The organism is Streptomyces sp. NPDC086147 (assembly GCF_040702165.1).
Taxonomy (GTDB): Bacteria; Actinomycetota; Actinomycetes; order Streptomycetales; family Streptomycetaceae; genus Streptomyces.
On the sequence record NZ_JBFBJO010000030.1, the window covers coordinates 1 to 43,759 of the forward strand.

General features: G+C 73.8%; 44 protein-coding genes and 1 pseudogene. 30 read left to right on the forward strand and 15 right to left on the reverse strand.

The features are described 5' to 3' along the window. Positions 1-201: pseudogene (locus AB0398_RS32305) on the reverse strand (RNA polymerase sigma factor SigF); the annotation flags it as partial. Positions 202-438: 237 nt separating this feature from the next. On the opposite strand from AB0398_RS32305, the gene AB0398_RS32310 reads away from it, so the two are divergent. Next, positions 439-702: a plasmid stabilization protein gene (locus AB0398_RS32310; RefSeq protein ID WP_366379267.1), complete on the forward strand. Its 264-nt coding sequence runs from the start codon at positions 439-441 to the stop codon at positions 700-702. 38 nt (positions 703-740) lie between these two features. On the opposite strand, the gene AB0398_RS32315 is transcribed toward AB0398_RS32310, so the two are convergent. The 3 genes from AB0398_RS32315 to AB0398_RS32325 form a co-directional block, all read right to left on the reverse strand. Continuing rightward, positions 741-896 carry a hypothetical protein gene (locus AB0398_RS32315; RefSeq protein WP_062760470.1) on the reverse strand — a complete coding sequence of 52 codons (156 nt, stop codon included), beginning with the start codon at positions 894-896 and terminating at the stop codon, positions 741-743. Positions 897-1,015: 119 nt separating this feature from the next. Then, a complete protein-coding gene (locus AB0398_RS32320) occupies positions 1,016-2,365 on the reverse strand; it encodes a carboxyl transferase domain-containing protein (RefSeq protein WP_366379229.1) in 1,350 nt (449 codons plus the stop codon). 111 nt (positions 2,366-2,476) lie between these two features. After that, positions 2,477-2,935, reverse strand: coding sequence for a cyclic nucleotide-binding domain-containing protein (locus AB0398_RS32325; RefSeq protein WP_062759927.1), 459 nt, complete (start codon positions 2,933-2,935; stop codon positions 2,477-2,479). Positions 2,936-3,198: 263 nt separating this feature from the next. On the opposite strand from AB0398_RS32325, the gene AB0398_RS32330 reads away from it, so the two are divergent. Genes AB0398_RS32330 through AB0398_RS32345 form a run of 4 tightly spaced genes read left to right on the forward strand, consistent with a single transcriptional unit; the run spans position 3,199 to position 6,457 of the window. Further along, positions 3,199-3,954 (forward strand): amino acid ABC transporter ATP-binding protein, encoded by a 756-nt coding sequence (locus AB0398_RS32330; RefSeq protein ID WP_366379230.1) that lies wholly within the window; start codon positions 3,199-3,201, stop codon positions 3,952-3,954. Positions 3,955-4,003: 49 nt separating this feature from the next. Beyond that, positions 4,004-4,843: a glutamate ABC transporter substrate-binding protein gene (locus AB0398_RS32335; protein ID WP_366379231.1), complete on the forward strand. Its 840-nt coding sequence runs from the start codon at positions 4,004-4,006 to the stop codon at positions 4,841-4,843. A gap of 10 nt (positions 4,844-4,853) precedes the next feature. Then, positions 4,854-5,519, forward strand: coding sequence for an amino acid ABC transporter permease (locus AB0398_RS32340; protein WP_366379232.1), 666 nt, complete (start codon positions 4,854-4,856; stop codon positions 5,517-5,519). Then, entirely contained in the window at positions 5,516-6,457 is a 942-nt protein-coding gene (locus AB0398_RS32345) for an amino acid ABC transporter permease (RefSeq protein WP_366379233.1), read from the forward strand. The genes AB0398_RS32340 and AB0398_RS32345 overlap by 4 nt, the downstream gene beginning before the upstream one ends. 17 nt (positions 6,458-6,474) lie before the next feature. Here AB0398_RS32345 and AB0398_RS32350 read toward each other — a convergent pair whose 3' ends face one another. Further along, positions 6,475-6,843: a hypothetical protein gene (locus AB0398_RS32350; protein ID WP_366379234.1), complete on the reverse strand. Its 369-nt coding sequence runs from the start codon at positions 6,841-6,843 to the stop codon at positions 6,475-6,477. A gap of 136 nt (positions 6,844-6,979) precedes the next feature. Between AB0398_RS32350 and sigJ the strand changes: the two genes are divergently transcribed. From sigJ to AB0398_RS32400, 10 genes are all read left to right on the forward strand, one after another. Further along, positions 6,980-7,918: an RNA polymerase sigma factor SigJ gene (gene sigJ / locus AB0398_RS32355; protein ID WP_366379235.1), complete on the forward strand. Its 939-nt coding sequence runs from the start codon at positions 6,980-6,982 to the stop codon at positions 7,916-7,918. 59 nt (positions 7,919-7,977) lie between these two features. Then, positions 7,978-10,071 carry an NB-ARC domain-containing protein gene (locus AB0398_RS32360; RefSeq protein WP_366379236.1) on the forward strand — a complete coding sequence of 698 codons (2,094 nt, stop codon included), beginning with the start codon at positions 7,978-7,980 and terminating at the stop codon, positions 10,069-10,071. 248 nt (positions 10,072-10,319) lie between these two features. Further along, positions 10,320-11,150 (forward strand): ammonia-dependent NAD(+) synthetase, encoded by an 831-nt coding sequence (gene nadE / locus AB0398_RS32365; protein ID WP_366379237.1) that lies wholly within the window; start codon positions 10,320-10,322, stop codon positions 11,148-11,150. Between the two features lie 88 nt (positions 11,151-11,238). Further along, positions 11,239-11,625 (forward strand): VOC family protein, encoded by a 387-nt coding sequence (locus AB0398_RS32370; protein WP_366379238.1) that lies wholly within the window; start codon positions 11,239-11,241, stop codon positions 11,623-11,625. A gap of 94 nt (positions 11,626-11,719) precedes the next feature. Further along, positions 11,720-12,400 (forward strand): ABC transporter permease, encoded by a 681-nt coding sequence (locus AB0398_RS32375; protein WP_366379239.1) that lies wholly within the window; start codon positions 11,720-11,722, stop codon positions 12,398-12,400. Then, a complete protein-coding gene (locus AB0398_RS32380; protein WP_366379240.1) occupies positions 12,397-13,074 on the forward strand; it encodes an ABC transporter permease subunit in 678 nt (225 codons plus the stop codon). Before AB0398_RS32375 ends, AB0398_RS32380 begins: the two co-directional genes overlap by 4 nt. Then, a complete protein-coding gene (locus AB0398_RS32385) occupies positions 13,071-14,018 on the forward strand; it encodes an ABC transporter substrate-binding protein (protein WP_366379241.1) in 948 nt (315 codons plus the stop codon). Before AB0398_RS32380 ends, AB0398_RS32385 begins: the two co-directional genes overlap by 4 nt. A 176-nt stretch (positions 14,019-14,194) precedes the next feature. Next, a complete protein-coding gene (locus AB0398_RS32390; protein ID WP_366379242.1) occupies positions 14,195-15,277 on the forward strand; it encodes a glycoside hydrolase family 5 protein in 1,083 nt (360 codons plus the stop codon). A gap of 182 nt (positions 15,278-15,459) precedes the next feature. Further along, complete coding sequence (locus tag AB0398_RS32395; protein ID WP_366379243.1) at positions 15,460-16,392, forward strand: SIS domain-containing protein; 933 nt, start codon at positions 15,460-15,462, stop codon at positions 16,390-16,392. After that, the gene (locus AB0398_RS32400) at positions 16,389-17,141 is read left to right on the forward strand and encodes a PIG-L deacetylase family protein (RefSeq protein ID WP_366379244.1); all 753 of its coding nucleotides are present in this window, start codon (positions 16,389-16,391) and stop codon (positions 17,139-17,141) included. Before AB0398_RS32395 ends, AB0398_RS32400 begins: the two co-directional genes overlap by 4 nt. A gap of 10 nt (positions 17,142-17,151) precedes the next feature. On the opposite strand, the gene AB0398_RS32405 is transcribed toward AB0398_RS32400, so the two are convergent. Next, positions 17,152-18,105, reverse strand: coding sequence for an NAD(P)/FAD-dependent oxidoreductase (locus AB0398_RS32405; protein WP_366379245.1), 954 nt, complete (start codon positions 18,103-18,105; stop codon positions 17,152-17,154). Between the two features lie 68 nt (positions 18,106-18,173). Here AB0398_RS32405 and AB0398_RS32410 point away from each other — a divergent pair, with 68 nt between their 5' ends. From AB0398_RS32410 to AB0398_RS32455, 10 genes are all read left to right on the forward strand, one after another. Further along, on the forward strand, positions 18,174-18,761 hold the full coding sequence (locus AB0398_RS32410; protein WP_366379246.1) for an XRE family transcriptional regulator: 588 nt from the start codon (positions 18,174-18,176) through the stop codon (positions 18,759-18,761). A gap of 141 nt (positions 18,762-18,902) precedes the next feature. Then, complete coding sequence (locus AB0398_RS32415) at positions 18,903-19,871, forward strand: NADPH:quinone oxidoreductase family protein (RefSeq protein ID WP_366379247.1); 969 nt, start codon at positions 18,903-18,905, stop codon at positions 19,869-19,871. After that, on the forward strand, positions 19,868-21,070 hold the full coding sequence (locus tag AB0398_RS32420; protein WP_366379248.1) for an acyl-CoA dehydrogenase family protein: 1,203 nt from the start codon (positions 19,868-19,870) through the stop codon (positions 21,068-21,070). The genes AB0398_RS32415 and AB0398_RS32420 overlap by 4 nt, the downstream gene beginning before the upstream one ends. Further along, entirely contained in the window at positions 21,067-22,152 is a 1,086-nt protein-coding gene (locus AB0398_RS32425; protein WP_366379249.1) for an acyl-CoA dehydrogenase family protein, read from the forward strand. The genes AB0398_RS32420 and AB0398_RS32425 overlap by 4 nt, the downstream gene beginning before the upstream one ends. Before the next feature lie 142 nt (positions 22,153-22,294). Next, positions 22,295-23,911 (forward strand): ABC transporter substrate-binding protein, encoded by a 1,617-nt coding sequence (locus AB0398_RS32430; RefSeq protein ID WP_366379250.1) that lies wholly within the window; start codon positions 22,295-22,297, stop codon positions 23,909-23,911. Then, the gene (locus AB0398_RS32435; RefSeq protein WP_366379251.1) at positions 23,908-24,900 is read left to right on the forward strand and encodes an ABC transporter permease; all 993 of its coding nucleotides are present in this window, start codon (positions 23,908-23,910) and stop codon (positions 24,898-24,900) included. Before AB0398_RS32430 ends, AB0398_RS32435 begins: the two co-directional genes overlap by 4 nt. After that, on the forward strand, positions 24,893-25,729 hold the full coding sequence (locus AB0398_RS32440) for an ABC transporter permease (protein WP_366379252.1): 837 nt from the start codon (positions 24,893-24,895) through the stop codon (positions 25,727-25,729). Before AB0398_RS32435 ends, AB0398_RS32440 begins: the two co-directional genes overlap by 8 nt. Positions 25,730-25,767: 38 nt before the next feature. Beyond that, entirely contained in the window at positions 25,768-26,784 is a 1,017-nt protein-coding gene (locus tag AB0398_RS32445) for an ABC transporter ATP-binding protein (RefSeq protein ID WP_366379268.1), read from the forward strand. Continuing rightward, positions 26,777-27,442, forward strand: a complete 666-nt coding sequence (locus tag AB0398_RS32450; protein ID WP_366379253.1) for an ATP-binding cassette domain-containing protein — start codon at positions 26,777-26,779, stop codon at positions 27,440-27,442. Before AB0398_RS32445 ends, AB0398_RS32450 begins: the two co-directional genes overlap by 8 nt. Positions 27,443-27,576: 134 nt before the next feature. Further along, complete coding sequence (locus tag AB0398_RS32455; RefSeq protein WP_030212092.1) at positions 27,577-27,771, forward strand: hypothetical protein; 195 nt, start codon at positions 27,577-27,579, stop codon at positions 27,769-27,771. 19 nt (positions 27,772-27,790) lie between these two features. On the opposite strand, the gene AB0398_RS32460 is transcribed toward AB0398_RS32455, so the two are convergent. The 4 genes from AB0398_RS32460 to AB0398_RS32475 form a co-directional block, all read right to left on the reverse strand. Next, positions 27,791-28,585 (reverse strand): VOC family protein, encoded by a 795-nt coding sequence (locus tag AB0398_RS32460; protein ID WP_366379254.1) that lies wholly within the window; start codon positions 28,583-28,585, stop codon positions 27,791-27,793. 108 nt (positions 28,586-28,693) lie between these two features. Further along, positions 28,694-29,194, reverse strand: a complete 501-nt coding sequence (locus tag AB0398_RS32465) for an NUDIX domain-containing protein (RefSeq protein ID WP_366379255.1) — start codon at positions 29,192-29,194, stop codon at positions 28,694-28,696. Next, positions 29,191-30,177 (reverse strand): universal stress protein, encoded by a 987-nt coding sequence (locus AB0398_RS32470; protein ID WP_366379256.1) that lies wholly within the window; start codon positions 30,175-30,177, stop codon positions 29,191-29,193. Before AB0398_RS32470 ends, AB0398_RS32465 begins: the two co-directional genes overlap by 4 nt. A gap of 159 nt (positions 30,178-30,336) precedes the next feature. Then, positions 30,337-30,735, reverse strand: a complete 399-nt coding sequence (locus tag AB0398_RS32475) for a DUF5997 family protein (RefSeq protein ID WP_366379257.1) — start codon at positions 30,733-30,735, stop codon at positions 30,337-30,339. 63 nt (positions 30,736-30,798) lie between these two features. On the opposite strand from AB0398_RS32475, the gene AB0398_RS32480 reads away from it, so the two are divergent. Together AB0398_RS32480 and AB0398_RS32485 are read left to right on the forward strand one after the other, a co-directional pair. Then, a complete protein-coding gene (locus AB0398_RS32480; protein ID WP_366379258.1) occupies positions 30,799-31,635 on the forward strand; it encodes a LysR family transcriptional regulator substrate-binding protein in 837 nt (278 codons plus the stop codon). Between the two features lie 133 nt (positions 31,636-31,768). Continuing rightward, the gene (locus AB0398_RS32485; RefSeq protein ID WP_366379259.1) at positions 31,769-32,347 is read left to right on the forward strand and encodes a Type-2Aa cytolytic delta-endotoxin; all 579 of its coding nucleotides are present in this window, start codon (positions 31,769-31,771) and stop codon (positions 32,345-32,347) included. Between the two features lie 85 nt (positions 32,348-32,432). Here the strand turns inward: AB0398_RS32485 and AB0398_RS32490 are convergent, their stop codons facing one another. From AB0398_RS32490 to AB0398_RS32500, 3 genes are all read right to left on the reverse strand, one after another. Further along, positions 32,433-34,091, reverse strand: a complete 1,659-nt coding sequence (locus tag AB0398_RS32490; protein WP_366379260.1) for an FAD-dependent oxidoreductase — start codon at positions 34,089-34,091, stop codon at positions 32,433-32,435. A gap of 59 nt (positions 34,092-34,150) precedes the next feature. Continuing rightward, on the reverse strand, positions 34,151-35,080 hold the full coding sequence (locus AB0398_RS32495) for a diiron oxygenase (protein ID WP_366379261.1): 930 nt from the start codon (positions 35,078-35,080) through the stop codon (positions 34,151-34,153). A gap of 221 nt (positions 35,081-35,301) precedes the next feature. After that, positions 35,302-37,161, reverse strand: coding sequence for a S8 family serine peptidase (locus AB0398_RS32500; protein ID WP_366379262.1), 1,860 nt, complete (start codon positions 37,159-37,161; stop codon positions 35,302-35,304). 227 nt (positions 37,162-37,388) lie between these two features. On the opposite strand from AB0398_RS32500, the gene AB0398_RS32505 reads away from it, so the two are divergent. Next, the gene (locus tag AB0398_RS32505; protein ID WP_366379263.1) at positions 37,389-37,751 is read left to right on the forward strand and encodes a DUF1304 domain-containing protein; all 363 of its coding nucleotides are present in this window, start codon (positions 37,389-37,391) and stop codon (positions 37,749-37,751) included. Further along, a complete protein-coding gene (locus AB0398_RS32510) occupies positions 37,748-38,314 on the forward strand; it encodes a TetR/AcrR family transcriptional regulator (RefSeq protein WP_366379264.1) in 567 nt (188 codons plus the stop codon). Before AB0398_RS32505 ends, AB0398_RS32510 begins: the two co-directional genes overlap by 4 nt. A gap of 53 nt (positions 38,315-38,367) precedes the next feature. Here AB0398_RS32510 and AB0398_RS32515 read toward each other — a convergent pair whose 3' ends face one another. Continuing rightward, on the reverse strand, positions 38,368-41,346 hold the full coding sequence (locus AB0398_RS32515) for a carbohydrate binding domain-containing protein (RefSeq protein ID WP_366379265.1): 2,979 nt from the start codon (positions 41,344-41,346) through the stop codon (positions 38,368-38,370). A gap of 292 nt (positions 41,347-41,638) precedes the next feature. Further along, positions 41,639-42,094 (reverse strand): MarR family transcriptional regulator, encoded by a 456-nt coding sequence (locus AB0398_RS32520; RefSeq protein ID WP_366379269.1) that lies wholly within the window; start codon positions 42,092-42,094, stop codon positions 41,639-41,641. Between the two features lie 122 nt (positions 42,095-42,216). On the opposite strand from AB0398_RS32520, the gene AB0398_RS32525 reads away from it, so the two are divergent. Continuing rightward, a complete protein-coding gene (locus AB0398_RS32525; protein WP_366379266.1) occupies positions 42,217-43,689 on the forward strand; it encodes an MFS transporter in 1,473 nt (490 codons plus the stop codon). The last annotated feature ends 70 nt before the right edge of the window (positions 43,690-43,759 follow it).

Sequence of the window (43,759 nt, forward strand, 5' to 3'; positions counted from 1 at the left end):
TTCGGGGGTGCCTTCGTCGAGTTGGGTCAGGCGGGTGAGCAGGGCGGCGGAGAGGGGTTGGGCGTCGTCGGTGGAGACGGTGGTGGGGCGGGTCAATTCGGGTAGTCCGTCCAGGGCCGCCCGGCGCATCGAGGCCCCCGGATTCCCGGCGACCTCGGGACCGTGGCCGAGGGGGACGGATCGGACGCGGGGGGTGGACATGTGGCTCCTCCGACGGTGCTCGGGACCTGCCCCGACCCCGTGAAGAGGGCGACGGCGCGGGTCCGCCGGTCAAACGTCTTGAACCAGAATGCCCCGTATCCGGGGGTTTGGCATGATTTCCCGGGGAGGCCGTCCGGGAGGGGAGACGGACCCGTCTCCGAGCGAGAGGAGCGAACGATGCCGCGCGGATCGAGCCCCGAGCGGGAGTGACAGTACGAGCACGTCAAGGGCAGCGGCCTGGACCGCGGCGAGAGCGAGAAGCGCGCCGAGGAGATCGCCGCGCGCACGGTCGACAAGGAGCGGGCCCGCAGCGGCGAGTCCAGGACGGCGAGCAGGAGCTCGACGCAGGACATGTCCTCGTCCCGCCGCGGCGGCAAGCGCTCCCACAGCGGCGCGCAGGGACCGACGTACGACCAGCTCTACGCCGAGGTCAAGCGCCGCGACGTCCACGGTCGCTCCTCGATGGACAAGGCGGAGCTGAAGAAGGCCCTGGGTGAGTGACGCCCCCGGCGGTTCCGCTCACCGGGGTCGCCAGGGGCTCACCAGCGGTACCAGCGGCCGCTTCCGCTCCGCATGAAGAAGCCCAGTACCCAGAGCACGAGCAGGGCGATGGCGATGTACCAGAGCACGTCGACCGCGAAGCCCGCGCCGAACAGGACCAGGATCACCAGGAGGACGAGGAGAAGGGGGACCATGACGTCACCTCCGTCGTTCACGGTGGCGTCCGGCGCTCGTCCGCCCGGACAGCCGCTGTTCCGCCCCTGCCCGTTTCCCTCGCCGCCATGCGTCGCCGCGCGTTCCTCCGACCGTGTTCCTACGACCCGGGCCGGGGCTCCACCACGCCCCGGGCGATCCCGAGGTCGACGAGGTCGCGCGGACGCAATCGCAGCTCGTCGGCCGTCGCGCCGGCCTCTCCGGGCGCGCGCTTGAGGATGGCCGCGGCCGCCTCGGGCGCGATGACGGAGAAGTACGCGTCCGGGGTGACCCAGGTGTTCCCCGGGGCGGCGAGCGCGAGCGCCCCGCCCGAGCCGCCCTCCCCGACGAGCAGCGAGGTCAGCGGGGTCCGCGCGCCCGCGACGGCGGCGAACAGGTCCGCGATCGCGCTGCCCGCGCCCGAACGCTCCGCCTCCGCGTCGTTGGCGGCCCCCGGGGTGTCGATCAGGGTGAGCACCGGGACGCCGAGGCGGCCGGCGAGGCGCACCAGCCGGGCGGCGGTGCGGAAGCCGGCCGGGCGGGTCGCGGTGCCGCACTGCGCCGCGTAGGCGACGGTGCGCCCGTCGGAGAGCCGCCCGAAGCCGCACCGCACGCCCGGATCGACACCGCCGCAGCGGTCGCCGGAGATCTCCGCGCGGAGGGTGAAATGGGCGTCGAGGTACGCGCCGGCCCGGGGCCGGTCGGGGTGCCGGGCCCGCGCCACGGCCTCCCGGCCGCTCGCCGCGGGCGCCGCGCCGGGGTCGCCGAGCGCGTACGGCGGCGGGACCGGGCCCTCGGCCGGACGGGTGAGCAGGGACAGCCAGCGCCCGAGGACGCCGCGCAGCGCCTCCGGCGCCACGATCGCGTCGACGTGCCCGTGCGCGAGCTGCGCCTCGGCGGTGTACGCGGCGGGGTCCGCGTCCGGCGGCCGCACCCGGGAACCGGCGAAGGCGACCTGCGCGCCCGGCAGGGCCAGGACGACGTCGGAACCCGCGCCGAGCGTGGCCCAGCCGCCCCCGGTCGTCGGATCCCGCAGGACCGCGATCTGCGGCAGTCCGGCGGCCCGGGTCAGCTCCGACTCGCGGGCCAGGTGCTGGAGCTGGAGCAGGGCCCGCATGCCCTCGTGCATCCGGCTGCCGCCGGTGGCCGGCAGGACCACCACGGGCAGCCGCCGCTCCCGGGCCAGGGCGTGGGCCGCGACGGCCCGCGCCCCCGTCCGCTCCCCGAGGGAACCGCCGAGGAACCGGAACTCGAAGGAGATCAGCACCGCCTCCACACCGCCCACCGTGCCCGTCCCGCAGACCACCGACTCGGTCTCGCCGGTCCGGGCGGCGGCGCGGGCGTGCGCGGCGGAGTAGCCGGGCCAGCCGATCGGCCCGTCACCGGTCAAGGGGCCTTCGTCGAAGGGCAGTTCGGTGAACTCGTCGGCCACCAGGGCGAGCGCCCCGCGTGCCGTCGTCGGGTCGGTCATGCGGGCCTCACAGCCGGTCGCGGGTACGGGGACGCGTACGGGTGGATCAGCGGTGCGCCCCACCGTACCGCCCGGTCCGGCAGCGCCCCGGGGCGGCCCAGGGGACCGGCCTCAGGCCATGATCCCGCTGCCGTGCGGGGCGTACAGGTCCAGGAGCCGGACCCGGGTCACCTGGAGGCGGTGCGCCAGGATCGAGCCCAGCCAGAACAGGACCGAGGCGCCGAACTCCGGATCGGAGCGGCACATCGACCGGACGGCCGGCGCGTTGAACTCGTACGCCCGCACCGGTGTCATCGCCTCGGCCCCCGACTGGCACAGGTACGGCGGGAACATCCAGGAGAGGCCGACCAGCTCGCCGTGGTGCAGGGTCTCGATCACGGGCGACCCGCGCCCCGGCACCCGCGCGTCGAGCGTCACCGCACCCGTCTTCACGATCCAGAAGCGATCGGCGTGCTGCTGTTCCTCGAAGAGGCGGTGGCCGGACTCGAAGTACACGTCCTCGGCGAAGGCCATCAGGCGCTCCCGGTGCTCCGGGGGCAACGTGCTGACCTTGGGCGTGGCACTGCTCATGGCGGACCCTCCTCGCACACTCGGCTCGCACCCCCCAGTGTCGGCCAAGGAGCCGCCGCGCGCGCAGGCTCGGACCGCCGGTCACGCCCCGGCGAGCGCCTCCTCACCCTCCGTGAGCCCCCGCCCGGCGCGGACGGGTCCGGCGTGCGCGGGTCCGGCGGAGGGCGGAGCATGAACGTGAGGAGGGAGCCCCCGAGCGGGGGTGGTGCGACCCGGAACGGGGGGCGTGACCCGAAGCGGGGGGCGTGACCCAGGAGGGTGCCATGCCCGTCCCGGACGGCGGCGACGCGCTCGTGGTGCTGCGCGGGGTCGACAAGCACTTCGGCACCCTGCACGTCCTGCGCTCCATCGACCTCACGGTCCACCGGGGCGAGGTCGTCGTGGTCGTCGGCCCCTCCGGCTCCGGGAAGTCGACGCTGTGCCGGGCGATCAACCGCCTGGAGACCGTCGACGCGGGCGAGATCGTCGTCGACGGACGGCCCCTGCCGACCGAGGGGCGCGAACTGGCGGCCCTCAGGGCCGACGTCGGCATGGTCTTCCAGTCCTTCAACCTCTTCGCGCACAAGACCGTCCTCGGCAACGTCACCCTGGGGCAGATCAAGGTCCGCAAGAAGGACCGGAAGGAGGCCGAGGAACGGGCCCGCGCCCTCCTCGACCGGGTCGGGGTCGCCTCGCAGGCGGACAAGTACCCGGCGCAGCTCTCCGGGGGCCAGCAGCAGCGCGTGGCCATCGCCCGCGCCCTCGCCATGGATCCGAAGGTGATGCTCTTCGACGAGCCGACCTCCGCGCTCGACCCCGAGATGATCAACGAGGTCCTGGAGGTCATGCGGCAACTGGCCCGGGACGGCATGACGATGGTGGTCGTCACCCACGAGATGGGTTTCGCCCGCTCCGCCGCCCACCGGGTCGTCTTCATGGACGACGGGAGCATCGTCGAGGCGACGACCCCGGACGAGTTCTTCAACGCCCCGCGCAGCGAGCGCGCCAAGGACTTCCTCTCCAAGATCCTCCACCACTGAGCAAGCACCGGGCCGAGGCCCGGCCGAAAGACCCCCTGGGGTGATCCTCATGAACCCGCTCAGGACCGGCAGGTCCCTCACGGCCGCCGCCGCGGCCGTCGTCCTCTCCCTCACCTCCGCCGGATTCGCGAACGCCGCCGTCCCCCGCGACCACGGGGAGGACGAGATCACCGTCGGCATCAAGTTCGACCAGCCCGGCATCGGCCTGAAGACCCCCGACGGCACGTACACCGGCTTCGACGTCGACGTGGCGACCTACGTCGCGAGGGAACTCGGCCACGACCCGTCGGCCATCGTGTGGAAGGAGGCCAAGAGCGCCGACCGCGAGACGCTGCTCCAGCGCGGCGACGTGGACTTCATCGCGGCCTCGTACTCGATCAACGACGAACGGGCGCAGAAGGTCGACTTCGCCGGCCCCTACCTCCTCGCCCACCAGGACGTCCTGATCCGCGCCGACGACGACTCGATCAAGCAGCCGTCCGACCTCAACGACAAGAAGCTCTGCTCGGTCACCGGCTCCACCTCCGCGCAGAACGTCAAGACGAAGCTCGCCCCCGACGCCCAGCTCCAGGAGTACGGCGGCTACTCCGAGTGCCTGACCGGCCTGGAGAACGGCGTCATCGACGCCGTCACCACCGACGACTCGATCCTCGCCGGGTACGCCTCGCAGAGCGAGTTCAAGGACAAGTTCAAGCTCGGCGGCTTCAAGATGAGCAACGAGAACTACGGCATCGGCGTCCAGAAGGGCAGCGACCTCAAGGAGAAGATCAACACGGCCCTGGAGAAGATGGTCGCCGACGGCTCCTGGGACGCGGCGGTCGAGAAGAACTTCGGCCCGGCCGGCTACCGGAACGAACCCGCCCCGAAGATCGGCGTCGTCGTGAAGTGAGCGGGCCGCCGTGTTCGACTTCCTCCAGGGGTACGACCTGCTCGGAGCCTTCTGGGTGACGGTGCGGCTCACCGTCTACTCCGCGATCGGCTCCCTGGTCTGGGGGACGCTGCTGGCCGCCATGCGGGTCGGCCCCGTCCCCCTCATGCGGGGCTTCGGCACCGTCTACGTCAACGTCGTCCGCAACATCCCGCTCACCGTCATCATCGTCTTCACCTCGCTCGGCCTCTTCCAGACCCTCGGGGTCGACATGGGCGCCGAACGGTTCACCACCATCAACTTCCGCCTCGCCGTCCTCGGACTCACCGTCTACACCAGCGCGTTCGTCTGTGAGGCGCTCCGCTCCGGCATCAACACCGTGCCCCTCGGACAGGTCGAGGCCGCCCGCGCCATCGGCCTGAACTTCCCCCAGGTCCTGCGCATCATCGTGCTCCCGCAGGCCTTCCGCTCCGTCGTCGGCCCGCTCGCCAACGTCCTCATCGCCCTCACCAAGAACACCACCGTGGCCGCCGCCATCGGCGTCGCCGAAGCGGCCCTGCTGATGCGGGAGATGATCGAGAACGAGGCCCAGCTCATCCTGATCTCGGCGATCTTCGCCGTCGGCTTCCTCTGCCTCACCCTGCCCACCGGCCTGTTCCTCGGCTGGGTGGCCAAGAAGGTGGCGGTGAAGCGATGAGGGGCCGGAGCGGGCGGGGACGGCCGCGGAAGGACAGCCCCACCGTCCTCTACGACGTCCCCGGGCCGCGCGCCCGCCGCCGCAACCTCCTGTGGACCCTGCTCTTCCTGGCCGCGCTCGCCGCCGTGGTGTGGTGGGTGGTCGCGGGCCTCGCCGACAAGAACCAGCTCGCCTGGTCCAAGTGGGCGCCCTTCTTCACGGACGCCCGCGTCTGGGAGACGTACGTCCTGCCCGCCCTGAAGAACACCGTGATCGCCGCCGCGCTCTCCATGGCGATCGCTCTGCCCCTCGGCGCCCTCCTCGGCGTCCTCCGCCTCTCCGACCACCGCGCCGTGCGCGGCGCGGCCGGCACCGTCGTCGAGTTCTTCCGGGCGATCCCCGTCCTCATCCTGATGCTCTTCGCGGACGCCGCCTACTCCGAGTTCACCGGCGTCAGCCCGGACACCCGGCCCCTCTACGCCGTCGTCACCGGGCTCGTCCTCTACAACGCCTCGGTCCTCGCGGAGGTCGTCCGCGCCGGCATCCTCTCCCTCCCCGCCGGCCAGACCGACGCGGCCGAGGCCATCGGCATGCGCAAGGGCCAGACCATGGCGTACGTCCTCCTGCCGCAGTCGGTCACCGCCATGCTGCCCGCCCTGGTCAGCCAGCTCGTCGTCATCGTCAAGGACACCGCGCTCGGCGGCGCGATGCTCGGCTTCTCCGAACTCCTCGCCTCGGTCCGCCCGATGAGCGCCAACTACGGGGCCAACACGATCGCCTGCTTCACCGTCGTCGCCGTGATCTTCGTGATCCTCAACTTCGCGCTCACCACCTTCGCCTCCCGGCTCGAAGGACGCCTGCGGCGCGGCAAGAGGTCCTCGGGCGCGGTCGTCGGCGCGGACGCGGTGGAGGAACTGGCCGTGCCGGGCGAGCACGGGGACCGCCCGGGGAAACCCTGAAGCGGCGGGGCGGGCCCTCAGCGGCGGGCCAGCGCCAGCACGCTCAGACCGAACATCAGGACGCCCAGCGGGACGTGGACCGCCGGGACGTGCGCGATGCCCACCACCACCTGGACCGAGGCGAGGACGAGGAAGCCCGACGCGTGCCACACGGGCCGGAGCGGGCCGCCGCCCGGCTTCCACGCCAGCACCGCCGCGAGGACGTACAGCATCGACGCCCCGTACATCACCCGGGCCCCGACGTCGTGCAGCGACCCTCCGTACGACGAGGTCAGCAGCAGCCCGGCGGAGACCGCCTGGAGGAAGAGCGTCAGGGTCTGCAGGAGGATCGCGGTCCTCAGGAAGGAGAAGCCGCGCTCCGCGTGCGCCGTCACCTGGGTGGCCATGTCACAGTCCCCTTTTCCGCCCCGGGCTTCCCGCCCCCGGGCAGTGGATCGATAAGGTCTCACCCGTTCGACGACGCGGGCCCGCGAAAGGTAAGGCGGGGGCCGCGCAGGTACGGCGGAGGGGGGCGGCCGGGGCATGGGGACGGTCGGGACCGGCGCGGACGGCACGGCCGGTGAGCGAGGACGGCTGATCAACGTCGCCTACCGGCTGCTCGGTTCGGTGACCGAGGCCGAGGACGCCGTACAGGACGCCTACGCGCGCTGGTACGGGCTGCCCCGGAGCCGCCGGGAGGAGATCCTGTCCCCGGGGGCCTGGCTGACGACGGTGACCGGCCGCATCTGCCTGGACCTGCTCGGCTCGGCACGGGCCCGCCGCGAACGCTACGTCGGCGCCTGGCTGCCCGAGCCGCTGCCCGACCGCGCCGAGTGGGACCGCGCGGGCTCCTCCGCCGGCTCCGGGGACCCCGCCGACCGGATCGTCCTGGACGAGTCGGTGGCGATGGCCTTCCTCGTCGTCCTGGAGTCGATGACGCCCGCCGAGCGGGTGGCGTTCGTCCTGCACGACGTCTTCCGTTACCCGTTCGCCGAGATCGCGGGCGTCCTCGGCCGGACCCCCGCCGCCTGCAAGCAACTGGCGTCCTCCGCCCGGCGGCGGGTGGACACCGCGCCCGGCCCGGCACCGGCGACCGGCCGGGCCGACGTGGTCGGGCACGTCAAGGAGGCGTGGGAGACCAAGGACATCGCCGCCCTGGTCGGCCTCCTCGACCCGGCCGCCGTGATGACCGCCGACGGCGGCGGCATGGTCGGCACCGTCCTGCGCCCGGTCGAGGGCGGTGCGCGCATCGCCCGGTACATGGTCGCCCTCGCCGACAGGGCGCCGGGCCTCGAACTCCTGGAGCGGTCGGTCAACGGCGTGCCCGGCCTGGTGGCCCGGAAGGACGGCGCCGTCGTGACCGTGGCCGCGTTCGACGTCGCCGACGGGCGCGTCGCCAGGATCTGGGTGGTCCGCAACCCGGAGAAGCTGCGGCCGTGGTCGCGGGCCCGCGAAAGATCGCGGACGCGCGACGGATCGTAGGTGCGTAACGAAGCGCCCGGAGGCACCCGTTCGGGGGACAGATGAGGGACACTGCTTCCGTGCGTGGACATCTGCCGGACGAGAACCCCGGTTTCGTGGGACGCCGCACGGAACTGGAGCGCGTCTCCGCCGCGTTGGCGGAGCACCGTCTCGTCACCGTGACCGGCGTCGGGGGAGTCGGGAAGACCCGGCTCGCGCTGCGCGCCGCACACCGGGCCGCCGAGGGGTACCCGGACGGGGCCTGGTGGACCGACCTCGGCCAGCTCGACGGCGAGCGGCTGCTCGTCGCGCTCGTCGCCGACTCCGTGGACCTCGCCGACCACACCCCCGGCATGGCCGCCACCGGCCTCTGCCGCCGCCTCGCCGACGACCGGCTGCTGCTCGTCCTGGACTCCTGCGAGCACCTGGCCGAACCCTGCGCCCGGCTCGTCGCCGAACTCCTCGCCGCCGCCCCCGGCCTCACCGTCCTCGCCACCAGCCGCCGGCCCCTCGGCGTCGCGGGCGAGGAGACGATCGCCCTCGACCCGCTGCCGCCCGCCGGACCGGACGCCCTGGCCCTGCTCCGCCGCGCCGCCGGGGAGGACTTCCCCGCCGCCGGACCCGCCGGCGAGATCTGCGTACGCCTGGAGGGCATCCCGCTCGCCCTCGAACTCGCCGCCGCCCAGATCCGCCTCCAGGGCGCCGAAGCCGTGCGCGACCAGCTCGGCTCCCGCCTCGACGCCGCGCCCGGCGCCCGCTTCGACCTGCTCGCCCACACCGAGCGCGTCTGGCCCGGCCGCCACCAGACCCTGCGCGCCGCCATCGGCTGGAGCCACGAGCTGAGCACCCCGCTCGAACGCCTCCTCTGGGCCCGCCTCTCCGTCTTCCGCGGCCCCTTCGACCTCGCGTCCGCGACCGCCGTGTGCGGCGGCGGCCCGCTGGACCGCGCGACCCTGCCGGAGGCGCTCGACGGCCTCGTCCGCTCCTCCGTGGTCCGCCCGCCCGACGCCGCAGGGCGCCACCGGATGCTCGACACGATCCGCGAGTACGGGGCGACCTGGCTGGAGCGCACCGGCGGGGCCGGAGCCGTCGCCGACCGGCACGCCGCCCACTTCCGGGGCCTGGCCCGCCGGGCCGAGACCGAGTGGCACGGCGCCCGCCAGCTCCGCTGGTACCGCACCGTCGACGCCCACCACACCGATCTGCGCACCGCCCTGGACCGGCTCCTGCGCACCGACCCCGACGCCGCCCTCGACCTCGTCGGCTCCGTCGCCTTCGCCTGGTCCTGCCGCGGCCGCCTCCGCGAGGCCCGCGACGGCCTCGAACAGGCCCTGCTCCTCAGTGAGGCCCGCGGCCGCGTCCGCGCCCGCGCCCTGTGGGCCCTCGGCGTCACCCTCGTCCTTCAGGGCGAGTTCGGCCCCGCCCAGGACGTCAGCGAGCGCTGCGCCCGCGAGGCCCGGCACGCCGAATACGCCGGCGACGCCGTGAGCACGGAGCACGGCGGGGCCGCCGGCCGCGACCGGCCCGGCGACCTCACCCTCGACGCCGCCGCCCTCGCCGGCCTCCTCGCCCTCACCACCGGCCGCCCGACGGCCGCCCACGTCGTCGTGGGCCACGTCCTCGACGCCGCCCGCGGCGGACCGGCCGACTCCGCCGCCCGGCTCCGCTGCCACCTCGTGCGGGTCTTCGCCCTCACCGGTCTGGGCCGGCTCGCGGAGGCCCGGGAGGGGGCGCTCCGGCTGCGCGCCCTGTGCGAGGAGCTCGACGAGCACTGGACCCGCACCGCCCTGGAGTACCAGCTCGCCCTCACCGGCCTCCTGGAGGGCGACCCGGCCGCCGCCTCCGGCCACGCCCGCGCCATGCTCGAAGGCACCCGCCGCCTGGGCGCGAGCCTCGGCGTCGCCCTCGGCCTCGACGTCCTGGCCACCGCCCTCGCGGCGGCCGGCGAGGGCGAGCGCGCCGCGGACGTCTCCGGCACCGGCGAGGCGTACTGGCGCTCCACCGGCCAGCCCCGGCGCGGCCTGCCCGGCCTGCGGGCCCTGCACGAGAAGTACACGGACACGGTCCGCGCCTCGATCGGCGAGCCCGCCTACGAGGAGATCTTCGTCCGTGCCCTCACCGGCCTCCCGCAGGACGGCCTCGACCGCGCCCTGCGCGGCCCCGGGCCCGCCTGACACGTTTCGGGCCCGGCGCACCCGGACATCCGCGCCACGGGACCGGCGGGCGGCACCGACCGCCGTCGCCGTCCCCCGCGCGTACCGCCCGACCTGCCGGAACGCACCGACACGGGCCGGGGAGGCACGGGGCGACGGCACGGCGCTCCGGTGCGTAGAGTCGGCCCCTGTACGAGCGGTGCGGGCCGGACGCGCGGACGCGTGTCACGGCCCGTACGAGCGAACGACCCACGACGAGGAGACCCCCCGTGACCGACCCGGCGTCCACCGCCCTCCAGCAGCAGATCGCCCGGGACCTCCAGGTGTCCGGCACCTTCGACCCGGCGGCGGAGATCGAGCGCCGGGTGGCCTTCCTCGCGGAGCGCCTCACCTCCACCGGACTGCGCGCGCTCGTGCTCGGCATCAGCGGCGGCGTCGACTCCACCACCGCCGGCCGGCTCTGCCAGCTCGCCGTGGAGCGCGCCCGCGCCGCCGGCCACGACGCCGTCTTCTACGCGATGCGCCTGCCCTACGGCGTCCAGGCCGACGAGAAGGACGCGCAGACCGCCCTCGACTTCATCCGCCCCGACAAGGTCCTCACCGTGGACGTGAAGGCGGCAAGCGACGCGGCCCTGGAGGCCTGCCTCGCCGCCGACGTGGCCTTCCGCGACCCGCACCACCAGGACTTCGTGCAGGGCAACATCAAGGCCCGCCAGCGGATGATCGCCCAGTACGCGGTCGCCGGCGCCCACGACGGCCTGGTCGTCGGCACCGACCACGCGGCCGAGGCCGTCTCCGGCTTCTTCACCAAGTTCGGCGACGGCGCCGCCGACGTCGTCCCGCTGACCGGTCTGACCAAGCGGCGCGTCCGCGCGGTCGCCGCCGAGCTGGGCGCCCCCGACAACCTGGTGCGGAAGGTTCCCACCGCCGACCTGGAGACCCTCGACCCGGGCAAGCCCGACGAGGACGCGCTCGGCGTCACGTACGACGAGATCGACGACTTCCTGGAGGGGAAGCCGGTCTCCCGGGAGGCCTTCGACGCGATCGTCCGCCGCTACGAGCTCACCGAGCACAAGCGGCAGCTGCCGATCGCGCCCTGAGCCGAGCGGCGGATCTCCCGCCGTCGGCGGATCCTGGAAGGGGGCCTCGCCGGAGGCCCCCGGAACGGACTCCGGAAGGGAGTGCGCCATGTTCGGCGAGACCCCGGCGTTCAGCGGCTTCTCGGTCGACGACATCGACGCCGCCCGGCGGTTCTACGGCGAGACCCTCGGCCTGAAGGTGGAGGAGTCGGGACCCGAGGGCATGGAGATGCTCCTCCTCGTCCTGGCGGGCGGCGCGCAGGTCCTCGTGTATCCCAAGGACGACCACGCCCCCGCCTCCTTCACGATCCTCAACTTCCAGGTCGACGACATCGAGCGGACCGTCGACGAGCTGGTGGGACGCGGTGTGACCCTGGAGCGCTACCCCGGCTTCGACGCCGACGACAGGGGCATCGTGCGGGGCCCCGACGGACCGGCCGTCGCCTGGTTCACGGATCCGGCGGGCAACGTCCTGTCCGTGCTCCAGGAGGCCTGAGCACCCGGCGGCGGGCCCGTCCGCGGAGCTTCCCGCACCCCCGGACGGGCCCGGTCGGAGTGCGGAGGAGGCCCGTACCGCCTCGAATGGGAGCGTGACCGCGCCGCCCGACGACTGCCTCGCCCGCAACGAGTGGATCTGCGGCGCCTATCTCTCCACCCGGAGGGAGATCCTCGCCGACGCCGTCGTCCAGCACCTCCAGCTCACCGGCGCCTCCGTCGCCCTCGCCCTCCTGATCGCCCTGCCCCTGGCCATCGCCGCCCGCCGCCTGCGCTGGGTCGCGGCCCCCGTCCTCGGGATCACCACGCTCCTCTACACGATCCCCGCGCTCGCGATGTTCTCGCTGCTCCTGCCCCTGTACGGGCTCTCCGCCGCCCTCGTCGTGGCCGGTCTCGTCCTGTACTCGCTCACCCTCCTCGTCCGGAACCTCCTCGCCGGCTTCCGGGCCGTCCCCGAGGAGACCCGGCAGGCCGCGCGCGGCCTCGGCCACGGGCCGCTCCGGCTCCTCCTCGCCGTCGAACTGCCCCTCGCCCTGCCCGCCGCCATGGCCGGGCTGCGCCTCGCCGCCGTCTCCGCCGTCTCCCTCGTCACCATCGGCGCGATCGTCGGCCACGGCGGCCTCGGCAACCTCATCTACTCCGGGATGAACACCTACTTCAAGGCCCAGGTCCTGACCGCCTCCGTCCTCTGCGTCGTCATCGCCGTCGCCGCCGACCTGCTCCTCCTCGGCGTCCAGCGGCTGCTCACCCCCTGGACCCGGGCGCGGTCCGCGTGAACACCGTCTCCGCCGCCTGGTCCTGGCTCACCACCGCCGCCCACTGGTCCGGCGAGAACGGCGTCTGGCACCGGCTCGGCGAGCACGTCCTCCTCACCGCCGTCTGCCTCGCCCTGAGCTGCGCGATCGCCCTGCCGACCGCCCTGGTCCTCGGCCACCTCGGCAGGGGCGGCGGGCTCGCCGTGAACCTCGCCAACGCCGGCCGGGCCGTCCCCACCTTCGCCGTCCTCGTCCTGCTCCTGCTCGGCCCGCTCGGCCCGTACGGGGAGTGGCCGACGATCATCGCCCTCGTCCTGTTCGCCGTGCCCCCGCTGCTCACCAACGCGTACGTCGGGATGCGGGGCGTCGACCCCGACGTCGTACGGGCCGCCCGGGGCACGGGCATGACGGGCGGCCAGGTCCTCGCCCGGATCGAGCTGCCCCTCGCGCTGCCGATGGTCCTCACCGGGGTGCGGATCGCCGCCGTCCAGCTCGTCGCCACCGCCACCGTGGCCGCGCTCGCGGGCGGCGGCGGGCTCGGCCGGATCATCACCGCCGGCTTCAACCTCGCCTCCACGCCGCAGGTCGTCGCCGGGGCCTTCCTCGTCGCGGCGCTCGCCCTCCTGGTGGAGGGGGCCTTCGAGGGAATCCGGCGCCTGACCCCCGCCGGGACCCGGGGGAGCGGCGGCGCATGAGGGCGTCCCGTCCGCTCGCCCTCTGCCTCCTGGCGGCGATCTGCGGAGGCTGCTCCACGGGCCCGTCCCTGGAGGACCGGGGGGCCGTCACCGGACGGCCCGGCGACGGGCGCCGGCTGACCGTCGGCTCGGCCGGGTTCACCGAGAGCGACCTGCTCGCCCAGATGTACGCCCTGCTGCTCCAGGACGCCGGACACTCCACGAAGATCCTCTCCGTCACCAACCGCGAGCTGTACGAACCGGCCCTGGAGAACGGGCAGATCGACGTCGTGCCGGAGTACGCGGCCACCTTCGCCGACTGGCTGAACGCCAAGGTCAACGGGCCGGACGCGCCGACCGTCGGCTCGCCCGACCCGGCCGCCACCATGAAGGCCCTCCGGGCCCTCGCCGGGCCGCGCGGCCTGACCGTCCTGGACCCCGGCCGGGCCGCCGACCAGAACGCCTTCGCCGTCACCGCCGCCTTCGCCGCCGAGCACGGCCTGAAGACCCTCGGCGACCTCGGCGCCAGCGGCCTCCCCGTCCGGCTCGCGGCCGGGGACGAATGCGTCCGGCGGCCGTACTGCGCCCCCGGCCTGAAGGAGGTCTACGGCATCGACGTGACCGCCGTCGACCCGAAGGGCGTCGGGACGACGCAGGCGAAGCAGGCCGTCCGGAGCGGCCGGGACCAGATGCTCCTCACCACGACCACCGACGCCACCCTCGACGACTTCGGGCTCGTCCTGCTCGCCGACGACAAGCACCTCCAGAACGCCGACCTCGTCGTGCCCGTGGTCAACCGGGAGCGGGCCGGGAGCGAGGACGTCGTCCGCGCGCTCGACCGGCTCAACACCGTCCTGACCACCGCCGACCTGGCGAACCTCAACGAACAGGTGGACAGCTGGCGCCGCCTTCCGGAGGACGTGGCGCGGAACTACCTCGCGCGCAAGGGCCTCTTGGCGGGCTGACGCCACGACGGATCCCGGCCGTCCGCCTTTCGGCCCGCCGGACGCCGTCCGCCGTCACGACCCTTGCGGGGCGGTCCGAGCCCCTGCTATCCATTGGTTAGGAAGGTTTCCTTCCAGTCCCGGAGGTGTCAGCCCTCCGGCGTCCAGACCCCGTTCGTCGTTCCGTGGAGACCCCCATGACTTCCGCACGAACCGTACGACCCCGCGCGCGTCGCCTCGGCGTCGCCGGCACCGCCCTCGGCGCCCTCCTCCTCGGCCTCGCCGCCGCCCCGCCGGCCGTGAACGCCGCCCCCGCCGCGCCGTCCGAGGCGGCCGCCACCACCCCGGCCGCGATCAACGGACAGCTCAAGGTCTGCGGCACCAAGCTCTGCAACCGGTACGGCAAGCCGATCCAGCTCCGGGGCATGTCCTCGCACGGCACCCAGTGGTACAGCCAGTGTCTGACGGGCGGTTCGCTCGACGCCCTCGCCAAGGACTGGAAGGCCGACGTCCTGCGCGTCTCCACGTACGTCCAGGAGGACGGCTACGAGACCGACCCGCGCAAGTACACCGACCTCGCCCACGCGCTCATCGAGCAGGCCACCGCGCGCGGCATGTACGTGATCGTCGACTGGCACATGCTCGACCCGGGCGACCCCCACCACAACCTCTCCCGCGCCAAGACCTTCTTCACCGAGATCGCCCAGCGCCACGGGAGCAAGACCAACCTGCTGTACGAGATCGCCAACGAGCCCAGCGGCGTGTCCTGGTCCAGGATCAAGAGCTACGCCGAGCAGCTCATCCCCGTCGTCCGGGCCAAGGACCCCGAGACCCCGGTCCTCGTCGGCACGCGCGCGTGGTCCTCGTTCGGCGTCTCGGAGGGCGCGACCGAGTCCGAGGTCGTCTCCAGCCCGGTGAACGCGGCCAACATCATGTACACCTTCCACTTCTACGCGTACTCGCACCGGGACGAGTACCTGAAGACCCTCGCCCGAGCCGCCGACAGGCTGCCCGTCTTCGTCACCGAGTTCGGCACCCAGAACTACGCGGGCGAGGGGGCCGACGACTTCGCCATGACGCAGAAGTACCTGGACCTGATGGCCTCCAAGAAGATCAGCTGGGTCAACTGGAACTTCTCCGACGACGGGCGCAGCGGCGCGGTCTTCAAGACCGGCACCTGCGACAAGGGCGGCCCCTGGACCGGCACCGGGTCCCTCAAGCCCGCCGGCGTCTGGGTCCGGGACCGCATCAGGACGGCGGACGACTTCCCCACCTCCTGACCCGCCCGGCCCGGGACCGCCGCGCCCCCGCCGTGTGATCCACCGTCCCGGCGGGGGCGTCCGCGCCGACGGCGCGCAAAAGTCCAAGCGCCGGGCCCCTCCCGCACATGGCGCGGCCCCGGCGGGCGCCGGTAGAACTCGCGGCGGGGCCCGGAGGGCCCCCGTGAGGAGAGGACCCGGACATGAGCACCCACGTCGGCGCGGAGATCGCCGGACAGCCCGACTGCTGGCGCCGCGCCGCCGAGGACGCGGAGCGGCACGCCGGGCTGCTGCCGGCCCGCGGCGAGCGCGTCGCGGTCGTCGGCTGCGGCACCTCGTACTTCATGGCCCGCGCCTACGCGGCCCTGCGCGAATCCCTCGGCGCGGGCGAGACCGACGCCTTCCCCGCCTCCGACGGGACCCCGCTCGGGCGCGGCTACGACCGGATCGTGGCCCTCACCCGCTCCGGCACCACCACGGAGGTCGTGGACCTGCTCGCCCGCGCCGCCGGACGTGTTCCCGCGCTCGTGCTCACCGGGGCGCCCGACAGCCCCGCCGGGCGGCTCGCCGACCGGGTCCTCGACCTCGGCTTCGCCGACGAACGCTCCGTCCTCCAGACCCGGTTCGCCACCACCGCCCTCCAACTCCTGCGCGCCGGACTCGGCGTGGACCTCGGACCGGCGATCGCCGACGCCGAACTCGTCCTGTACGAGCGGCTGCCCGCCGCCTGGGAGCGGCGCGGCCAGTTCACCTTCCTCGGCACCGGCTGGACGGTCGGGCTCGCCGACGACGCCGCCCTCAAACTGCGCGAGGCGGCCCGCGCCTGGACGGAGTCGTACGCGGCGATGGAGTACCGCCACGGCCCGATCAGCATCAGCGACCGCTCCAGCCTCGTCTGGTGCCTCGGCCCCGCCCCCTCGGGCCTGCGCGACGAAGTGGAGTCCACCGGCGCCCTGTTCGCCGCCGACGCCATCGACCCGGTCGCCGCCCTCGTCCGCGCCCAGCGGCTCGCGGTCGCCCTCGCCGACCGGCGCGGGCTCAACCCCGACCGGCCCCGGCACGTCTCGCGGTCGGTGATCCTCGCCGGGGCGTTCCGCCCCACGGGCCCGGAGGCGGCCCGTATCCTGCGTCCATGATCGAGAACGGCCTCCCCGACCTCACCGAGATGCCCGGCGACTGGCGGCGCGCGCTCGCCGTCGTCGCCCACCCCGACGACCTGGAGTACGGCTGCGCGGCCGCCGTCACCGGCTGGACCGACGCCGGGAAGGAGGTCGTCTACGTCCTCGCCACCCGGGGCGAGGCCGGCATCGACGCCCTCGCCCCGGACGTCTGCGGCCCGCTGCGCGAGCGGGAGCAGCGGGACAGCGCCGCCGTCGTCGGCGTGGACACCGTGGAGTTCCTCGACCACCGGGACGGCGTGGTCGAGTACGGCACCGGGCTGCGCCGCGACATCGCGGCCGCGATCCGCCGCCACCGCCCCGAACTCGTCGTCACCCTCAACCACCGCGACACCTGGGGCGGCGGCCCCGGCGCCCCCTGGAACACCCCCGACCACCTGGCCGTCGGCCGCGCCACCCTGGACGCGGCGGCCGACGCCGGGAACCGCTGGATCTTCCCCGAGCTGACGGAAGAGGGCCTGGAGCCGTGGGACGGCGTCCGCTGGGTCGCCGTCGCCGCGTCCGGCACCCCGACCCACGCCGTCGACGCGGGCCCCGGCCTGGAGCGCGCGGTCCGCTCGCTCCTCTGCCACCGCACCTACATCGAGGCCCTGACGGACCAGGACCCGGAGGAGTACGTCCGGTCCTTCCTCGCCGGGACGACGGGGCAGGCGGCCGACCGCTTCGGCGGCCGGCCGGCCGTCGCCTTCGAGCTGTTCCCGCGCTGACCGGACGGCGTCAGGAGGAGGCCGCGCCGTCCACGGCCGCCTCCAGGTCGCCGAACAGCAGCTCGGTGTTGATCGTGACGCCCGCCCGGTAGCCCAGGCCCACCGCGTTGACCACCTGCTCCTGCGGGCCCGTCACGTTCCCCGCCGCCCACACGCCGGGCACACTGGTGCGGCCCGTCCCGTCCACCGCGACGAACTCACCGAACGGCGTCTCGTCCGTCTTCGCGCCGAGCTGCCGCAGCACCCCGTCCCGGGCCGCGAGCCGCGCCGCCCCGACGAAGACCACCTCGCGCGGCACGAACCGCCCGTCGGCGAGCCGGACCCCGGTCAGCCGGTCGTCCTCCACCGCGAGCCCGGCGACCTCGCCGGTCACGACCTCCACCCCGGCCGCGTCGAGCAGCGCCGCCTCCCGCTCGGAGAGCCCGGCGGCGGTGTGCAGGAAGAGGGTCACGTCCGAGGACCAGTGGGAGACCATCAGCGCCTGGTGCGCGGGCATCGCCGGATGGGCGATCACCCCGAACGGCCGGTCGCGGACCTCCCAGCCGTGGCAGTAGGGGCAGTGCAGCACGTCCCGGCCCCACCGCTCGGCCACCCCGTCGATCTCCGGCAGCTCGTCGACGAGCCCGGTCGTCACCACGAGCCGCCGCGCGCCGACCGCCGTGCCGTCCGCGAGCGACACGGTGAAGCCGTCCCGCCCGTCCGGCGCCGCGCCGGTGACCCGCCCGGCCCGCCACTCCACCCCGTACGCGGCGATCTCCTCCCGGCCCGCCGCCAGGTACGCGGCGGGGCTCATGCCGTCCCGGGAGAGGACGCCCTGCATGTGGGCCGTGGGGGCGTTGCGGGGCTCGCCCGCGTCGATCACCAGGGTCCGCCGCCGCGACCGTCCCAGGACCAGGGCCGCGCTGAGCCCGGCCGCGCCGCCGCCGACGACCACCACCTCGTACTGCTCCGTGTGTGCGTTCATGGGACCGAGGTTCGCTCCGGTTCTGCCACGACCGCAAATGAACTTGCCGTTCCTGCAACACTGGACCCATGACCGAAGACGACCGCATCGACGCCGTCCTGAACGAGGTCGGCCCCCGCCTCCGCCGCGTCCGCCGCGACCGGGGCGTGACCCTGGCCGAGCTCTCCGCCGCCACCGGCATCTCCGTGAGCACCCTCTCCCGCCTCGAATCCGGACAGCGCAGGCCCAGCCTCGAACTGCTCCTGCCGCTCGCCCGCGCCCACCAGGTCCCGCTCGACGAGCTGGTCGGCGCGCCGCCCGTGGGCGACCCCCGGGTCAAGGCCAAACCGATCGTGCGGCACGGGCGCACGATGTACCCGCTGACCCGGCAGCCCGGCGGCCTCCAGGCCTACAAGGTGATCCAGGAGAAGCCGTACGAGTCCCCCGAGCCCCGGGTGCACGAGGGGTACGAGTGGCTGTACGTGCTCTCGGGCAGGCTCCGGCTCCACCTCGGCGGGCGCGAGGTCGTCCTGACGGCGGGGGAGGCGGCCGAATTCGACACGCGCGTCCCGCACTGGTTCGGGCCCACCACCGAGGGGCCGGTGGAGTTCCTGAGCCTGTTCGGGCCGCAGGGGGAGCGCATGCACGTCAGGGCCCGGCCCGAGAAGGCCCGCTGACCCGCCTCCCGGGAAGCCGGGCCGACCCGCCTCCCGGGAGCTCCGGCGGCCCGCCTTCCCGGAAGTCCGGCCGGACTGTTCCCCGGACGCAAGCGACCGCTTAGTATGCAACCGACCGCACGGTACGGAGGAGGCTCCCGGATGCAGGCATGGCGTGTGTACGAGAACGGCGAACCGGACGCGGTGATGCGCCGCGAAGAGGTGGAACCGCCCGTCCCCGGTGACGGTCAGGTCCTCCTGAGGGTCCGCGCCGCGAACGTCAACTTCCCCGACGCGCTGCTCTGCCGCGGCCACTACCAGGTGCGCCCCCCGCTGCCCTTCACCCCCGGCGTCGAGATCTGCGCCGAGACCGAGGACGGCCGCCGGGTCATCGCCACCACCGCCCTCCCGCACGGCGGCTTCGCCGACTACGCCCTCGCCGACGCCGCCGGACTGCTCCTGGCCCCCGAGGCCCTCGACGACGCCGAGGCCGCCGCGCTCCACATCGGCTACCAGACCGGCTGGTTCGGCCTGCACCGCCGCGCCGCCCTGAAGGAGGGCGAGACCCTCCTCGTCCACGCGGCGGCCGGCGGCGTCGGCAGCGCGGCCGTCCAGCTCGGCAAGGCGGCCGGCGCCACCGTCATCGGCGTCGTCGGCGGACCCGAGAAGGCCGCCGTCGCCCGCGCCCTCGGCTGCGACCTGGTGATCGACCGGCGCTCCGAGGACGTCGTCGCCGCCGTCAAGGCCGCCACCGGCGGCCGGGGCGCCGACGTGATCTACGACCCGGTCGGCGGCGAGGCCTACCAGCAGTCCGCGAAGTGCGTCGCCTTCGAGGGCCGGATCGTGGTCGTCGGCTTCGCGAGCGGCACGGTCCCCGCGCCCGCCCTGAACCACGCCCTGGTCAAGAACTACTCGGTCCTCGGCCTCCACTGGGGCCTGTACGCGGTGAAGGACCCCGCCTCGATCGGCCGCTGCCACGAGACCCTCACCGCCTACGCCGCCAAGGGCCTGATCAAGCCGCTCGTCGCGGAACGCGTCCCCTTCGCGGGCGCAGCCGACGCCGTCCGGCGCGTCGCCGACGGCACCACCACCGGCCGCCTGGTCGTCCTCCCGGAAGGAGCCGGGGCGTGACCCGTACGACCCCGCACGCGATCGACGCCGACGGCCTCCGGGCCCGCACCCGCGCCCTCCTCGACGCGCACCCGCCCGCCACCACCGACCGCACCGCCTTCCTGCGCGCCCGCTTCGACGCCGGACTCGCCTGGGTCCACTACCCCGTCGGCCTCGGCGGGCTCGACGCGCCCCGCGCCCTCCAGACGGTCGTGGACGCCGAACTCGCCGTCGCGGGCGCGCCCGACAACGACCCGCGCCGGATCGGCATCGGCCTCGGCATGGCCGCGCCCACCCTCCTCGCGCACGGCTCCGAGGAGGTCAGGCGCCGCTTCCTGGGGCCGCTGTGGGTCGGCGAGGAGGTGTGGTGCCAGCTCTTCAGCGAGCCCGGCGCGGGATCCGACCTCGCCGCCCTCGGCACCCGGGCCGTCCGGGACGGCGACGACTGGGTGGTCGACGGACAGAAGGTGTGGACCTCCAGCGCCCACCTCGCCCGCTGGGCCATCCTCATCGCCCGTACCGACCCGGACGCCCCCAAGCACCGGGGCATCACCTACTTCGTCTGCGACATGACCGACCCCGGCGTGGAGGTCCGGCCGCTGCGCCAGATCACCGGCGAGGCCGAGTTCAACGAGGTCTTCCTCACCGGCGTCCGCATCCCCGACGCCCACCGCCTCGGCGAGGTCGGGGACGGCTGGCGGGTGGCCCGGACGACCCTGATGAACGAGCGGGTCTCCATCGGCGGAGCCCGGATCCCCCGCGAGGGCGGCATGATCGGGAAGGCCGCCGCCACCTGGCGCGAGCGCCCCGAGCTGCGCACCCACGAGCTGCACCGGCGCCTCCTCGACCTCTGGGTCGACGCCGAGGTCGCCCGGCTCACCGGCGAACGCCTCCGCCAGCAGCTCGTCGCCGGCCGGCCCGGCCCCGAGGGCAGCGCCATGAAGCTCGGCTTCGCCCGGCTCAACCAGGCCATCAGCGGCCTGGAGGTCGAACTCCTCGGCGACGAGGGGCTGCTGTACGGGGAGTGGGCCATGACCCGCCCCGAACTGGTCGACTTCACCGGCCGCGACGCCGGCTACCGCTATCTGCGCTCCAAGGGCAACTCGATCGAGGGCGGCACCAGCGAGGTGCTCCTCAACATCGTCGCCGAACGGGTCCTCGGCCTGCCCTCCGAGCCCCGCAACGACAAGGACGTTCCCTGGAAGGACCTCGCGCGATGACGGACCAGCTGGACCTCCTCTACTCCGAGACCGAGGACGACCTGCGGGCGGCCGTCCGCGCCCTGCTCGCCGACCGGGCCGGCCACGCGGTCCTCCTCGACCGGATCGAGACGGACACCCCGTACGTCCCCGGCCTCTGGAAGTCCCTCGCGACCGACATCGGCGCCGCCGGACTCCTCGTCCCCGAGAAGCTCGGCGGCCAGGGCGCGAGCCACCGCGAGGCCGCCGTCGTCCTGGAGGAACTGGGCCGCGCGGTCACCCCGCTGCCCTACCTCACGAGCGCGGTGGTGGCCACCGAGACCCTGCTCGCCCTCGCGGCGGAGAGCGCCCCGGCGGCCGGACTCCTCACCGCCGTCGCGGGCGGCGGCACGGTCGCGGTCCTCGCCGTGCCCCTGTCGACGGCTCCGGACGCGGACCCGCCGCACGGCCCGGCCGTGCCCGCCGTCGCCGACGCCACCGCCGCCGACGTCCTCCTCGTCCCGCGCGCCGACGGCCTGTACGCCGTACCGGCGGGCGAGGCGACGATCGAGCCGCTGACCCCGCTCGACCTCACCCGTCCGCTCGCCCGGGTCACCACGGCACCCGGCACCGGCACCCGGCTCGCCGGACCGGACGCCGCCCGCGCGGCCGTCCGGCGCGGACTGCTCGCGGGCGCCGGACTGCTCGCCTCCGAGCAACTCGGCCTCGCGGAAAGGTGCCTGGAGGACACCGTCCGGTACACCCGGGAGCGCCACCAGTTCAACCGGCCCGTCGGCTCCTTCCAGGCCCTGAAGCACCGCATGGCCCAGCTCTGGCTGGACGTCGTCGGGGCCAGGGCGGCCGCCCGCGCCGCCGCCGACGCCCTCGCCAAGGACGCTCCGGACGCCCCGCTCACCGTGGCCGTCGCCCAGGCGTACTGCTCCCGGGTCGCGGTCCGCGCCGCCGAGGAGTGCGTCCAGTTGCACGGCGGGATCGGGATGACCTGGGAGCACCCCGCGCACCTGGCCCTGAAGCGGGCCAAGGCCGACCGGATCGCGCTGGGTTCGGCGGGCCGCCACCAGGACGCGATCGCCGCCCTGGCCGACCTCCCGGCGCCCGCGTAGGACATCCGTGCGGGGCCCACGGGCCCCGCACGCCCCACCCGCCCCTCGGGTAAGGGGCCCGTCTGTCCGCACCCCTTATACATACTGTTTAATTGCAAGCTGTTGGCAAAAACAGTTGATCTTCAAAAGAGGTACGGACACGATGACCGCCCGATCCATCCGCAACGCGGCGGCCACGGTACTGGCGGGCTCCCTCGCCCTCACCGCCGCGGCCTGCACGAACCCCGGCTCCACCGCCGACGGCGCCGGCGGGCCCAAGGATTCCGCGGTCGTCGGCATCGCCTACGAGCCCGACAGCCTCAGCCCCCTCCTCGGCTACGGCAAGGACGGCAACTCGAAGATATTCGACGGCCTCCTCGCCTTCGACGCCGACATGAAGCTCAAGCCCGCCCTCGCCCGCGAACTGCCCCACGTCGGCGACGGCGGCCTCACCTACACCTACAACCTCCGCGACGACGTGACCTTCAGCGACGGCGCCCCCTTCACCGCGAAGGACGTCGTCTTCACGTACCGGACGATCCTCGACCCGAAGACGAACAACCCCTCCCGCACCGAGCTCGACGCCCTGAAGAGCGTCGAGGCGGTCGGCGACGACACCGTCGTCTTCCGGCTCAAGTACCCCTACGCGCCCTTCGCCGAGCGCACCGTCCACGCCATCGCCCCCGAGCACGTCGCCGCGAAGCAGGACGTCAACACCGGCGCCTTCACCACCAAGCCGGTCGGCACCGGACCGTACGTCCTCACCGGCTGGTCCAAGGGCGAGAAGCTCAGCTTCAAGGCCAACCCCACCTACTGGAACGGCGCGCCGCAGGTGAAGAAGTTCACCATGGCGATCATCAAGGACGACGACGTCCGCGCCACCCGGCTGCGCGCCGGCGACCTCGACGGCGCCATCCTCCCGCCCAACCTCGCCGCCGGCTTCAAGACCGACAAGAGCAAGAAGACCTGGACGGCGAAGACCTACGACTACCGTACGGTCACCCTCCCCACCCACCACCGCGTGACCGGCGACACCGCCGTCCGCCGCGCCCTCGACCTCGCCGTCGACCGGAAGACCATGGTCGACAAGATCCTCGAAGGGGCCGGCAAGCCCGCCTACGGGCCCGTCCCCACCGACAGCCCCTGGTTCACCAAGGGCACCGAGCGCCGCCACGACCTCGCCGGGGCGCAGAAGATCCTCGACGAGGCCGGCTGGAAGCCCGGCCCCGACGGCGTCCGCGTCAAGGACGGCGTCCGCGCCGCCTTCCCGCTCTGGTACCTCTCCGGCGACAAGCTCCGCCAGGACCACGCCCTCGCCTACGCCTCCGACGCCAAGAAGGCCGGCATCGACATCACCACCCAGGCCGGCACCTGGGAGGTCATCGAGCCCCGGATGAAGACCGACGCGGTCCTCGCCGGCGGCGGCTCGCCCGGCGACCCCGACTTCGACCAGTACCTCCTCCTGAAGTCCTCCCTCGGCGGCGACGGCTTCAACAACATGGCCCGGTACGACAACAAGACCGTCGACCAGGCCCTGGAGGACGGGCGCCGCACCGACGACCCCGCCAAGCGGCACGCCGCGTACGACACCGTCCAGCGCGAACTGGTGAAGAACCCCGGCTACACCTTCCTCACCCACATCGACCACCTCTACGTCGTCGACGACTCCTGGGACGGCCCGACCACCCAGACCGAGCCGCACGACCACGGCCTCGCCGCCGGCCCCTGGTGGAACGTCGAGACCTGGAAGCCCAAGAACGCCGGAGCGGCGCGGAAGTGAAGCGCCGCCTCCCCTGGGGGGCCATGGCGCGGATGACGGGACGGCGCGCCCTGGCCGCCGTCCCCGTCCTCCTCGGCGTCACCCTCGCGGTCTTCGCCGTCGCCGAGGCCTCCCCCTTCGACCCCGTCAAGGCCTACGCCGGCACCGCCGGACTCACCGCCTCGCAGGAGAACCTCGACCAGCTCCGCGCCAACCTCGGCGTCGACCGGCCCCTCCTCACCCGCTGGTGGGACTGGCTCACCGCCGCCCTCACCGGCGACCTCGGCGACTCCGCCGTCATGCGCCGGCCCGTCGCCGAGGTCGTCACCGAACGCCTCGGCTGGTCCGTCCTGCTCGCCGCCACCGCCTTCGCCGTGGCCATCGCGCTCGGCACCCTCCTCGGCGTCCTCGCCGGGCGCCGCCGCGGCGGCCTCCTCGACCGGGCCGTCAGCTCCGCCGCGTACACCCTGGAAGCCGCCCCCGCCTTCTGGCTCGGCCTCCTCGCCATCTGGTTCTTCGCCCTGAAGCTGGGCGTCCTGCCCGCCGGCGGGCTCACCGACACCGCGAGCGACACCGTCACCTTCGACCAGGTCGCCCGCCACCTCGTGCTGCCCGCCCTCGTCCTCGGGATCTCCCAGCTCCCGTGGTTCTTCCTGTACGTCCGCCAGGGCGTCGGCGACGCCCTCGACGAGGACCCCGTGCGCGGCGCCCGCGCCCGCGGCCTGAGCGAGCGGACCGTCCTCACCGGCCACGCCCTCCGCTCCGGAATGCTCCCCATGCTCACCCTCGTCGGCTCCCGCGTCCCCGAGCTGATCACCGGCGCCCTGCTCGTGGAGACCGTCTTCAGCTGGCCCGGCATCGCCGCCGCCACCGTCACGGCCGCCACCTCCGTGGACTTCCCGCTGCTCGCCGCGCTCACCGTCCTCGCCACCGCCGCCGTCCTCCTCGGCAACCTCCTCTCCGACCTGCTGTACGGCCTGGCCGACCCGAGGGTGGGCTTCGATGGCTGACCCGCGCACCCACCGGACACGGTTCTGGACCTCCGCCGTCACCGTCGCGGCCGTCCTCCTCGCCGTGCTGCTCGTGCCGCCGCTCGTCCAGCTCGACGAGCAGGCCGTCGACCTCTCCCGCAAGCTCCTGCCGCCGTCCTGGGACCACCCCTTCGGCACCGACGACCTCGGCCGCGACCTCCTCCTGCGCTGCGTCTACGGCCTGCGGGTCTCGCTCCTCGTCGGACTCGTCGCCGCGCTCGTCGCCACCGTCATCGGCACCACCGTCGGAGCCGCCGCCGGCGCGCTCGGCGGCTGGGCCGACCGCACCCTCATGCGGCTCGTCGACGCCTTCTCCTCCGTGCCGCACCTGCTCCTCGGCATCTTCGTCGTCGCGCTCTTCCGGCCCGGCGTCTGGCCCGTCATCGTCTCCGTCGCCGTCACCCACTGGCTCTCCACCGCCCGGATCGTGCGCTCCGAGGTCCTCTCGCTGCGCACCCGGCCCTTCGTCGACGCCGCCGTCTCCGGCGGCGCCGGCCGGTGGCGCGTCGCCGTCCGGCACCTGCTGCCCGCCGTCCTGCCGCAGGCCGGGCTCGCCGCCGTCCTGATGGTCCCGCACGCCATGTGGCACGAGTCCGCGCTCTCCTTCCTCGGCCTCGGCCTCCCCAGCCACCAGGCCAGCCTCGGCAACCTGGTGCAGAACGCGCGCTCCTCGCTCCTCGCCGGGTACTGGTGGCCCACCCTCTTCCCCGGCCTCCTCCTCATCGTGCCGACCCTCGCCATCGCCGGACTCGCGGGCGTGTGGCGCGACCGGCTCAACCCGCGCCGCCGATCGGAGCTGATGCTGTGACCGCCCCGAACGCCTCCCCGGCTCCGGAGAACAGGCTCCTGCGCGCGCTCGACTCCGTCACCGCCGAGCGGGCCGAGGACGCCGTCCTCAGCGTCCGCGGCCTCACCGTCCGCTTCCGGCTGCGCGGCGGCCGCACCGTCGACGCGGTGAGCGACGCCGACTTCGACCTCGCGGCGGGGGAGTGCCTCGCCCTGGTCGGCGAGAGCGGCTGCGGCAAGTCCGTCCTCGCCTCCGCCCTCCTCGGCCTGCTCCCGGGCAACGCCGAGACCTCCGGCACGGCCCTGCTCGCGAGCCCCGAGGGCGGGGACGGGAAGGGCCCCGGCGCGGGCGCCGTCGACCTGCTTGCCGCCGACGAGAAGACCCTCGCCCGCACCGTACGGGGCCGCCGCGCCGGCCTCGTACCGCAGAGCCCCGCCGCCCACCTCACCCCCGTCCGCACCGTACGGTCCCAGCTGGAGGAGACCGTCCGCGCCCTCACCGGTGCCTCCCGCCGCGCCCGGCGCGCGGCCGCCGAGGCCGCCGCGGAGCGGACCGCCTTCCCCGCCGACCACCTCGACCGCCACCCGCACGAGCTCTCCGGCGGCCTCGCCCAGCGCGCCGCCACCGCCCTCGCCCTCATCGGCGACGCCCGGCTGCTGCTCGCCGACGAGCCCACCACCGGCCTCGACCGCGACCTCGTCGACCGCACCGTCGACGAACTGCGCCGCCACGCCGACGACGGCCGCGCCCTGCTCCTCATCACCCACGACCTGGCCGCCGCCGAACGTGTCGCGGACCGCGTCGCCGTCATGTACGCGGGCCGGATCGTCGAGATCGCCCCCGCCCACCGCTTCTTCGGCCCCGTCGGCCCGCGCCACCCCTACGCCCGGGGCCTGCTCGACGCCCTGCCCGACCGGGCCTTCGCCCCGATCCCCGGCATGCCCCCGGAACTCACCGATCTGCCCGGCGGCTGCGCCTTCGCCTCGCGCTGCCCGCGCGCCACCGACCTCTGCGCCATCCGCCCCGAGCCCACGGCCGGGGTGGCCTGCCACCACCCGGAGCACCCCCGTGCTTGAACTCGACGCCGTCACCGCCGGCTACGACCGCCGCGCCCCCGTCTTCCGGGGCGCCTCCCTCACCGTCGCCCCCGGCGAGTCCGTCGGCCTCCTCGGCCCCAGCGGCTGCGGCAAGTCCACCCTCGCCCGGGTCGCCGCGCTCCTCCACCGCCCCGAGGCGGGCCGTCTCGTCCTGGACGGCACCGAGGTACGGGCCTGGCGCCACCGCGCCCCGCGCGAACTGCGCACCGCCGTCGGCGTCGTCTTCCAGCAGCCCCGCACCGCCGCCGACCCCCGGCTCACCCTCGCGGACCTCGTCGTCGAACCGCTGCGCGCCACCGGCCGCCGCGCCGAGGCCGGCGCGCGCCTGGCCGAGCTGGCCCCGGCGGTCGGCCTCACCCCCGACCTGCTCGTCCGCCGCCCCCACGAGGTCAGCGACGGACAGCTCCAGCGCGCCTGCCTCGCCCGCGCCCTGACCCTGCGCCCCCGCTGGCTGATCTGCGACGAGATGACCGCCATGCTCGACGCCTCCACCACGGCGGCCCTGGTCGCCGCCGTCGAGGCCTACCGCGCGGAGACCGGCGCGGGCCTCCTCGCCGTCGGCCACGACCGCGTCCTCCTGAACCGCTGGTGCGACCGCACGGTGGAGTGGAAGGACTGCCTGCCGGCCGGGAAGTGACCGCCCCGGAGGGCCCCCGGTCCGGATCTCACCCGGATGGCCGCCCCGCCATACGCCCGGACGGAGCGCTCATTCCGCCACACTGTCCGCCGAAAGCCGCAATTCCGGTGCGGCGTCGGAGGGACGTGAAGGCGATGGCCGTTTCCATTTCTGTGGTGCTGCTCCTGCTGATCCTGGCCGTGATCTTCCTGCGGAACGGCGGTCTCAAGCTCTCGCACGCGATCGTCTGCGCCCTGCTCGGCTTCTTCCTGGCCGGCACCAGCATGGCGCCCACCATCCACGAGGGCGTCGCCGCCACCGCCGACGTGGTCTCCAGCCTCAAGCCGTGACCCCCGGGCGCGGGGCGGGTCACTCCATCTCGGGCATCTCGCCCACCGTGGTCCTCATGTCGATCACGGCGAAGGCGGCCCCCTGCGGGTCCAGGATCGCCGCGAACCGGCCGAACGGGCTGTCCATCGGCCCGAACACCTTCCGCCCGGAGAGCCGCTCCGCCGCCTCCACGGCCTTGTCGCAGTTGTCGACGGCGAAGTAGATCTGGATGTACGAGGGGACATCCGGCGGGAAGTCGTCGGTCATCGTCATCCGTCCGACGACCGGATCGCTCCCCAGGTCGAAGACCCGGTAGTCGACCTCCTGGTCCTTCATCCTCTTCGAGCCGTAGCCGAAGACGGACGTGAAGAAGGCGTCGGACTTCTCCGGCTCCCTGGTGAACACCTCCGCCCAGGCGTACGAGCCGGTCTCGCCCTCCAGCTCGAAGCCCTGGTGCGTCCCCGGCTGCCAGACGCCGAACACGACGCCCGCCGGGTCCCGCGCGAGGCACATCGTCCCGAACTCGCCGATCCGCATCGGCTCCATCAGGACGGTGCCGCCCGCGGTCCGGATCCGCTCCGCCGTGGCGGCGGCGTCCGGCGAGGAGAAGTAGAGACACCAGGCCGACTGCGGAGGGGTGTCCTGCCCCGGCATCGGCGGGACGACGGCCGCGACCGCCTTCCCGTTCTTGGAGGCCTGGGTGTAGCCGCCGAACTCCGTGGCGGCCTCGGCGAAGGTCCAGCCGAGCACGTCGCCGTAGAACGTCTTGGCGGCCTCGGCGTCGGTGAACATCGCGTCGGTCCAGATCGGCGTGCCTTCAGGTCGTGCGGCCATGACGGTGACTCTCCTCCGGTCGATGACGTCTTCCTGTGAGCCACGCTAGTCAGGGCCGCCGCGCCCCGCGCGGCGACGGGGAACGGCACCGGACCGCCGGGTCCCACGTCAGCCGGGCAGCCGCCCCATCGCGTACCGGTGGAACGGGCCGCCGGGGATCGGCAGGTCCGGCCGCCACATCCGCAGCACCTGCGCCGAGGGCAGGAACAGCGCCTCCGGCAACCGGTCCGGGTCCGTCCACTCCCAGCGCTCGATCTTGTCGGGCTCGGTCACGGCCGGCGTCCCCCGGAAGGCGCCCACCGCCGTGGCCACGGTCATCCGGGTCAGGCGGTCGGAGGTGACCGAGTCCAGGAGCAGCCCGAGGACCTCCACGTCGGCCGCGTCCGCGACCAGCGCCGTCTCCTCGGCCAGCTCGCGGACCGCCGCGGCCTCCGCGGACTCGCCCGGCTCGACCTTGCCGCCCGGCAGCTCCCACACCCCGGAGCGGTGGAGCCCGAGCAGGACCCGGCCGGAGGCGTCGGTCACGACGACCCCCGCCCCGAGGGAGGCGTGGGCGGTCGGCGGCTGGACGTTGCGCAGGGCTGCGGCGGCGTGCTCGGAGCTGGTCATGGCCCTTCTTCTACCAGTCCGCCCCGGTCGGCGGGCGCCGGGGGCACCACCGCCACCGGGCAGTGGGCCTCGTGCAGCACCGCGTGGGCGACGGAACCGACGAGCAGCGAGCCGAGGCGGTGCCGGTGGTGCCGCCCCACGACCAGCAGGCCCGCGTCCCGCGAGCCCTCCACGAGCCGCCCCGCCGCGTCCCCCGGCACCACCACCGGGCGCAGCTCCACGTCCGGCCGGCGTGCGGCGAAGGGCCGCAGCCGCTCCTCCTGCTCCCGCTCCGCTCCCCGTACGAGCTCCTCGGCGTCGTCCGCGAGGGGCAGTGGGGGCGGCACCTGGAGCGCCGGGGACGGCGCGGCGAGCAGGGCGCCCTGCGGCGGGGGCAGCCGGAACGCGGTCACGGCCTCCAGGGGCACGCCCCGGTGGTGCGCCTCCTCGAACGCGAAGGCCGGCACCTCGTCCGGGGACTCCTCGGGATGCAGCCCCATGAGCACCCGTCCCGCCCCCGGCCCGCCTCCGAGGGCGGCCGTCCGGGCCTCGTGGGGGACGACGACGAGCGGACAGGGCGCGCTCGCGGCCAGGGTGCGGCTCGTCGAGCCGAGCAGCAGGCTCGCGAAGCCGCCGCGGCCCCGGGACCCGGTCACCAGGAGGCGGGCGCCCCGGGCCACCGCCGCCAGGGCGTCGGTCACGGACCCGTCCAGGGACTCGTACCGCACGGGGACGCGGGGCTCGCGCCGCTCCATTCCGGCCGCCACGCCGTTCAGCACCGTGTCGGGAAGCTCCGGCGCCCCGCCCAGGGACTCGATGCGGGCCGTGCCGAGCTGGAGCTCCTCGGGCCGGACGTGGACCACGACCAGCGGGGAGCCCGAGCCCTCCGCGGTGCTCAGGGCCCACTCCAGGGCCCGGAGCCCGTGCTCGGAGCCGTCCACGCCGACGACGACCGGCGGCCGGTGTGCGGTGCTCGTGTCCCGCACGAGGGGGTGATCACTCATGAGGGGATGACTCCCTCACCGGCCCCCGCGCCACACCCCTCCGGCCCGGTCGTGACCGGGCCGGAGGGGTGTGAAGGGGGAGCGGGGGAGAAGACCGGGCTTCCCGCGCGGAAGATCAGGTCTCCCGCGCGGGAGGCTCAAGGCTTCCCGCGCGGAAGGTCAGGCCTCCTGCGCGCGGCGCGCCCGCTCCTCGTCGCGCTCCTTGATGCGGACGGTCTCCTTGCGGACCTCCGCCTGGGTGGCCCGCTCCTTTTGGAGCCACTCCGGGGCCTCCTGCTTGAGCGCGTCGATCTGCTCCGTGGTGAGGGGCTCGGTGATGCCGCCGCGCGCGAGACCGGCGATGGAGACGCCGAGCTTCGACGCGACCACCGGGCGGGGGTGCGGGCCGTTCTTCCGGAGCTCCTGGAGCCAGGCGGGCGGGTTCGCCTGGAGCTCGTTCAGCTCGGTGCGCGAGACGACACCCTCCTGGAATTCCGCGGGGGTGGCCTCGAGGTACACACCCAGCTTCTTCGCCGCGGTCGCGGGCTTCATCGTCTGGGTGTTCTGGTGCGACGTCATGAGACCAGGGTATCGAGCATGCGGACGGACTCCGACCACGGCGGTTACCGGTAACCTGGCGGAGTGACAGGCACGGACGCTTCCCCCTCGGACCCCACCCCGGACTCCCCCTCCGGCTCCGCCCCGGAGACCCCTTCGTTCCGGCTCGCGTACGTGCCGGGCGTGACCCCCTCGAAGTGGGTGCGGATCTGGAACGAGCGCCTGCCCGACGTGCCGCTGAGCCTCCACGCCGTGACCCCGGCCGAGGCGTTCGGCGCGCTCCGGGAGGGCGCTGCGGACGCCGGCCTCGTGCGGCTCCCCGTCGACGGGGACGACCTCAGCGCGATCCCGCTCTACACCGAGACGACGGTCGTCGTCGTCCCCAAGGACCACCTGTTCGCGGCGGTCGAGGAGGTGTCGGCGGAGGACCTCGCCGAGGAGCTCGTCCTGCACCCCCTCGACGACACCCTCGGCTGGGAGCGCCCGCCGGGCCGTCCGGCGTTCGAGCGCCCCGCGACCACCGCCGACGCGATCGAGCTCGTCGCGGCCGGGGTCGGCGTGCTCGCCGTCCCCCAGTCCCTCGCCCGGCTGCACCACCGCAAGGACCTCACCTACCGGACGCTCGACGGCGTCCCGCAGTCGCGCGTCGCCCTGTCGTGGCCGGCCGCCGACGAGGCCCCCGACCTGGTGGAGGAGTTCATCGGCATCGTGCGCGGCCGGACGGTGAACAGCACCCGGGGCCGCCGCGCGGAGGAGCTCAAGGGCCAGAAGGAGCAGAAGCCCGCCAAGTCCGGGAAGCCGGCCAGGACCGGGAAGCCGGCGGCCGGTTCCCGCACCTCCGGACGGCCCGGGGCCCGCAAGGGCGGCACCGGGGGCTCCGCGCGCGGCGGCCGGAGCGGAAAGCCCCGCCGCAGGTCCTGAGCCCCGGCCGAGCCCGGGTGTCCGCACGCCGGACACGTCCTGCCCGCCCCCGGCGCCCCTCTGCATACTGACCCCTCCTGATCACAGAGATCACAGAGATCGCGCGGATCGCGCGGATCACACAGGAGGAGCTTTGGCCGCCAGTTTCAGGACCGTCGTCGAGGTGGGACCGGACCACCTCGACCAGGCCCGGTCCATCGACCGGGTGTTCCAGGAGGCGATCGCCCCGGCGACCGTCAACTTCGACTTCGAGGCGATACGGGAGGCGGCCGCCGCCGTCCCGGACAGCACCGTGGTGCGGATGGTCAGGGGCTGGGGGCTCCAGGAGCACGCCCCCGTCCTCGTGATGGTCCTCTCGCTCAAGGAGGCCGTCCGGCAGGCGCTCCCGCCCGAGTGCGCGGACGCCGGCTTCTGGGCCACCGTCGAGCGGGAGCTCGTCGCGGCCTTCACGGGGCTCGCCGCCCAGGAGGGGCAGCCCGGACTCTCCTTCTACGAGGAGTCCGGGGAGCGCACCCGCTTCTACCGGGACCTGTTCTTCGCCCTCCAGGACGAGGAGACCGGGGAGCACATGTACGCCCTGGCCTTCTGCGTCGACGTGACCGTCGAGCTGCCGAAGGCGGAGGCCGTCGCGCTCGACCTGACGGACGTCGTGCCCTTCGCGGTGCGGCTGAACGCGATCGTGATCCGCCAGACCCTGGACCTCGTGGCCTGACGGCCCGCCCGGTCACGCACCGCACCGCCGGCCCGCCGTCCCGGGCCGGACCCCCGTACCGCCCGCCGCTCAGACCGCCCGCCGCTCAGACCGGTCGGCGCCAGCGGCCGCCCCGCGCCGCCGCGACCAGCTCCGGCACCGTCGCCAGCTTGACCCTGGGACGGCCCGCGTCCCGGCCCCTCGCCCGCTCGGTCCGGTCGATGGCCGCGAGACCGCGCGCGTCGACGAGCCCCTTGCTGCGGCTCCTGGCCAGCCTGCGGAACTCCGCCGACGTGCCCGTCGGCTTCGGCAGCGCCCCCGCGACCGCGTCCGCCAGCAGCGTCCCGACCGTCTCCTCCGCGCACGCCCGATTGGCCCCGATGCCGCCGGAGGGCCCGCGCTTGATCCAGCCGACGACGTAACCGCCCGCCAGTCCGCTGATCCGCCCGGCCTCGTGCGGCACCGTGCCGGTGGCCTCGTCGAACGGGAGCCCCGGGAGCGGCACGCCCCGGTAGCCGACCGCCCGGACCAGCAGCCCCGCCCCGATCTCCGTACCGGACTCCGCACCGTCCTCGGTCACCCGGACCGCCCGCACCGCGTCGGTGCCGAGCGCCTCGACCGGCGCGGAGTGGAAGCGCAGGACGATCCGGCGCCGGCCCGGCGCGGGCGGCCGCGTCCAGTCCACCGTCTCCCGGGCCACGTCCCGGAGGAGCGCCGCCTTCTCCCCGGCCGCCGCCGCGTCGATCGCGGCGCCGATGCGCGGGTCCCGGTCGTCGACGACCAGGTCCACGCCCGGAAGGTGCTTGAGGGCGAGCAGTTCGGAGGCCGTGTACGCGGCGTCCCCGGGGCCCCGGCGGCCGAGCAGCACCACCTCGCGGACCCGGGTGCCGCTCAGGGCGGCGAGGGCGTGGTCGGCGATGTCCGTTTCCGCGAGGGCGGCCGGGTCCATGACGAGGACGCGGGCCACGTCGAGCGCCACGTTGCCGTTGCCGACCACGACGACCCGCTCGGCGGAGAGCGGGACGGCGTCCGCGCCGGTCTCCGGGTGCGCGTTGTACCAGGAGACGACGGAGGTCGCGGAGACGCTGCCCGGCAGGTCCTCGCCGGGGATGCCGAGCCGCCGGTCGGAGGGCGCGCCCACCGCGTAGACCACCGCGTCGTGGTGGGCGGCCAGCTCCTCGGCGGTGACGTCCCGGCCTATCTCCACGCCGAGCCGCATCCGGACGCGGGGGTGGGCGTGGAAGCGGGCGAAGGTCTCCCCGGCGCCCTTGGTCGCCGGGTGGTCGGGCGCCACGCCGTAGCGGACGAGACCGCCGGCCACCGGCAGCCGGTCGATCAGCGTCACCTCGGCGTTGGTGTGCAGGAGCAGGTCCTCGGCGGCGTACATGCCGGCCGGTCCCGTGCCGACCACCGCGATCCGCAGCGGGCCGAAGTCGGACGGGAGCGAGCGCGGGAACGCCGGCTCGCCCCAGGTGTGGAAGTTGGGCGAGGCCACGGCGGGGGCCGGCTCACGGTCCGCGTAGTACTCCGCGTTGATCGCCTCGTACTCCCGCAGCCGGCCGGTGAGGCGGTCGGCCGGGAAGATGGCGTCGACCGGGCAGGCGTCGGCGCAGGCGCCGCAGTCGATGCAGGCCCGGGGGTCGATGTACAGCATCTCCGTGGTGCCGAAGTCCGGTTCCTCGGGCGTCGGGTGGATGCAGTTGACCGGGCAGACGGCGACGCAGGTCGCGTCGTTGCAGCAGGTTTGGGTGATCGCGTAGGTCATCTCGTCGACTCGGTTCGGGTGCGAGGTGCGAGGTGCGGGGACGGGGTGCGGGCGCGGGGTCAGATCAGGCTGGCGCGCCTGTAGATGAGGAGCGCGGGCCTGGTGAGCAGCCGGGCCGAGGCGAGGAACTCCATGAGCCCGGCGCAGCTGGAGCGGAGCTGGGACTTGTAGTGCTCGTTGGCCGCGGCCTCGCGGCGCGCCCGCTCCGGGTCGAGTCCGGCCTGCTCGTACACGTCGGGGCTGACCATGCTGGTGACGATGTAGTACGAGGCGATGGCGACGACCAGGGCGTGGAAGTGGCGCCGGGCCGTGCTCGCCCGCGCGAGGCGGCGGCGCGTCTCGTCCCGGGCGAACTTCATGTGCCGGGACTCCTCGACCACGTGGATGTTGCTGATGGTGCGCACGAAGGGGGCGACCCGCTCGTCGCGCATCCAGTCGCGCTGCATGACGTCGAGGACCTCCTCGGCGACGAGGATCGCGGCGTACGCGGCCTCGCCGAAGCCCACCGTCTTGAAGGCGCGGCCCAGTTCGAGCACCGCGCGGCGCGGCCGGTAGGCGGGGGCGCCGAGCTTCGCGGAGCCGCGTCCGAACATGATCGAGTGGCGGCACTCGTCCGCGATCTCGGTCAGCGCCCACTGGAACCGGGGGTCGGTGGGGTCCTTCGCGTACATGTCCCGCAGCACCATCTGCTGGAGGATCATCTCGAACCAGATGCCGGTGCTGGCGACCGAGGCGGCCTCCTGCCGGGTCAGCTCCTTGCGCTGCTCCTCGGTCATCTCGTTCCAGTAGGCCGTGCCGTAGAGGCTGTTCCACTCGGGGCTCTGGCCGTGGAAGTTCTTGTCGAGGGGGGTGTCCCAGTCCACCTCGGTGGCGGGGTCGTACGAGAGCTTGGCGGCGGACCGGAGCAGCCGTTCCGCGACGTCCGCGTCCGAGACGTTCCCGTCCTCGGCTCCGTCGTGGCTCTCCGGGCGAACGGTGCTGCTTGCCATGGTGCGGCTCCTTGGGTCGCGATCGACGCGGAGCTTGTTAGACGTCCCGTCTAGCAAGCTTGTTAGACGGAACGTATAGCAAGGTGCCCGGGTAGGCCTACCCCTCGGTAAGGACTTGTTTCCGAAAGCTTTCCGGAGCACGCGCGCGAACCCCTCTCCGGGCGCACGCGAACGGGGCCGGAGCCTGGGCGGCTCCGGCCCCGTCAAGGGGTCGCGCGGTGTCAGAAGGTCAGGTTCCAGGCGTCGACCTTGCCCGAGTCCTGGCTCGCGTTGTCGTTCACGCGCAGCTTCCAGACCCCGTTTGCCACCTCGGACGAGGCGTTGACGGTGTAGGTCTGGACGATGTTGTCCGCGCTGCCGCCGGTCCGGTTGTGCAGCGTGTAGACGCTGCCGTCCGGGGCCACCAGGTCGACCTTCAGGTCACCGATGTAGGTGTGCTTGACGTCCACGCCCACCTTGAGCGCGGCCGGCGCGTTGCCCGTCACGCCGCTGACCGTGATGGGGCTCTCGACCGTGGTGTTGTCGGGGACCGTCACGTCCGTCAGGTTCTCGAAGTACTTCCCGGGCGGCGGGGTCGAGCCGCCGACGGCCTTCAGGGCGTCGACCGAACCCTCGCCGAAGAAGCCGTTCTTGGTCGCGGTGCCCTTGCAGCGGGTGTCCGACGGGCACGCCTTGTCGGTCGCCTGGACGCCGAGCTGGTCCCGGATCTGCGCCGGGGTGAAGGACGGGTTCACGCTCGCGATCAGCGCCGCGACGCCGGCCACGTGCGGGGAGGCCATCGAGGTGCCGTTCAGGTTGCCGTACTTGCCGCCCGGGAGCGTCGAGTAGACGCCCGAGGAGCCGTCGCCGCCGGGGGCCGCGATGTCGATCACGCCGTTGCCGAAGTTCGAGTACGAGGCCTTGGCGCCGCCGTTGCCCTGCGCGGCGACGGTCACGACGCCCGGCAGCTCGGTCGGGATGTCGATGCAGGCGTTGGTGATGGTGCGGGTGACCGGGGTCGAGTCGTTGGGGCTCGCCGTGTCGGTCGTCTTGTTCGCCAGGTCGTAGTTGGAGTTGCCGGCGGCGGCGACCTGGAGCGAGCCCTTGCCCTCGGCGTACTCCTGCGCCCGGCGGACGCCCTCGATGATGGCGGCCTGGTCCAGGTTGTCCGGGCAGTTGAACTGCCACGGGTCCGTGTAGTAGCTGTTGTTGGTGACCTTGAAGCCGTGATCACCGGCCCAGACGAAGCCGCAGATCGTGTTCTCCGCGAAGAACAGCGTGCTGCCCGGCTCCGCGATGCGGACCGAGGAGATCTTCACGCCCGGCGCGACGCCGATGACGCCCTTGCCGTTCTTGGCGGCGGCGATCGTGCCGGCCACGTGCGTGCCGTGGGTGTCGACGTCGCGCCAGGCGCCCGCGCGGGCGTCCGCCTTGCCGTAGGCGCAGGAGGCCGAGTCGGCGGCGTTGAAGTTGGGCGCGATGTCCTGGTGCTGGTCGTCCACGCCGGTGTCCAGGACGCCGACCTTCACCGACGCCGAACCGGTGGTGACGGCCCAGGCCTGGTCGGCCTTGATCTGCGTCATGTCCCAGCGGTTGGACTCGGTGAGCGTTGTCGCCGACTGCGACGGGTTGGCCGGGAGGGCCGGGTTGTAGGCGTCGGCCGGGACGTCGGACGTCCGGGTCGCGCCGACCTGCTGGACGCCGGAGACCGTGCGCATCGAGGAGGCGAACGACGCGGACGTCGAGTGCGCCACGATCACGCCGATCGCGTCGTAGGTGGCGAAGACCGAGCCGCCCTTGGTGGCCACGGAGCCGCTCACGGCGGCGGTGCCGCCGGGGGCCGTGATCACCAGGTACGCGCGCGTGCCCGCGGCCCAGGCGGCCGGGGCGGCGGCGGGAGCCGCCTTCGCGGTGGTGGCCTTGCCCGTGGTGGTGGCCGGGCTCGCCCCCGCCGAACGGGCCGCGACGGGCGCGGTGTCCGACGTTGCTGCGTGGGCGAGTCCGGCGGGGGTGGCGAGCGCCACGATCGTGCCGAGGGCCGCGACGGACATGGCCGAGGTTCTCGACCGGCCGGCCGTCCGGCCGGATATGAGGGAAAACATTGCGTCCTCCGATGGCCCGGTGGCGTCTGGGACGCCCGCCGGGCCCTGTGATGTGTGGGGTGGACGCAAGATCCCAGAATCGCCCCCCGGAAGGAAGTGTTCTGTCCGAGAAGCCCGTTCGCGTTACGCACTTTTGATCGAACGGCGTCAAGACGACGAAATTTCCCGGACACCTGTCCATGTATGCTGGACACCTGTCCATGAAGTGTGAGCGGTAGGAGACGGCGATGGAGACGACGGCGAACGTGCTGGTGGGCCTGGTGGCCGCCCTGCACGTGTACATCCTGGTTCTGGAGATGTTCCTGTGGGAGAAGGCGCCGGGGCGCGGACTGTCCGGATTCGACGCCGAGTTGGCCCGCGCGACCGCCCCGCTCGCCGCGAACCAGGGCCTCTACAACGGCTTCCTGGCCGCCGGCCTCGCCTGGGGCCTGATCGCCGGGGACCCCACGGGCCACCGGGTCCAGGTCTTCTTCCTCTCCTGCGTCCTCGTCGCCGGCCTGTACGGCGGACTCACCGCGAACCGCCGCATCCTGGTCGCCCAGGCGCTGCCGGGCGCGCTGGCCCTCGGCGCCGTCCTGGTCGCCGGATGACCCCGGCCGCCGAGGACCCCCGGGCCGCCCGGACCCGGGCCCGGCTCCGCCGCTCCCTCCTCGACGCCTGCGCGGAACGCCCGCTGGGCGAGGTCACCGTCGCCGCGCTGGTGCGCCGCGCGGGGGTCGGCCGCGCCACCTTCTACCTCCACTACGCGGACCTGGAGGCGCTGGCCGTCGACGCCTGCGCCGACGTGGTCCGCGACGCGGTCGACGCCCTGCACGCCTGGCGCGGCGTGCCCGACCCGGAGGCCCCGCCGCCCGCGCTGCTCGACTTCTTCGCCGGACTCGCCCCGCACGCCGGGCTCTACCGGGAACTGCTGCGCCCGGGCGGCGGCGGGCCGCTCGGCCTCGTCCTCCACGAGGACCTGCGCGCCCGCAGCCTCGCCGAACGGACCCTGGTCGGCGCCCCGGAGCCCGGCCTCGTCGCGTCGGCCGTGGCCGCGGCCTTCGCCGGGGTGCTCGCCGACTGGCTGCACGGCCTCGTCGAGGGCGCTCCCGGGGAGATCGCCCACCGGGTCTGGCGCCTCCTGATCGCCCTGCACGGCACGCCGTTGCCGTAGCCGTGACCGCCGGCCGGGACCCGCACGGGTCCCGGCCGACGGCCCGGGTGCCGCTACTTGAGATACGGTCCGGCGGTGCCGATCCGGCCGGGACCGTTCAGGACGTACACCCGCAGGTTGCCCTTTCCGGGCGCCGCGACCGTGAGGGTGCCGTTCGTGACGGTCCGGACGTCACCGGTGACGGCGTCGGCGTACGTGCCGTTCGGGACGCCGGTGTAGGTGGCGCCGCCCGAGACCGTGACGAGCGCGAAGCTGTCCGTGCCCGCGTCGGTGTAGCGGCGCTTGAACGCCATGCCGCCCGAGACGCCCTCCGTCGAGTACTGGCCCGTCTGGAGCGCGGGGACCGCCCGGCGGATCTGGTTGAGCCGCTGCACGTGCCGGACCAGGGGCTGCTGGAGGGTGGTGGCGACGGCGCCGGACGCCGACGAGACCGTGGAGAAGCCGGAGGCCGTGACGGAGCCGGCGAGGTGCGCGCCGAAGTAGGCGCGGCCGGTGTCGGCGAGCGGGCAGGACGGCCCGCAGTCGATCTTCTTCCCCTTCTGGAACTCGATCTCGGAGCCGTAGTACAGCGTCGGGATGCCACGGAAGGTCCACATCAGGGACATGTTCTCGGCCCAGGCGTCGGTGCCGCCCGCGTACCGCTCGCTCGACTTGTTGGGGCCGTAGTCGTGGCTGTCGACGTAGACGACGTTGTAGGTGGCGTCGTTGTAGCTGTCGTCGGAGTCCTTGCCGTTGGAGAAGGCGTTCTGCGCGTCGCCGAAGTTCATGTGCATGCGCATGTCGATGACGTTCATGCCGGAGAAGCGGCTGTGGTCGGGCGCGTGGTAGCTGTTGCCCTTCAGGAAGGCGTTGGTGGACGTGGGCTGGTTCCCCGTGCCCTGCTGCTGTTCGTACTCGTACATCTCCAGGGCGGCCCTGCCGTCGTCGAGGTCGTACTCCTTCCGCTCCTTCCAGGTGTAGAACTGCGCCGAGTGGTTCACCGAGCCGCGGTTCCACTTGTCGTTGACGAAGGCGGCGACCTCGCCGAAGACGAAGAAGTTCTTCGCGGCCTCCGCGCCGTGGCGCCGGGCCACCCGCTCCTGTATCGCGGGCAGGAAGCGGCGGTTCCAGGTGGTGCGCGGGATGTGCACGGCGGTGTCGACCCGGAAGCCGTCGACGCCCATGTCGATGTACTTGTCGTACGCGCCGATCAGGTAGTTCTGCACGGCCGGGTTCTCGGTGTTCAAGTCCGCCAGGTCCTCGTGGAGCCAGCAGGAACGGGAGTCCTCGCCCTCCCAGTTCCCGATCCAGCACTGGTGGTAGAGGGCCTTCGGGAACATGCCGGACGTGGGGCTCGGCCACTGGCAGTTGTAGACCGTGTAGCCCTCGGCGCTCTTCCCGCCGGTCGGCTTCCCCCAGTTCACACAGGTGTTGCCGGTCGGCTCGGCCGTCGACCACAGGTCGCCGTTGTAGTACGACTTGCCGCTCTTCGGGTCGACCGTCAGACCGTCGTACTCGAAGCCGGACCGCTTCTCGTCGTAGTACCAGCTCCACTGGCCGTCCCGCACGCCGTACACGGTGGGCGTGAACAGGCCCTTGGCGCCCCAGCGGGAGGAGTGGTTGTAGACGACGTCCTGGTAGATCTTCATGCCCTTGGCGTGGGCGGCGTCGATCAGGTCCTGGTAGGAGGCGCCGGCGGACTCCAGGCGCGGGTCCACCCGGTAGAAGTCCCAGCCGTGGTAGCCGTGGTAGTCGTAGTCCGAGCGGTTGAGGACGACCGGGGTGACCCAGATCGCCGAGAAGCCGAGGCCCTTGACGTAGTCGAGCTTCTGGATCAGGCCCTTGAAGTCGCCCCGGAACATGGGGTCGTCGTTGGCCGCGTTGCCCGACTTGACGTGCTGGCTCCCGCCCCGGTTGTTCGACGGGTCGCCGTCGTTGAAGCGGGCGGTGAGGACGAAGTAGATCGGGTCCTTGCGCGGGTCGGTGCCCAGCGGCTTGCCGTTCGCCGGGGTCGCGGGCCTGTCGCCCGTGGTCGCGGTGGCGGGGGAGGAGTCGGCGGAGACGTTCCCGGCGGCGTCCAGGGCCCGCACCGTGTAGGTGTAGGCGGTCCGTTCGGCCAGGCCGGTGTCGGAGAGGACCGTGGAGCCGACGTCGGTGACGACCGTGGAGCCGCCCCCGGTGCGGGTGACCTGGTACCCGGTGACGCCCCGGTCGTCGGTGGACGGGTTCCACGCGAGCAGCACGGAGGTGCCGTCGGCCGTCGCGGTGAGGCCGGCGGGGGCGGTGGGTGCCCGGGTGTCGGGCGGGGTGGCGGCGCAGGGGTCCGCGGCGTTCGCCGTCACCACCCGGTTCCGGACGGTGGAGACGCCCGCGCCGAGGGCATAGTCGGAGCCGCCGTTGTTGTCCCAGGTGCCGTTGCCGTTGTTGAAGGCGGCCTTGAGGCCGGTGGCCGTCCCGAGGTCGATCTCCCGCTTCCACCACCCGGCGCAGGCGGCCTGCATGCCGACGCCGGGTGCCGTGGTCCAGGCGCCGCCCGTCGGCTGGTAGTGGACGTTGGCGGTGGACCAGCCCAGGGAGGCGGTGGAGTAGTAGACCGTGGCCTTGCGGGACTCGGCCGGAGGGGTGTCGGCGCAGGGGTCGGAGTGGGCGACGACCCCGTCCTTGACGGTGACCGCCCCCGTGCCGAGGGCGTAGTTCTTGCCGCCGTTGTTGTCCCAGGTGCCGTTGCCGTCGTTGAAGGTGGCCTGGAGGCCGGCGGCCGCGCCCAGGGTGACGGTCTTCTTCACCCAGCCGTCGCAGGCGGCCTCCATGGCGGTGCCGGGGACGGTGCTCCAGGAGCCGCCGTCGGGCGCGTAATGGAGGTTGTACCGGGCCCAGTTCTTCGTCTTCGTCCAGTAGTGGACCGTCGTCGCGTTCTCGACGGTCGCGGCGACGGGGGCGGTGCGCGGGGAGGGGGTGTCCGGGGGCGCGGCGGCGAGGCCGACGACGCAGGCGGCGGCGACGGCCAGGACGGCGACGGGGCGCGCCGGTGACCGTGGGCGGGTGCGTGGCATCTGAATCTCCAGACGGGGAGCGCGCGTCCGGGCGGACCTCTGCCCGGGAAGGAGGGCGAAGCCTGCTGGAAACGCAGTCGGAAAGTTGCAGAAACATCTTGCGCTGGCCGGAAGTTACCGTCGGTCGCCCCGGGCGTAAAGGGTTTCGACACGGCGGATCGTGCCCCGGCGGGCATGCCTGTGGGGCCCTCGGCGTCCGCGATGCCCGCGGCCGCCGAGGGCCCCGACGAGACTTTCCGTTCCCCTGTGTCCGCTCGCCGGAAGGGCGTGACCGGCGGTGGTCGGACCCCGTTCAGGGGCGCGGCCAGGGACGGCCCTCCAGGCGTTCGATGTCGCGGTTGAAGCGCTCCAGGAAGGCGGCGAAGCGGGAGACGTCCTCGGGGGACCAGTGCTCCATCACGCGTTCCAGGCCCGCGACGTTCGAGGCGCGGTCGGCCTCCAGGCGGCGTTCGCCCTCCTCCGTGATGCGGAACTTGCGGGCGATGCCGCCGTCCGGATCGGGGATGCGTTCCACGACCCCGGCGCGCAGCATCGCGGCGGTCTGCCGGTTGAGGGTGGACGCGTCGAGGCCGAAGGCCTCGCCGAGCTGCCCGATGGACATCGGCCCGTGCATGCGGATGCGGCTCAACAGGACGTACGCGCTGCGGTCGAGCCGGCCGCCGCCCGCGCGGGAGCGGGGCGCGTACAGGTGCGCGTGCCGGCCGAGCAGCATGGTCTCGAACTCGACCAGATCGGTGGGCTTGTCCACGGGCTTGTCCATGGGGGCATTCTCTCCTGCGGCCACGCAATGTGCATCATGCACAGTTTGTGTCATGAGCAATTGATGTGCATCATGCATATGCATCGTCGTGAAGACCCAGGGAGAAACACGTGGACGGCTCCAAGCCCGACGCCCGACCAGGAGGCGTCGTCGGCGTCCTCGCGCTCGCCGGCATCGTGGCCGCACTCATGCAGACCCTGGTGGTGCCGCTCATCGGCGACCTCCCCCGGCTGCTCGGCACCACCGCCTCCAACGCCTCCTGGGTGATCACCGCCACCCTCCTCGCGGGCGCCGTCGCCACCCCCGTCGCCGGACGGCTCGGCGACACCCTCGGCAAGCGGCGGGTCCTGCTCGTCTCCGTGGTCCCGCTCGTCGCCGGCTCGGTCGTCTGCGCCCTCGCCTCCTCCGTCGTCCCGATGATCGTCGGACGCGGCCTCCAGGGCCTCGGCATGGGCGTCGTGCCCCTCGGCATCAGCCTGCTGCGCGACATCATGCCGCCGGAGAGGCTGGGCGGGTCCATCGCCCTCATGAGCGCCTCCATGGGCGTCGGCGGCGCCCTCGGCCTGCCCTTCTCCGCCGCCGTCGCCGAGAACGCCAGCTGGCGCGTCCTCTTCTGGGTCGCCGCCGGCCTCAGCGTCCTCGTCGGCGCCCTGATCTGGCGCGTCGCCCCCGCGGGCCGCCGCGCCGCCGCCCCCGGCCGCTTCGACCTGCCCGGCGCGCTCGGCCTCGGCACCGGACTCGTCGCCCTGCTGCTCGCCGTCTCCAAGGGCGCGAGCTGGGGCTGGGGCAGCGCCACCACCCTCGGCCTCCTCGCCGTCGCGGTCGTCGTCCTGCTCGCCTGGGGCGCGTGGGAGCTCCGTACCCCCGACCCCCTCGTCGACCTGCGGGTCACCGCCCGCCCGGTCGTCCTCATGACCAACGCCGCCTCGGTCCTGGTCGGCTTCGCCATGTACGCGCAGTCCCTGGTCGTCCCCCAGCTCTTCCAGCTCCCCGAGGCCACCGGCTACGGCCTCGGCCAGTCGATGATGGCCATGGGCCTGTGGATGGCCCCGGCCGGCCTGATGATGATGGTCCTGGCCCCGCTCGGCGCCAGGCTCTCGGCCGCCCGGGGCCCCAAGGTCACGCTCTCCGTCGGCGCCCTCGTCATCTCCGCCGGCTACGGCTCCTCCCTCGCCCTGATGGGCTCCACCTGGGGCCTGCTCGCCGTCACCCTCGTCTGCAACACCGGCGTCGGACTCGCCTACGGGGCCATGCCGGCGCTCATCATGGGAGCGGTGCCGCAGGAGGAGACCGCCTCGGCCAACAGCTTCAACACCCTGATGCGCTCCATCGGCACCTCCGTCTCCGCCGCCGTCATCGGCGTCGTCCTCGCCCAGATGACCACCACCCTCGGCGGCCACGCGCTGCCCTCGGAGGACGGCTTCCGCGTCGCCATGCTCATCGGCTGCGCGGTCGGCCTCGCGGCGGCGGTCGTCGCCGCCCTCATCCCGGCCCGGTCCGCCGCCACCGGTCCCACCGGGGCGGAGGCCGGGGCCGTAGGCGCTCCCTCCGCGACCGCGGCGGAAGCCGAGGCCACCGCCTGATCCCCCGACCGGGCGGCGCCGGGGGGGGGGCCCGGGGGGCGGGTTGGGTGGGGGGCGGGGGGGGGGGGGG

Excerpts from the sequence above, each read along its gene's own strand:
- AB0398_RS32490 (WP_366379260.1), bottom strand. The coding sequence starts at position 34,091 with ATGACCTACGCGATCACCCAAACCTGCTGCAACGACGCGACCTGCGTC.
- AB0398_RS32400 (WP_366379244.1), top strand. The coding sequence starts at position 16,389 with ATGATCGAGAACGGCCTCCCCGACCTCACCGAGATGCCCGGCGACTGG.
- AB0398_RS32505 (WP_366379263.1), top strand. The coding sequence starts at position 37,389 with ATGGAGACGACGGCGAACGTGCTGGTGGGCCTGGTGGCCGCCCTGCAC.
- AB0398_RS32440 (WP_366379252.1), top strand. The coding sequence starts at position 24,893 with ATGGCTGACCCGCGCACCCACCGGACACGGTTCTGGACCTCCGCCGTC.
- AB0398_RS32465 (WP_366379255.1), bottom strand. The coding sequence starts at position 29,194 with ATGACCAGCTCCGAGCACGCCGCCGCAGCCCTGCGCAACGTCCAGCCG.
- AB0398_RS32470 (WP_366379256.1), bottom strand. The coding sequence starts at position 30,177 with ATGAGTGATCACCCCCTCGTGCGGGACACGAGCACCGCACACCGGCCG.
- AB0398_RS32325 (WP_062759927.1), bottom strand. The coding sequence starts at position 2,935 with ATGAGCAGTGCCACGCCCAAGGTCAGCACGTTGCCCCCGGAGCACCGG.
- AB0398_RS32370 (WP_366379238.1), top strand. The coding sequence starts at position 11,239 with ATGTTCGGCGAGACCCCGGCGTTCAGCGGCTTCTCGGTCGACGACATC.
- AB0398_RS32460 (WP_366379254.1), bottom strand. The coding sequence starts at position 28,585 with ATGGCCGCACGACCTGAAGGCACGCCGATCTGGACCGACGCGATGTTC.
- AB0398_RS32345 (WP_366379233.1), top strand. The coding sequence starts at position 5,516 with ATGAGGGGCCGGAGCGGGCGGGGACGGCCGCGGAAGGACAGCCCCACC.
- AB0398_RS32510 (WP_366379264.1), top strand. The coding sequence starts at position 37,748 with ATGACCCCGGCCGCCGAGGACCCCCGGGCCGCCCGGACCCGGGCCCGG.
- AB0398_RS32405 (WP_366379245.1), bottom strand. The coding sequence starts at position 18,105 with ATGAACGCACACACGGAGCAGTACGAGGTGGTGGTCGTCGGCGGCGGC.
- AB0398_RS32350 (WP_366379234.1), bottom strand. The coding sequence starts at position 6,843 with ATGGCCACCCAGGTGACGGCGCACGCGGAGCGCGGCTTCTCCTTCCTG.
- AB0398_RS32315 (WP_062760470.1), bottom strand. The coding sequence starts at position 896 with ATGGTCCCCCTTCTCCTCGTCCTCCTGGTGATCCTGGTCCTGTTCGGC.
- AB0398_RS32395 (WP_366379243.1), top strand. The coding sequence starts at position 15,460 with ATGAGCACCCACGTCGGCGCGGAGATCGCCGGACAGCCCGACTGCTGG.
- AB0398_RS32500 (WP_366379262.1), bottom strand. The coding sequence starts at position 37,161 with ATGTTTTCCCTCATATCCGGCCGGACGGCCGGCCGGTCGAGAACCTCG.
- AB0398_RS32330 (WP_366379230.1), top strand. The coding sequence starts at position 3,199 with ATGCCCGTCCCGGACGGCGGCGACGCGCTCGTGGTGCTGCGCGGGGTC.
- AB0398_RS32335 (WP_366379231.1), top strand. The coding sequence starts at position 4,004 with ATGAACCCGCTCAGGACCGGCAGGTCCCTCACGGCCGCCGCCGCGGCC.
- AB0398_RS32455 (WP_030212092.1), top strand. The coding sequence starts at position 27,577 with ATGGCCGTTTCCATTTCTGTGGTGCTGCTCCTGCTGATCCTGGCCGTG.
- AB0398_RS32385 (WP_366379241.1), top strand. The coding sequence starts at position 13,071 with ATGAGGGCGTCCCGTCCGCTCGCCCTCTGCCTCCTGGCGGCGATCTGC.
- AB0398_RS32475 (WP_366379257.1), bottom strand. The coding sequence starts at position 30,735 with ATGACGTCGCACCAGAACACCCAGACGATGAAGCCCGCGACCGCGGCG.
- AB0398_RS32410 (WP_366379246.1), top strand. The coding sequence starts at position 18,174 with ATGACCGAAGACGACCGCATCGACGCCGTCCTGAACGAGGTCGGCCCC.
- AB0398_RS32425 (WP_366379249.1), top strand. The coding sequence starts at position 21,067 with ATGACGGACCAGCTGGACCTCCTCTACTCCGAGACCGAGGACGACCTG.
- AB0398_RS32515 (WP_366379265.1), bottom strand. The coding sequence starts at position 41,346 with ATGCCACGCACCCGCCCACGGTCACCGGCGCGCCCCGTCGCCGTCCTG.
- AB0398_RS32390 (WP_366379242.1), top strand. The coding sequence starts at position 14,195 with ATGACTTCCGCACGAACCGTACGACCCCGCGCGCGTCGCCTCGGCGTC.
- AB0398_RS32320 (WP_366379229.1), bottom strand. The coding sequence starts at position 2,365 with ATGACCGACCCGACGACGGCACGCGGGGCGCTCGCCCTGGTGGCCGAC.
- AB0398_RS32430 (WP_366379250.1), top strand. The coding sequence starts at position 22,295 with ATGACCGCCCGATCCATCCGCAACGCGGCGGCCACGGTACTGGCGGGC.
- sigJ (WP_366379235.1), top strand. The coding sequence starts at position 6,980 with ATGGGGACGGTCGGGACCGGCGCGGACGGCACGGCCGGTGAGCGAGGA.
- AB0398_RS32495 (WP_366379261.1), bottom strand. The coding sequence starts at position 35,080 with ATGGCAAGCAGCACCGTTCGCCCGGAGAGCCACGACGGAGCCGAGGAC.
- AB0398_RS32415 (WP_366379247.1), top strand. The coding sequence starts at position 18,903 with ATGCAGGCATGGCGTGTGTACGAGAACGGCGAACCGGACGCGGTGATG.